Raw genomic sequence first — 51,912 nt, 5'->3', positions numbered from 1 at the left:
GGATGCCGTTTTCCTCTTGGACTACGGGGGTCTGCAATGGTTTTTAATTGATCTATGAGGGTCATGGGTTGATGGTTGAATATGGTTTATCAACCCATCCTCATTTTTCTCTGTTGACATTGAAACCACCCTGGGTTGGTGTTGGGGGTACGGGAGTTGTAATCTAGATAGATGAAGCTAAAATCTTTAGCTGTATTGGCTTTTAGCTTTATTCATGAGTAGCTGATTGTGAAGGTTAATATTGCTTTTGGCCCGGACATTGGCAAATCTGAGCTTTGAGCTGAGTGCGATCGCTCAATTTTTGCTGCTGTTATTAACTCAGAGCTGCTGAGTCAATTTGGCGTTTCTCTCATTCCCAGAAAGTTGTGTTGATAGGCTTGCGCTCCACTCAGCATCCTTGAGTGGAGTGCGTTAGTTTAAACTCCAATTACCTAGTAACTCATCAAAGTAAGGATAGCGAGTTACATCCCACAGTGATTTCCCTCTTGGAGAAGATGAAATCGGTGGAGGAACGTTTAAACACAACAAAGGCGAATGCCATCTCATATTCATGTGCGTGTAACCCAAGCCATTATTTGAGCTTCTGTTAACTATAGCTACCCGGTTATGAGGACTTGGGCTAACCTGTCTCAAACGCGCAGAATACCCAAGACCTCATCAGTCAAGCTTTCTATCTCTTCTATCGCCGCTGAAGCTTTGCTGCCAAAGTTGTGTACTGTCTGCCCAAAGACAGCCGACTGCCGATAGACTTGCCGATGTCCCAGATAAGATTTGGCCAATTCAATCCCAAACTCCGGCAGAACTTCTAAACTTTCCTGAGCTAGAGTCGTATTGGGCTGGCACTGATTCATCACTAGCCGAGCCTGTAGAGACTCATTAATGATACTCACGTTAACGATGACCTGGCGGATACCGACTGCTGCCCACATATCTAGTGGGGAGGGAATGAGTGGCACTAGCGCTAAGTCAGCAATCAATAGGGCGCTCTGGGGAACGGGAGAATCCGCCGCCGGTGGACAGTCAATGATGATGCAATCATAATCATCAATAAACTTTTTGACCTCCCGGTGAACCTTGGCATTAGCAGCACTCAAGCCGACTACAGATGCTGGGAACGGAGCTTCATCCTCGGCTGAAGCCGCCCAGCGAGTTGCTGTACCTTGGGGATCTGCATCCACCACGAGAATTTTATTTTCCCGTCGGGCTAGAGATCCGGCAAGCTGCATACTAATAGTAGTTTTGCCTGAACCACCCTTTTGATTCACTACAGCAATAATTTTCGCCGTCATGGGATTCAAGAGATAAACTGTATAAACAGTTTATAGTTTTTATATTGTTTGCCTAGTTTTCCCATTCTCGCACGAACATCCAGATACACAAACAATATAAACTGTATATAGAGTTAATAGTGTTTATATTATTTATACGGTTTTTAGTGTTTGTACTGTTTACTCAGTTTTTGAAGATTCCTGCACGCTGACGAAGAGAGGAGGGGCGATGACCAAAAAAAATATGAAATCAGCTCTTAATGCTTCTCTCAAAGCAGAGGATGAAGCAGTGAAGAGCCGATTTGAGAAAGCTGAATCTTTACTACGGGATGGGACTGAAACCAACAGGAAGTCGGAAGTGACTCCTCAAGTAGAGGCTAAGAGCCGCGAGGAACAAATCAAGAAGGAGCGAGTGATTCGGGATAGCTTTACCCTCCCTGGTGAAGACTATGAACTAATTTCAGCCATTAGACAGCGATGCCTCAATTCAGCCGTCAACGTGGCTAAAAGTGAGGTCATCCGCGCTGGTCTTCACGCTCTTAACGAACTACCTGATGAAGCTTTACTGAAGGTCATTGAGAGCCTCACGAAGATCAAAACAGGAAGACCGGCAAAGAGAGTGTAGGCTGACATCGATAGATGGCACTACACCCACTTATCCATGCTGAATTTTCTGACACCAGGGGTTAGCATGGCAGTAGGCAAGGCGTGTTAATTTCTATGACGACAACTAAGCAACTGCTAAAATTTGAGCAATTCTTTGACGACGATGGTACAGACAACATCTATGAGTAGGTTGCTGGTCACGCCGTGGTAGCTAACCTGTAGACCCAAGAAAGGGTTGAAACCGGCAAGAGCGATCGCTCTTGATAACTGAGAGAGCTTCGCCCCTACTGCGGTAAATCTCATAGGCATTAGTGGGGAGTGTGCAGTTGAAAATAGATCGTCACGGCAAAGCCAGGTGTTTAGAAGCCGCCGAGATTCAGTTACTTTTTGACGAGGGGCTGCAAACTATTGCTCATCGCTGCCTCTTCGGAATTTGCTTGTATACGGCAGCAAGAATCAATGAAGCCTGTACTTTGCGTCGGGTAGATGTCTTTGATAAATCTAGGCGAGTCAGACCGTCTCTGATTATTCGTAAAGCTAATAGTAAAGGCAAGCTGGCAACAAGATGTGTGCCTATTAGTGAAGACTTAAGGGAATTGTTAACCGAATACAACCCGCCCGCCCATCAAGGGTTTCTGTTTCCAGGTCGTCATGGGCGAGGTCATATTCGCCCCGATTCCGCTTCACGGATTTTAAGAGAAGCTATGAATCGCATCGACCTAGAAGGTGCCAGTACGCATTCATTTAGAAGAACGGCGTTGACGATGATGAGCAATAGCGGGGTGCCCCTGCGAATTATTCAAGCCGTAAGTGGGCACCGCAGTCTAGAGGTGTTAGAAGAATATTTAGCTGTAGGCGATGAGCAAGTCAAGGGCGCGATCGCGGTGCTAGCGCAGTTGTCTTACGTCAAGAAATTAGAGAATGTTGACGTAGATCCGATGTTGCCAAAAGCGTGGCAGACTGATGAAAGCACTGAGTCAAAAGATAGCAATAAATACCGTTGAGACGCTCCGTTCTGACGGCACGCCACATATCTCGGCTCAATGTCTTATTCTTCCGTGGTGATCGCTGTTTTCGTACTTCCCATTTTGACGGCTAACACAAACAGCTTTCGGTGCATCGACCGTACTGCGTCGGATGCAGAGCGCAAATTGACTTGAACAAACGGATACCAGCCCACCCGGCTTTGCTTTGGTGGTAGCCCTGGCGCTTTTCCCCTTGCGGCTTTGGCAATCAACCGCTTTCGAGACTGAGGAATTCCATAATCTGCCGCATCCAGAAGTGCGGCTGTTATCTGATATTCCAACGCCCAAAGCTCATCCTGAATAATCTGCCATGATTCGGATTGTCTGTACCCCAATACGTTCTCCAGCGTAAAACATTTGGGCTGCAATACCCGTATGGCAGTGGCTACAGCAGTCGCGGCTTCGCAGTCTAGTGATTGTTCGGTGCCGTTTCCCAGCGCCTTACTAAAGTTTGAGCAGACCGGAGAAGCGTGGAGATAATCCGGCTGGGGGAATCCAGAGAAATTAGCAAGAGCTAGTTCTTGAACCGTTTGTTGAATTACCTTGGTGCCATAGGGTTTGAAGTTCAGCGATAGAGAGGTAGCAAGTGCGGCAGAGAGTTCGGTTCGACTGGGGTCGCATTCCACGCTCAAGACAGGTCTAACGCTAACGCCAGCCATGACCATTCCAGCTTCTACACCACCGCCTCCAGCAAACAGTACAACAGCCGTTGGAGCATCATCTGGTAGGGTGGGAGCATAACCCAAATATTTGAGTACCTTTTGACGTTTTTGACCGTCAGCGGTTTTATAAGTTTCGACCAGGTAACGGTAAGGTTGTCCTTTAATTATTTTGGTTCGGATAAACATGAACGGAGTGCCTAACTACAGGGTAATGTTAGGCATTCTATAGAACCCATTTGACATCTTCACAATGATGAATTAAGGTGCTTACACTCCTCTAGTTCAGCAGCTATGCCGTATTCCAGCAGTCTTACCGATGAAGAATGGGCAATGCCTAGAACCCCTGTTGCCCCAAATATTACCTCAGAAGAAACGGACAAGACCGTCTGATTGGAGTAAAAGGGAGATTATTGATGGCATACTCTACCAACTCAAGAATGGCTGCAATTGGGAAGACTTACCCAATTGCAGCCTTACTCAACCGTCTATTGGCACTACAAGCAGTGGCGAGCAGCAGGAGTGATCGCCACTCTGATGAAGACGTTACATGCACAAGTGCGGGAACAGGTAAAAAAAAAGCCGAAATGGACTCGGCTAATCATCATTGACTCTCAGGCTGTAAAAAACACCTGTAATGCTGGGGTAAACTCAAAAGGGTTTTGTTTCTACAAAGCGACCAATGGGATTAAGCGGCATCTTGCCGTTGATACGCTAGGGTTTCCTTTCTTTACGCACTGCACGCCGGCTAATGTCTCGGATGATGCAGGACTGATTGAAATGCTCAGCTTGAACATCGACTATTTCAAGTCAAAACCCGTTAACATTCCGAAGATTACGATCTTGTTAGACCACGGCTACCATGTAGACCATTTGATTGAGGCGTTAGAGAAGGTTTATCCCCAGATCATGACGAAAATCAGGTTTGAGCTTTCGACGAAACCCTCAAAACAAGAAAAGCGGCACCAGGAAAATCCGGATTTGTTCCGGTGACGGCTCGGTGGCTGATTGAACGCTCAAATGCCTAGATGGATCGTTGTAAAAGTCTGGTGAAAAACTTTGAGCGAACCTTATCTCATGCAACGACCAAAATCAATCTCTGCTTCGTCAGGCTAATGCTCAAGAGGCTTGCAACGCCTTCTTGAGATGTCAAATGGGTTCTATACAGCAAGGTGTTGAGTACGTGGCGAAATGAAACATGTGGCATTCTCCGTGAGCGTTTTTCTGGTTCTTTGCGGAATATATCTTCAAACAGCCTCCATTCTAAGTCAGGTAATCTTTCAAATCATCTAGCCATACTGTGATACACCCTTCTGTTATGAAAAGCAAATTATCACATTTTTGATATTAGTGGGATAGATTCATTCGTCGTGGTCGCGACTCGATGGGTGGGTCGTTAAAACGTCTAGCCCAAGCCAAAGGATTGTTGTGGCAAGGAAATATAGATGAAACCCTAAAGTTATTTCAGACGATGGGCCGAAAACAAGCACAAAACTTTTGTGCCTATCTCCAGAAGCACCGCCACCGGATTGTTAATTAAGAGCAATGCAATTGTCCCAAGAAAAGGTTTGTCCAATTAGTTCTGGGGCTGTGGAGTCTACGGTTAAACAAATCGCTCGCCGGTTGAAAATTTCAGGGGCGCAGTGGTTGGCCAAAAATGTGAATTAGATACTAAAACTTTGTTGCGCCTACCTCAACGAAATCCTATCCGTTTAACATTCTTGCAAAACCGGGATACTCCCGTTTCCTCTTAGCTAGCTAGAAAAATCCTGAAAATTTAATTGATGCGTTGATTTGTTAGCGCATCGATATTATTGTGTTTAGTTTTAGCTCTGACCTGATAAAAATCACATCTTTTAACTTATCTTACTCCTTACTCAGGATGAATCAATAACTTCATTGATATTCGTTAGAAGAATCGTTCGCTAGAACTGATCTGTCCTTCAGCTTCACCAAAAGTGCGTAAGAACCCAAATAATCTGTTATTCAACACAATCCCTCAACGTCGCGAGTGTAGCTTTTCGCTCCCAGATGGGGTAATAATTAAGTGAATATTACCTTCAGAATAATATTTTCTGATGCTTGTTTTTAGGGAGGCTTATTAGTAGTATTAGAAATGATAAATTTAAAATTAAAAACCTGCCCTATGTAAAAAGTTAGAATACCTAAAATGATTCCACACATCACATCTAGTACATAGTGCTGTTTAATAAATAGCGTTGATAAAATGATTAATGCCACAAAAATACTCATAGGTATTTTAATTACAGGTGATGTTTTAATCCAGTATAAAAGACAGATCATAGACAGAGACACGTGAAGACTGGGAAAACAGTTGTAAGGCTTATCTACGGAGTAAATATAAGCAACTATCGTTGAAAATATGTCTTTAGATACTATATCAGCCCGACTAACGCTGGTTTGATAAAAAGTATAAACAAGATAAGCTATTAATTGACATGATAGGAATGAAATAAATACCGATTGATATTTTTTATAGAAAAAAGCCAAATAAATTATGGTTATTAATAAAAAAGGAATAAACGAAATATAAGGAATGCTAAAAAATGGCAAAAATGGTATTTGCTCTTCAAACTGAAGTTTAACAACGTGAACTGTTCCAGATTGCTTATTTAAAACTTCATAAATAAAAAAATTGCATAGGACAAGAGCTGTCAAAGCAATCCTGTTTAAAATGTCTTGACTCATTCTCTGTATAACCGCCTAAATTTCATAATAGAATGTCATTATTACGTTAAAAAATTAACGATTAACTTTCCAATAATTTTAAAAATATCGACGAAAGGAGGAATAGTACAAACGAGCAGTAGTGTTAAGTCAATACTAAGATAGGTGCTCAAAATCCTCTTGATTAGCTGTATAGGAGTATTTTTATTTTCAAAGTTAGTAATATCATCGTCCTGACATTTCATTTCATATAACCGCCGTATAGTTGCTTGAAGTGTATTTCCGTAAAATGAAATTCCTGTGAAAATTACAAATAGTACAAACGAAACGAGTCCATAGCCAACCCATGTCCAAAGCTTACCAAATCTTGATAAAGTAACTTGCCCAATCCAATATTCAAAGGAGACAATGGTTGTTATAAATAAAATTAAGGCAGAATATTTACCAATAATTCCTAATAAATTAAGGGAAAAGAGGTTAAAATGACGTTTTATCAAAACACAAATATTTTCTTCCTCCGTTTTATTGTCGGTATTAATTATTTGCAAGCTCAGCAAAATTTTTTGGCTCAAAGTTCTGATTTTTAACAAATTTATAGAAGTAGCATAAAAGCTTACTGAAAACGTGATAATGCCGATTATGAAAAAATTCACAAAGGAGTAAGGAATATACAATAAGTAAGGAAGCCGATACTCTTTAAAGACGTTTACTTGACTTGGAAACGCAGGGTGCTTACTAGCAAGTTCATCGGGACCAACTTGGAAATGATGCTTACAAAGCAAAAATCCTCCTGCTACTACTAAGAACAACATAATGCCACGAGACCATTTAAGGAATTTAGACTCGCTTGCCGAGTGCCCGCGAAGCTGCATAAATTTCTGAGTTTCGTCTCGGAATACAATCCCCATCAGAGAAATAGCACCTGCTGTTATAATGCCGCTGCGAATAAGCTCGATAACCCAGCCGCTAATAACCCAGCCGCCAACAGTCAAACCTGTATTAAATTCTTGCCGCCAAGCTGCACTGAAACTACTGGAAAATACACCGTATGAGAGTAGGATTGAGGCGATGCTGACGGTAAGAGATACGAGGGCTACTATTAGCAGGCGTCCGAGCAAAAGGTTTTTGGGTTGATTAGTATTTGTGCCTCTCTCAACAGTTTGAACCTGTGTAAGACGTTCCCCCTTAGTAAAGAATACGGGTTGCTGATATCCTCCAGCGCTAAGCGCCATCTCCACCCAATTTTCGTTGAAAACTGATTGGTAAATGCGGTTAAAAACAATAAGCTGGCTTAGTTGCTTCCTTACCAATCCTGACAGCCGTAATTCCAATTGTATGGGGCTGTCATCAGCCGTTACTCCCCCTCGTTGCCAAATTTGCTGATACAGTTCCAGCAGTTGACTTGTGCTATTCCCACTTCGGAGGATGTGATCGCGAATCGTCCTAAAGTGCTGTGGCTCGTCTTTGGCTTCCCAATTGTCGATAATATGCAATCGTACCAGTTCCTCCACCCACATTACTTCATTCCCAACTTGGTGAGTGCATTCAGTTGTGAGAATAAGCTTACATAGCTTTTGAGTAAGAAACGGTTGCCCACCCGTCCAAGCTAATATCTCTTTTAGGACATCTTGGGGATTGTCTACCTTCATTGCTAACCCTTCGATCAACGGTTGAGCTTCGTGCAGCGTAAAGCCGTTCAGTTGAATAGCTTTACCAATGTTGAAGAGCGTGCGGTTTTTGTCCTGGATTAAATCGTAAGGGGTTGCCACTCCCAGCAGCGCGAAGGTAAGGCGTCTGTATTCAGGCTGGTCGGCACGATTGTCATAACACCCCCGGATCAGGGAAAAAAAATCATCAACTTTGAAATTTAGTCTCAGGATACTATCAATTTCGTCTACAAAAATAACAATTTTTTCGCTTAGCAAATTTACAAATAAAACATCTTCAATAAATCGACTCAATATTTGTACCCCAGCTAGCTCTTCTTGAGAGCGTAACCAAGCTTTTAAATCGACTTTCCCTAAAAGATTAAAACTTCTGACTAGCTCAGAAATTATTCCTCCATACCATTTTTCTGGGGTAAGATGCTGGCTACCGATCTTCGTTAGGTCAATAGCAGCGCAAGTGATGTTTTCGCCTTTGAGTCGGTACATCGTACGTACCCGCAAACTTGATTTGCCCATCTGCCGACAGTTGAGAACATAGCAAAACTCATCAGCTTTCAGCGCATTATACAGTTCATCGTCTGCTTGCCGTACTACATAACTGGGAGCATCAATTTTAAGGCTCCCGCCGACTTGATATTCGTAGCTTGAGTTGGAGGCTGTAGACATCCTAGTTTTTAGTTTCTCAAGAGTTCACGGAAATACCGACGATACAACTCACAACTGATGTTTGCCTCATTACCATTAACCTTTACTAGCCCCATGCTTTCTAACTTGTAAGCTAGAGTTGGTTCTAATTGCAACCTTTTGTCTGTGTCAACTAGCCTTTTAAGGGCATCCACCAATTCTGGATGTATGCGGAGTTTCTCCCAATAACTACGCAAGTATTCACCATAAATTCCGGCTTGAGTAGCAGCTGTATTTAACAAATTTTCCAGGGTAATTTCTTGACGCCCTAGATAATAGAGAGCGAGTTGCAATAAATAAGGATGCCCCCCCACCAGTGCAATTAGGGGAGTAAAGCCTTGTGAGCTTACCATATCATCAGCCCTATCTAGTCCATGACATGCTGCTAACTCTTGTACCTGAGAGCCTGTAAACTCCGGCAAATGAATTGGCAACCCCACATTAAACGGCGATTGATTAATATTTAACGGGATATAAACTTCTGTAGAATGAACCACTACCATCCGCAGACGTTGCCAGATATCTAGATTATTGGCTTCCTCATGCCAGCCACGCAGCAAGGCAAAAAAGTCTCGGGCGATTTCCGGATACTCAAAAAGTCGATCCACTTCATCTAAACCTAAAACCAGAGGAGCATCTATTTCGGTTAACAGATAGGCTTGGAAGTAAGTTGTGCAGCTAGCCATACTGCCAAAAAGCTCTTCGTCCCAGTATTCATCTAGCATTGATGGCATTTGTAGCCGCTGAGAGATATTGACACAGAACCACCGTAGAAATTTATCTAGGTGGGAAAGTACCGCACTCTCGACTTGCCGAAAATTTAAACGTACTGTTCGGCAACTAAAATTTGCTGCACGAGCCAGAACCCGATTCAACAGAGAGGTTTTTCCCATATTTTTGGGTGCTTTGATCCGGATTAGAGAACCGGGCTTCAAAATCTCGCGATCGCAGTCCAATTCAATGGGAGGACGTTCTATATATAAGGAAGAATTAGGAGCGAGCGGACGTTCTGGATAGTCTGCTTGCCTAGATGCTTTAAAAGCATAGCGATACCGACTAACGGATTCTTGGCTAAAAATAATCCTCGTTGCCAGTCGATCTTCCAAGCCTGTTTTAACAACTGTGGGCAAAGGGCTTGGTAGTAATTCTAAATTTTGTAGCAGATTTTGCCCCGATAGTAGCGGATGTGTAAGTCCTCCAACACCGTCTTTCGCCTCCGCGTTAGCCTCTCCCCAATCTTGATACCTATTTGCAGCCGATTCTTCAGCAGCTACCCAGCCTGGAGTGTCGATTTGATAAATTTGAGTATTTCTACTTATATTAACAGACGTACTGTTTGATGGTTCTACGACTACTGGCACCTGTTGTGCCTTTCGCCGCAGGACTGAGTGAACGTTACTCTTTGTTACCTTTTCCCCAAATAGCCGACTCAGTAGTTGCCACAACTGGAAGCCAACAAACTTGATGTATTCGGCATCATAACCAGTGTTTCTAGCAATCTCTGGATAAGAGCGCCCTTCCCAAGCCTGCCGAAATACTAGCTCTTGAACATCGTTAAGATGCTCTGGTTGGAGAATGGAGTCTAAAAAAAGGAGGGCTTCGTCAACTGTCATCTATCCAAAAAAAATTAACGACTTTGATCCATCGAGTAAATCGGAGCTTTTGGTCTATGCTCTGAAGTGGGCTTTAAAATCGTCAAAACAGCGGGATTAATGGGTTATTACCCTAATTTGTAGTATAACGGTGCAGCAAAAATACTAACTATTTATAACTTTTCCTCACAGACGCAATAATAATGTCCGAGTTATTACTGAATCAGGGTTGATTGAACCAGTTCATCAGAATCTTGAGACAGATGGCGACATTGCTATGAATATTAAACTTTACAATTCTTTATTTACAGCAGCAATCTTAACCAGCACTTTAGGTGCAATAGCTAGTTATCAAGAAACAGCCCACGCAGATACTTGGTGTGGCTTTTGGGAATCTAATTGCAAAGTGGATGGTATAGCTGGAACCAGTAGTTCCAATCCTTTCACTATCAAAGTTAGAAATTCTTGCAATAGGGATGTCTTAGCAAATGTTGAATACATTCCTTACGACAAGAGAGATTGGCGTACTAGCGAGGTTACAATTCGCTCTGGTACTGCTCGTCCTGTTGCGTTGACATCAAACGCTATTTTTTACGTATCAAGTGAATCAACAGATGGCAGCCTTAGTTGGGGCAGAAAAGAAGTTCGGATGAGGGGTACAGATTACACCTATAACTTAACCTGTCGCAACAAGTAGCCTTAAATCCAGGGGGTGGGGCATTACTGAATAAAGGTATGATTTCGGCCCATAGCCCCCTAATTTGCAGGAAGCGAACTCCCTAAATCCCCCAATTTTAGAAGATTTAGGGAGTTCGGAAAGTACTCCTGAAAGCAGCAATTCATACTTTAATTCAGCAACGCCAGCCCAATGTCACTGGTGTTGCATATTTACACAATCAGAAGAGGTCTTATGCTACGTCGTCTGTCTAATAATCTTGGTCTAATCAGTGCTGCTTCTCTAAATGCGTCTGCTCAATTTATTTTGGATGAAGCAACTTTAACTGCACGACGCTACCTGAGTGCGTAGGAACCGAAGGTGAAAGTTGGCTTGCCTGAAGATGACTAGCAACCTTCAGCGAATTGAGCATGTACTGAACGCTCTCAACAAAAAGGAATGGAAATCAAGATGAATCGATTGCTCTCTCGCTTACCAAAGAAGGGTTTTCTTTCAGGAACTATTAGTAAAGTGCTAACGATAGGCATCCTCAGCGCCAGTCTGCCTTTATTTGTGCAAATAGAGCATTCAGTAGCGCAAACGTGCAACGCTTTTGGCTGTTCACAACCGGGGGCAGGTGCCTGTAATCCGTTTGGTTGCCCAAATCCGGGTGCGAGTCCGTGTACCCCTTTTGGATGTCCGGCTTCACCAACTCCATCTTCCGCTCCACCCGCACAGCCTCCGGTAATTTATCAACCACAACAGCCTCCAGTAATTTACCAGCCACAGCCGCAACCTCAGATAGGAGGTTCACCGCAGGCGATCGCAAGCTGCATGAAAAACCTCATGTATGAACAACGGTTGGTTTGCACTCGCAGCTATTGCAGCCAACGCAATCCTGAAGCTGGCTACGGCGGTTGGCAACTCCAAACCGTGAGAACTGGAATCAGCGAACCTGCGGCAGTTCAAGCTTGCCAAAACGCTCGATAGAAAAGGTTGGGAATTGTGCTTAAACAGCTCAAATAGAAGCTGCATCCGGCATTGAGGAAGCAATCGTTTCTTTCTCAAAATTGCAAGTGTATGTTTTGCTTTGTCGATTTTTCAAATTTTAAGGAGAAAGTCATGGCTTTAGCTGCCGATAAAATTGCGAAGAGTTTGGAAGATGCCAATCAAGCATTATCAGTTTTAAAGATGCCTCTCGGAGATAAGTTTGATGATCTAACAAATAAAATTCAGGAAGTAGCTAATTCAGTTAGCGCTGCTAAGAGCGATGATGAAATAAAAAAAATAGTAGAGGAGTTAGACATAGGCTTAGATAGTGTATTCGGCGTTGACCTTGATTATGTTGACGACAAATTAAACTTCAAATTTGAGCAAGTCCTAACTACTAACTTAAGTGACGATTTGCCTTCAGTATCAGCAAAATTAGGTGTTGCTTGGTCTTTAACAGATTCTACTAACCAAAGTGCAACTATCAGCGAACTGAAGCTGACCTCCTTTTTGGGGCAAAATAGTTTTCTAGGCGAACTTTTAGAAGATGTAGAAGATGTCCTAAAGCCTGTAAGCCAGGTTATTAAAGGTCTGAAAAAAGATATCCCTTTTCTTACCGACGGCATTCCTAAAGGGTTGGGATTCGACAAATCATCAATTGATTTCGATGGAGATGAAAATATTTCAGTATTAGACTTGGTTCAGAAGGCAAATAATTTTGGATCAAAAATATCAACTAAGTACACGATCGAGGGATTGAATGAATTTATTGATTTTATCAACGATGCTGGCTCTCTATTAGATTTAGCTAGTGCTGCCAAAAATAGTTCTGACAATATGGCTCTTCCTGGCAGTTTCACCTACGATATAAATCAGAAAACTTTTCTCTCTACTGGTAATAACATAGGAGAATTGCCCAGTATCCTAACTGAGATTACCAAAAATCTGAATGGTTTTGAGCTACCGATTCTTAACGCTACAACCGCATACAAACTATTCTCAGGTGAAACAAATGTCGAGCTGTTTGAATATACAATGCCGACATTTAATCTGGTAACTCCGTCTGCTTGGAAGACAGGAGTCCAGGTTCCCATTATTGTTCCTGTCATCAATTTAACCTTTGGACCGACTGTAGGTGGCTCTGCAAGCTTAGGATTTGGGTTTGATACGACAGGATTCTATATTAAGGATATCAATGGAAAAGATAATCCTGAACTAAAGTTTTTCGGAGAATTTAGGGTTGGTATTAAACTCGGCAATGATAACATTGCTTCTCTAGATGGTGGTGCAAATATTGGTTTAGAGGCTAATTTCTTCCTTGATGCTAATGAGGAAGGAAAAGTTAGAAACTTCTCAATAGATAAACCATTCGATAAAATTAGTGGTTCAGCTTATGGCTATCTAGATGCTTCTGCAAATGTTTCTGTTGCTGGAGCGTTTAAGGAATTGCTAACTACCCAGTTAAAAGTGACAGGAGCAGCAACTGAATATCTAAAGAAGATTACCAAGGATGCAGGATTACTTGGTGAAGGTGCTGCGTTGCTAGACAAAGGGGTTGATGCTGTTAGCGATGGGGTTAAAAAACTTTTTGGAAAGGCAGAGAAAAATGCTCCTACCCCTTCTACTCTACTTTTCAAAGTGGAAAGCGATAGAGTAACTTTGTGGAGCTTTGATACTGGTTCTGGCGGTAATGGTGGTAACGGTAAGCCTCCTGTTCCAATTCTTGCCACGCCATCTGGAGAGCTTTTGTTCCTGAATGTTGGTGTTCGGGCAAATGAGCGCAAGCATGGCAACATTGCTGATGCTGCTGAAGTATTGACTGTTAAGCAGGTTAACAACCAACTTTTAGTTTCGGCATTTGGCTTGGAGCAGCCCTACGCTATCACTACCAAAAAGGATGATCAAGGGAAAGAAATTATCATTCCTCAGAAAATTGTCGGAGATGCGGGTGAGGGCAATGACATCATAACCATTAATGCATCAATATCTGCTGACATTCGAGGAGGAAACGGGGACGATAAACTATATGGCGGTTCTGCCACTGATGTCCTCATTGGGGGCAATGACAAAGATACCCTCGAAGGTAATGCTGGTTCTGATTTCCTTTATGGAGATGCAGGGGAAGATATTTTACGAGGCGGTGATGGTAATGACTACCTCTACGGTGGTGACGGTGATGATAGTCTCGAAGGGCAAGATCAGAATGATGAATTGTTTGGTAATGCTGGTCAAGATACTCTTCGTGGCGGTAACGGTAATGATTTGTTAGATGGCGGTGCTGATAAAGATTTCTTGTATGGCGATGACGGAGAGGATACCCTTTGGGGCGATGATGGCGATGATGAACTGTATGGTGGATTGAAAGATGATTTGCTCTTTGGAGAAGCGGGAATTGACACCCTCAGAGGAGGCGAGGGTGCAGACATACTAGACGGTGGAGCAGATGGCGATTACCTGTACGGTGATTCTGGAGACGACTTTCTCTTCGGAGAACAAGGCGATGACATTCTCAAAGGTGATGCTGGTAATGACGAGTTAGCAGGTGGTATAGGCAACGACCAACTCTACGGAGGTGTAGGCAACGACTCCCTCAATGGCGATGAGGGAAATGACAAACTCTTCGGTGAGGAAGGCGATGACCTCCTCTATGGTGATGCTGGCAATGACGAACTAGCAGGTGGTGTAGGCAACGACCAACTCTACGGAGGTGTAGGCAACGACTCCCTCAATGGCGGTGAGGGAAATGACAAACTCTTCGGTGAGGAAGGTGATGACCTCCTCTATGGTGATGCTGGCAATGACGAACTAGCAGGTGGTGCAGGCAACGACCAACTTTACGGAGGTGTAAGCAACGACTCCCTCAATGGCGGCGAGGGAAATGACAAGCTCTTCGGTGAAGAGGGTGATGACATTCTTAAAGGTGATGCTGGCAATGAGGAACTAGCAGGTGGTGCTGGTGCTGATAACCTAAATGGCAATGCTGGCAACGACACCTTATACGGGGAAGCTGGCAATGACTTCCTGATGGGAGAAGCAGGCGACGACCTGATTGATGGTGGTACTGAAGTTGATACCGTCAGCTACGAAAACTCACCCAATGGTGTAATCGTCAACATTGACGAGCAACAGGGCTACCAAAATCCTGGCGGATCTTTCCACACAACGATAGTTTCTACCAATCTCATACCTACCGATACAGAACCAGACTTCATCATCAATGAAGGCACGGCAAAAGATGGGTTTGGCACCACAGATACGCTGCGAAATCTGGAGAATATCAAAGGCTCTGAGTATGATGACGTTCTGATTGGCAACAGCCTCGATAACCGTATTGAAGCCTTGGCAGGAGATGACCTGCTCGTTGGCAATGCCGGAAATGACTACCTTGATGGCGGCGATGATAATGATACCGTTAGCTACCGTCGCGATCGCAGTGCAGTCAAAGTCAATTTAGAGCAAAACAAAGCCACAGATGGCTTTGGCGGGAATGACGAACTTTATAACATTGAAAACGTCATCGGCTCTGCCTTCAATGATGAAATCATTGGCGATGCCAAGGCGAATATCATCCATGCTGGAGATGGTAGCGATCGCGTCGAAGGCAGGGATGGCAACGATACCATCTTTGGGGAACAGGGAGAGGACGCTCTCTACGGCGAGAACGGTGACGATTTCCTCGTTGGGGGTACGCAAGCCGATGTTCTCAATGGCGGTGCTGGTAACGATACCGCTTCCTATTTCACCTCAGCAACTCGCGTATCCGTCAGCTTGACAACGGGTACGGGTTGGGCTGGAGATGCCGAAGGCGATCGCCTAGAAGCCATTGAAAACCTCGAGGGTTCCGAATTCGAGGATTTGCTCATCGGCGACCAGTTGAACAATATCATCAGCGGCTTAGGCGGCAATGACCTAATCTACGGGGAAGCAGGCGACGACACCCTTGATGGCGGAACCGGAAGCGATCGCCTTTACGGTGGAGATGGCAGCGACCAACTCTACGGTCAAGCTGGTGAAGACCTCCTCAAAGGAGAAGCTGGTAATGACCAACTCTTTGGTGGCGACGGCAACGACCAACTCTACGGTCAAGACGGTAGCGACTCTCTAGACGGCGGCGCTGGTAATGACTACCTAGAAGGTGGAGAAGGCAATGACCAGTTGCTGGGTATCGATGGCAACGACCAACTTTACGGACAGGAAGGCAACGATAACCTAAGTGGGGGGACTGGTGATGACCTCCTCGATGGCGGGATTGGCGAGGATCGGCTGACTGGTGGCGACGGCGATGACCAACTTTACGGCCAAGCTGGTCAAGACATCCTAGATGGTGACGCTGGCAATGACCTACTCCAAGGCGGTGATGGTAATGACTTGCTCAATGGCGGTGACGATAACGATCGCCTCTACGGTCAAGTTGGTGAAGATACGCTCAATGGCGACGCTGGTGATGACCTCTTGGATGGTGGCGATGATAACGACTTACTCTTAGGTGGTGATGGCAGCGACCAGCTTTACGGTCAAGCTGGTATGGACACCCTCGAAGGTGGAACTGGGAATGATTCGCTTTGGGGTGGTGCTGACGCCGATATCCTTTTAGGCCAAACAGGTGATGACTATCTCGATGGCGGTGCTGGTAACGACCAACTCAATGGCGGCGACGGCAGCGATCGCCTCTACGGCCAAGTTGGTGAAGACACGCTAGATGGTGCTGCTGGTAATGACTACCTAGATGGCGGCTTGGACAATGACAAGCTTTTTGGCAGCGATGGCAGCGATCGCCTCTACGGTCAAGCTGGGTATGACACCCTGGATGGTGGCACTGGCGATGACTTCCTAGATGGAGGGTTAGACGATGACTACCTGTATGGCAGAGATGGTAGCGATCGCCTCTACGGTCAAGCTGGTAATGACTACCTTGATGGCGGTACTGGCGACGATCGCCTAGAAGGTGGCACCAACGACGACCAACTTTTGGGTCAAACTGGTCGCGACTTGCTCGATGGCGGTACTGGCGATGATTTCCTCTGGGGTGGCGATGATGGCGATCGACTTTTAGGGCAAGTTGGTAATGACTACCTGGATGGTGGGTTGGGCGATGACCAGCTCTTTGGTGGCGACGGCAACGACCAACTTTACGGACTGGATGGCAGCGACGCCCTCGATGGTGGTGTGGGCAACGATTACTTTGAAGGTGGGTTGGGTAATGACCAGCTAACCGGAGGTGATGGTAACGATTACCTTTACGGTCAGCAAGGTGTAGACACCCTTGATGGCGGTGCTGGCAACGACAACCTGTATGGCGGCGATGACAACGACCAGCTCAACGGAGGCGATGGTAGCGATTTACTCTCTGGCCAAGATGGCGATGACATCCTCGATAGTGGCGCTGGCGATGATTATCTAGAAGGCGGGTTGGGTGATGACCAGCTCATAGCCCGGCTGGGTAACGACCAGCTTTACGGTCAAGACGGCAACGACATCCTCGATGGTGGTGCTGGCAACAATACCCTCGATGGCGGTGTGGGCAACGACCAGCTTGCAAGCGGTGACGGCGATGACTTCCTCTACGGTCAAGACGGCAATGACATCCTTGATGGTGGTGCTGGCAATAATACCCTGTGGGGCGGCGATGGGGTCGATACCCTACTGGGGCAAGCCGGAGATGATTATCTAGTTGGTGGTAGCGGTGACGACCTACTTTACGGAGGTGCTGGTAACAATTCGCTTGATGGTGGTGCGGGCAATGACAAGCTCTACGGTGGTGAGGGTGACAGCATTCTCAACGGTGGAACTGGTGAGGATATGCTATACGGCGGCAGTGGACGTGATACGTTTGCGATCGCGGCTGGTGCTGGAAGCGACACCATTTTTGACTTTGTTGCAGGTATCGATTATCTGGGATTAACGAACGGTCTAACCTTCGAGCAACTTACGACTACTCAAGGCACCAATACAAATGCCAACAATACTCTGATTCTTAACCAGGAAACTGGTGAACTGTTAGCCACGCTCATTGGAGTGGAAGCCAACAGCCTTAATATGTGGGATTTCGCTGTTCTCTAAGTCTCGCTAATATCTTTTATCCCACGCCGCACTGCTATGACCAGTAGCTAAACTTGAATCGTCAGTGGATTGACTACGCTCAAAACTAGAGTTTAAACTACCCGCCCCTAAAACGTGGGTAGTTTAAACTCTAGTTTTTTCAAAAAACGCCCAAAAGTATTGCAGCCACAATAAAAACTGCTAATTGGCCTTGTGGAGTTGCTAGGTACATTATTCTTCTCTTACAAAGCTGCTTTAGGCTTTATTTGGGCTTGATATCTGTTTAACCCACATTCCGCACCCCCTACTGTCACAATCGGTTTTTACGTAATTTACTGATCCAATGGGGTTATTTTTGATACGAAGAACTGGAAAACCCGTTTTGCGATCGCAAAACCAAAATACCCAAAAAGCCAAAATTCGTAGTGTGACACTTCAGGGTGCGGAAAGTGGGGTTTAAGTCCCGTTAATCTCGTGGAATAAGACTTCCAAAACACCCGAAGATTTGGCTGGTTAAGTGTTGTGCAATCGCCAGTCTTGTGGAGTTCGAGATTGGATCAATAAGGAAGTAAGGCAGGCTATCACCAGCTAACTCAAGTATCAGTCTATTGCTATTGCTGGAAACATAACTTTTTGTAGTCATTCGAGGGGTAAAACTTCAGAAGTGGAGCAACATCTATCCAATGGCGATATTGGGTGAGACTGACTGTGACAGTTAGAAAAGCAGAATGTGAGGTTGCATAACTGCCACACCTCCACGCTTAGGCTGGAGGGGCAGAAATTCAATGCTCCCTATCCCTGTAAGGCTTAAGCGCCGCTGTTAAAAAATGAAACCCTCTTTCAAACCGCTAAGATTTTTCTTTCTAATCTGTATGCTTTTGGGTGGGTGTGGCGTGTCAATACTTGCTCCTGTCAAGAGCATTACCGGCTTACCAAGCGATCGCGACGTCATCCTCAACCTCACCGAGATTAACAAGCAACAGGGTTGGTATGTAGTAAACCCAACAGATTGGAAGATGTCTCAGTGGGAGTTTCCCAACAGTCTCCCAAGTGCTCTCAATGAGGAAACGAGGAGATCGTATGTGTCATGGTCTCCTGAGACTCAACGACTTCTATACGCGAAAAAATCCATTAGTCCTAACGGTTCTATAGAAGTCTTAAAAATCAAGGACAAAAGTCTTGGCAGCAGTAATCAGTACACCTTGTCCCCAGATGGGAAAACTGTCGCTTATACAGACGGTTTTACTGACAAAACCTTTGGCATTGTCGAAGATGTTTACCTGTTCGATATTGCCAGTCAGCGTTCGCGGCGTATTACTAAACTCGCTCCTGGTAGTGTTTACCAACTAGTTTGGTCACCAGACAGTAAAACTCTTGTCTTCTGGCACAGGGATACGAAGAAAACCTTGAAGACGCTCTACCAAATCAACTCTGACGGAAGTAAACTGCAAGTACTCCTTGATGCCAAAGATGATTTACCAATTCGGATATTCCCATCTCTATCTTCTAATGATGAAGCCATGAAGTGGTCGCCGGATGGTCGTTATCTCGCTTTGCTCATTAGGGCCAAAACCAATAACAACTTCAACTTCAACAGTGAAACAATCTGGGTATTGGATCTAAAGACTAAAAAGTTGCGAGAACTGTTTCCTACACCTCCTAAAAGTCCAGCTGGCGGTATTCAAGACTTCGCTTGGTCACCTGACGGGCAAAAGATTGTATTTGCATCTGGGTACGACGGTAAATGTTATCGCCCTTTGTTACTAATAGGTTATCCTGAGTGTACTAATTTTCTTTACCTGGTTGATGTTAATGGGAGTAAGCCAACCAAAGTAACGAAGATTCCACAAGGCACAGCCACAAGGCTGCTTTGGCTGAAACAGAAGCGTCAATAAATATTACTATCCGTCCCAACAGAGTGCTAAGCTCGTGCTGGCTCGTTAACTGTAACGTGTAACTAGACGTTACGCTCAACGGCGGCATCGCTATCTACGAACAATCCAGATTTTCTGCCTAACTGCACGGTTGATTTTTCATAGTAAGAGTGCGATCGCAACGAGTGGGGAAAATTAGCGATCATCGAACGAGGCATAAACCCCGGTCGTGGCTCCCAGGTTACTTTGGACTTTGTGGTGAGCTTGCCATCTACCGCCACTGACTCAACTTTGATTCGACGCTGCTTCACAGGTCGGGCAATCAGACTGGTTTCGATGCCCATTAAGGGGATGAGGCGATTAATCTCATCGCACCAAGCCTCGCAGTTGTGGGATTGGGGGCAGACTTTTTCTTGTTGAAGAAGAGCTTGGTGGATCATCTCGTGGAGCAACACGTCCGCCGCGAATTTTTTACCCAGTAATTTACCTCGCCTCCAAGCGTTAGAAGCTGGTTCAACAAGAGCTTTGTGCAAGGTAATGGCATTGCGCCAGGATTCATAAGAGCCAAGTGATTGTCCGTGGGCTGTAAGTCCCCAAAAAATACCACCGGGTTCTAAACTTCCATCCCAATACTGTTCGTTGAAGATTTCCCACTGTTCATAAGCCCAGCGACCGTATCCCCAATCTGAGATGTCTGCCGCTGTCTTAAGAATTTCTAATTTTCCCTTTGATTCTGAAGTCAAAGTGTAACTCCTAACTAGAGATTACAGGCGGCGCGAGACTATTCGGCGTAACGTCTAACGGGACTTAAACAAAAAATGAAGCAAAAATAGCTTCAAATACAAATCTGGAAAGACTTTCAGCTCAAATAGGAATAATCTAGTATTGGCAAAGGTTTCAGGTGTTTTTAAGCCATCAACCCTTTCCTTGTTCAAAGGGCTTTTCAACCCCTTTAAGGGCTATAAAATGGCTAAGCTCCTATTACAGTTGTTACTCCCACCAATCGTCTACAATGTCTTCTGTCAACTCATACTCTGATGTGATTTGAGCAGCATACTGATCACCCATTTCCTTTGAGTGTCCAAGCAAAGTTCCAAATTGATTGGCAATATTTGATTTCCCTATTTGCCGGATATGTTTCTCTGCAATATGCCGCAAAGCGTGAGGGTTAGTCCATCGGGCTTCTCCGAATAAAGCAAGTGTTGCCGTAGCGATCGCTCGGCTGACCATTTGCCAGATGCTGGCAACATAATGAGGTTTGCCGAAACTATTCGGATCTCCCTTACCAATAATGAAAAACAAGTAATTATGGCTCTCGAAGTTTGTCTTGGCTACTTTCCAGGCAGCAACACGATTTTCCGCTCCTTGTAGCCTTGCTTCTTGCTGCTCGATATATTTATCAATCGGAGCTTCTACCTTTTCAGCTACAATTCCTTGTCGAGCAGCTTCCACTGTGGCCCGAATTCGTTCTATTTTGCCAGAACCATAACCCCAAAACTCTGTCCATCCTTCCAAAGTTTTTACCGACTCTGCAATCAGAGGTCGCCACTTGTGCACCCACAAATCGATGTCTTCGGTCAAAATTGCCGGTAGCTTATATTCACGAGGTTTGTGTGTTATCGAAGAGAGTTTATGCTCTTGGAGCTTAACCACATAATAGGGAATCCCCTGGTCATCTTCTTTGCGAAACAAAGTTTCTCCAAGTTTTAAATTTCTCACCTCCTCTTGACGAACGGGGCAGTAAACCAAAAACTTAACAATTAAGTAAGCCTGCCAAGCTCTAGCAACTGCGGATTTTCGTCGAGTCTGGTGGCTGACAACCTCTCCGGTTTTTTTATTATGTCTTACACAATTTTTTGGAGCACACAGGCTTTGAATGTATTGAACAACCTGTCGAGCTTCTTCATGAGTTAGCTTCTTATGCTTCCATTTCTCTTGCGTAAGGATCTGCTTTTCCTGCTGATAAATCTCTGAATATTGGCTTTGTAAATCCTGTAGTTGGAGAACAATCGGGATATCTGACCAATCACGCCGCTGTGAATTGTCGTAATTGAGCCACTTAGCGATCGCGATTCCTGTGCCAACCATTTGTTCACCTGTTGAATGGCTCACTTTCCGAGTTTTTGTAGCCCAGTAAGTGTAGTCATTAAGCAGATTTACATCAGTTAACAGCTCCAAGTTAAGTTCACAATCAGGGTACTTTTGGGCATACCAGCCTAGAAACCGGAGTACCGCTTGCTCATCATATTGGAACGTAGATGGTTTAACAGGAACTACTCTGGGCTTGCGGACTCTTTCGAGTTCCCGACGTTCCCGGAGAGAACGAGCAGCTTGGCGTAAGTTCTGACCTCCCGTTAACCGAAACTCCTTAAGTGCCTGCATCTGCCCAACTACATGCTCCGGCAATTGACTCCACGTCAATCCATAGGATGCCAGCTTTCCCCGCGTCGGTTTTGGCTCTAGCGAGACTCGAAAAGGAGCAACATCCTCTTGGGTAACTGGAACTGGAAATAACTCGCGCCACCAAACTTGTCTCTCCATCCACTCCAAAAATCGCTTGAGAGTAGAACGATAATTATCTCTGGTACCTTCAGAAATTTGGCCTTTTTCTATCGCGATGGACGTCTGCTGATTGAAGATTTCTAAAGCATCTTTAAGTCTGGCAGCTGGGAATTCATCGCAGTACGCAGCAAACTGCCTAGTTTTCAAATTTTGAGAAAGAGTATCTAGTTCAGGAATGACATAAAACCTCAAAGCGATGCTGAGGTATTTCTCAAAATCATTGGCAACAAGTTTTGCTTCCTTGGACTTGCGCCATAAATTTAGCACATGACCCAGTGAGTAACTTTTCATACATACTCCCACTTAAATATAGTACATATATACCATAAAAATACCATAGAAATTGTAGTTTTCAACTACAATCCCGTATCAAAGATAGGCGAAGCAGACTTTAAAAATACTGCTAAAATTCCTTATATGTAAGGGCTTGAGCAACTTTTTTTAGAGTACGCATTCATACAAAAAACGTATGAGTGCATACTTATAGTACTATTCTTCTAATTACTGAGTAGTTCACGCCGTTTGGCAGGCTCTTCACCTCAAGACTTTTTTCGAGAATTCAAGTCCGTTGGATTATTTATTACTGTTGCGGTCACATGGAACAATACACTCTCGGTCGTGCCCTAAAACTCTGGGAAACCTCTATAGATGCCCAGAACGTTGGCATTAACTTTGATAAATACCTAAGCATTGGCCTAAGGCAATACGTCTTTCCGGAATTAGACCCCGCTGCACAAAGTTTGAAGAGGGAGGAATTTGCTTCCTTTTGCGATCAACTACCCGTTGCCCAACTCAAGGGAGCTTTAGATATTTTCGACCAGCAATTTGCTTTAGCTGTTGAGAAAGAAAGAACATCTCGAAGTACTGGAAGAAACTATCGTTCCACCCTTAAGCAATTCACACATTGGCTAGAGAAGCAGGCTTGGTGGCCTTGTCTATTTCCTGATCCAGTTGCAACAGTTTCTCCGTTTCGGGAAAAGAGTCCTGCATTACCAAAAACTAGAGAACGACTTTCACGCTACGGCTTATCTAAAGAGAATCTGCCCAGTCATGTTCTTAAGGAACTTGAAGAGTTCAAGGAGTTTCGCCTAACTGGAGGAAGAAATATACGCCGAACTGTATCCGAGCCAAAACAGTATAGAGAGAGCGGAGAAGCCCGTAGACCAAAAATAGACACTATTAAGCCTTCAACATTTAAGAATAATGAGGACAAGATACTAGCATTCTTAGGGTGGTACGCCCAAAAGTATCCTAACTCCGAACTCAAATTGGAGCTACTGACTGATCTAGACCTGCTTGACAAGTATACATATTGGGCAATTGATACACGAGGAGTTTGTCATTGCACGGGTGTACATACGGCTAAAACAGCGATTGCGATCGCAAAGTGGTTGAACTATGACAAATCTACTCGCCGCAATTGGTCGGATATTGGGCTGATTTTAGATTTAAAAGACTTGCGAAATGAGTACGCCCAAGAGTATGCCAAGGAGAGAAAACAGCTTGATGCAGAAAAATGGTCGAGGAAAAAGTTAACCCATCCAGAAGCCCAACAAGTAGTTCAATACCTAAGAAATTTATGCGCTCCTTACACTACTCGTCGTGACAAAAAGACAGGAGAACCAAGTAAATATCGTACAAAACGCCAAACTTCAGCAGTTGCTCGTTCCTGGCAGACTTATTTAATTGTCAAAATTCTGGTTTACTGCCCGGTTCGGCAGGAGGAAATTAGAAACTTTGCTCTTGAGGAAACCTTGTTCCGTCGGAAAGATGATCAGGGGACTCCCTATTATGAAGCCTACTTTGAAGAACACAAACGCGCTACCCAACACTCCTCTCAAAGCAAGCCTCGGCGTTATCGATTGCCTGCTATCTTGACCCAAGATTTAGATATGTGGGTGTGCAAGTGGCGACCCCTGATTGAGGAATTGGTTAGTACGCCAGAGGGATGGATGGAACTTTGGAAGTACAAGCTTGATAAGGTAGAAGGCATTCACCAAAGGATAGAAGCTGCCCAACAAGGAATTCTTCCAAAAACCGTGAAAAGTTCGCCAGAAGAATATATGCAGTACCTTGAGTGGCAGTTGAAGGGAGTTGAGCGACGGATTAATGCTTGGGAAATTGCCAGGAGTAATCTTGAAGCCAATAACCGTTTGTTCTTGGTTTTCGGAAAGCACGAAACTGAAGCTTTTGGTAAGCCTGTTGATAAAGACACCCTCTGGATAACAGTTAGTCGGGCTTTTGCAATTGCAACACAAGCCTTATTCGGAGAAGCTCGCTGGATTAATCCTCATGCTCTGAGGCATATTGCAGAAAAACATATTCGCCAACCTGGTCGAGAAGATATTACTGAGGCATTTGGAACACTTATTGGACATTCAAAGAAGATGGGTGATGAATATGCTGAGCAAATCACTTCCGAATATGAATTGACCGAAGAAATTACAGATGACTGGTGGATAGAGGATATCTAAATATTCAACTCTCCCAATTTTGGCTTCACTGTTACCTGAAAAGAAAATATCCTGCACTTTGGATTTTGATTTTAGTATCGGGAGCTGCGGGAGCTGGGTCACTCGTTTTCTAACCTGAACAGCTCCCGCAGTTCCTCCTCGGATACAATTTCATTGCAATAGCTAAATCTGTACAAGGAGAATACTTAGTTAGTGAAACTTAAACATTTTTTATGCCCTAGAGGAGCTTAAAAGCTCTCTTAACAAGGAACAAATGTTGATGATTTAAAAACACCTGAAACCTTTGTCAATACTGAATTATTCCTATTTAAGCTGAAAGTCTTTCTAAAGTTGAATTTGAAGCCATTTCTGCTTCAGTTTTTGTCTAAGTCCACGTTATTAGGTTTCTCTTCCCAAGCGTTGCAAAGTTTGCAACGCTTGGGAAGAACGTGTTTGAGTCCCGTAGACCGGGATTTCAGTTTCCCGGACTCCTCCACTAATTGAGCCAAAGATCCCACCACCTCCTTTGAGTCCCGGATACCGAAATTCAGTTTTCCAACCTTCAAATACCATCGAAGAGCTGAAACCATGTTTCAGTTAGATCAGCCTCTCTCCTATAGAATGCCTAACATTACCCTGTAGTTAGGCACTCCGTTCATGTTTATCCGAACCAAAATAATTAAAGGACAACCTTATCGTTACCTGGTCGAAACTTATAAAACCGCTGACGGTCAAAAACGCCAAAAGGTACTTAAATATTTGGGTCATGCTCCTACCCTACCTGATGATGCTCCAGCGGCTGTTGTACTGTTTGCTGGAGGCGGTGGTGTAGAAGCTGGCATGGTCATGGCTGGTATTAGGCCCGTCTTGAGCGTGGAATGCGACCCTAGGCGAACAGAACTCTCTGCTGCACTTGCTGCCTCTCTCTCGCTGAACTTCAAACCTTATGGCACCAAGGTAATTCAACAAACAGTTCAAGAACTGGCTGAAGCTAGGTTCCCTGGATTCCCCCAGCCGGATTATCTCCACGCTTCTCCGGTCTGCTCAAACTTTAGTAAGGCGCTGGGAAACGGCACCGAACAATCACTAGACTGCGAAGCCGCGACTGCTGTAGCCACTGCCATACGGGTATTGCAGCCCAAATGTTTTACGCTGGAGAACGTATTGGGGTACAGACAATCCGAATCATGGCAGATTATTCAGGATGAGCTGATGGGGTTGGGATATCAGATAACGGCAGGGGTGCTAGATACGGCAGATTATGGGATTCCTCAGTCTCGAAAGCGGTTGATTGTCAAAGCTGCAAGGGAAAAAGCGCCAGGGTTACCACCAAAGCAAAGCCGGGTAGGATGGTATCAGTTTGTTGAAGATTTAATCCCGGCGCTACCTGAGTCTCAACTTCTACCTGCTCAACAGAAGGCACTTGAGGAGAAGCTGGCTATTTGTCCGGAGATTCCAGCTCTCCTGATTGAGCGCACTGGGTTTAGGGACTCTTTGCCGAAACTGAGGGAACCCACGGAGCCAATCTGGACGATTAAGAGAGCCATCTTTACAGACCAGAGGCAAGGTGTTCGCAGCCGGTTTATTGATTTGTGGAAGTCAGATGGCACGGTTAAGAGCTTGACGGTGGAAGCGGCAAGGCGGCTTCAGGGTTTTCCTAGCTGGTATTATTTACCCGAACCAATCAATGTGGCGGGTTCGCTTCTTGGTTATAGCGTGCCGCCGCATTTTGCACAACAACTTTACTCACTTTGAGCGATCCCACAAGGTGAATAGGGGCCATTATTGGACTGTCTAAAATAGACGTAGAGCGGTTTGAGCGATCGCACAAGGTAAATCGGGGTCATTATTGGACTGTCTAAAATAGACGCAGTGCCCTGGCTCCAAGCCCAAAGGCAGCTAAGTCTAGCTTTGGTGCTTTAACGACACTAATATGTCTCCACAACAATTAAAAAGGCACTGTACATAACTTTTGAGGAGTTCCCGACTGGCGATCGCATCCTTACCAACCAATCATCGATACCGCCTTACGCTTCTGCTCTGGCGACACTTCCAAGTAGCGCTGCAAAGTACCCAGGTCATTGTGTCCGGATATCTCCTGAATGTGTCGTAGCGGTATCCCAGCATTGTGCATTTGAGTCAGAGCAGTGCGCCTAAAGCTGTGGGTACTGACTCCCTCTACTCCCATCCGGCGACAAGCATCCTTCAAAATCTTATCAGCCATAAACCGAGTCAAGTGTTCCTTTCCCCTGACTCCAGATGGAAACAACGCCCCTGGCTTGAGAAGCTGGTACTCTGCCAGTATTGCCGCTAATGCAGGTTGAATGTCCACAACGCGGGTTTTTAGTTTTCCCTTCGTGGTAGACTTCCTGAAAGTCAACGTTCCACTTTTAATGTCCGTAGTTTGGAGCGCCAGTGCCTCCGATACACGACATCCAGTAAAAAGACAGATGGCAAATAGAGCGCGATCGCGTGGCGAATTTAACCCATCGGTGAACAACCGCCTCAATTCATCTGCGGTGAGAACTTTCCCTTGCCCGTTGCCCCTAACCTTCATGCTGCTATAAGCTAGTTCTTAGCTAGATTACACGAAATAGGAGTTTCGTGGAATAGATGCCGAAAAGTATAGCTATAGCGTTGTTTTAAAGATTTCAGATTGCCGGATTCAACCGGGCTTATCAATCCCGCTCCATCCGCCTCACGAGAGAATCAGGGTTTCGGGGGCAATCGATGATTTTTGCTTATGCCTGTGCTGCTATCACCGTCATCAAGTAAAATCGGCTACCTTTGATTGGTAACTGATAGCAGAGTCGGCATAGATGCCAGAATCACTCATGCTGGGGACACGATGCCCGATGGAGTGGCAAGAGAAAATCTGTTGGATTGCAGAGGTATCTGAACCAAAGGAAGTGGAAGTTGTGCGCGAGTGCGATCGCGACTTATCTGTTCAAGACTAACCGCCGCCGCGGTCAAGGGTGCGATCTCTTCGCTTCAAGAGCAATGCGGCAAGGTAGAAGCGAAGCTTGCAGGGTGCGATCTGCGCGATCTGCGGGGTGACTTATGTCTTTGAAACAATAGACCTCATGGAAAAGTCGCAGGTGGGATGGCAAAAGTAGGTTAGAGTCGGGGAAACCATGTATTCTGACTTGAAGGAAAATCCTCTCTTTACTCCAATCGAGGGTTCTGGTTTTATGGGTAAGAATTCCTGAACCGCGGCCAAAAATGCGATCGCCAGTCGGGAAAGTTAAGTATTCCGGAATGGAAGAAAATACTCTATCAACTCCAATCGAAAGCTCTGGTTTGATTGAGCAGGACTCCTGAACCGCGGCGAAGAATGCGATCGTCATTCAGAAATACAGGAATTTTTTCTCTATAGACCCAAATATAGAGAAGCAGCAACGAGGGGCAATATATAAATATACTCTCTCCAAAAGCCCCGACTCCTCTAGCCTCGGTACTTTACAAGCTGATTACACTAGATCTGAGTCTTAGAAGCACTCCGGAAGCTAGTGTTGAGCGGGATACGCGGATTGACTTGGGGATAGAACTAACGGGTCAATAGGTAATTTTAGTCGTCGCGCTGACTCCAGAAAATGATAAAGAAATGAACATATTGGTGCAGGTGCGTCCCACAAGCGGTCAAATCTATTTACCGCCAAATTTCCAACTGATGGCACTGGATGAGGAGGGTGCCGTGCTTATGGAAGCCCAAACGAGAAGCAGCAATAATTTCATTCAATTACAGTTTAGTGGTTTTCTGGGAGAATGTTTTACCGTCAAGGTAGCTTTGGGGAATGTTAGCGTGAGCGAAAATTTTGTCATCTGAAGGTAAGAACACTCGTACAGGGTGCTGGTCATGAGAAAGTTAGTTGTCCTAAAGCTAGATGGTGATTTGGAACAAGGAGTTCAGGTCACGCTGGAGATTGGGGCAGAGGGAGAACGCCCCAATACAGAAACTATCGGTCAACTACCACCAGCAATCGATTTGGTTAAAGCAATTGACCAGTGGCAGTCAGCCTATCGCAGTATTGGGAAGTCGTCCCGAATCAAAGCCAAAAAAATTGTTTACGGTGGTTCCCTCACCGAGTGGCGCTCCGATTGCGAAAACTGTGCCATTGAGCTGCGAAAGCACCTGAATAACTGGCTTGTTTCAGAGTCTTTCCGTCCGATTCGGGAGAAATGCCTCCAACAATTATCACCCTCTGAGGAAGTGCGAGTGCTGATTCGCTCATCTAGTGTGCAACTGCGGAAACTTCCCTGGCATCTGTGGGATTTGGTCGAGGAAAACCTGCTAGCAGAAATTGCCTATAGTGCACCCGAATCAAAACAATTGGCACAATCGGCTTCATCGAAGACGCCCACTTACCGAGATAAAGTTAGAATCTTGGCGATTCTGGGCAATAGTGCGGGAATAAATGTCCAGAAAGACCGGCAGTTACTTGAAAGTTTACCCGATGCAGTAACGACCTTTCTGGTAGAGCCTCAACGCCAGGACATCAACGACCATCTGTGGAACCAACCCTGGGATATCCTATTTTTTGCAGGTCATAGCAATAGTGAAGGTGACACGGGTCGCATTTATATTAATCAGACGGATAGCTTAACGATTACGGAACTCAGTTATGCTCTGAGAAATGCCGTTGCGAATGGGTTGCAGTTGGCGATTTTCAACTCTTGTGATGGGTTGGGATTAGCGTTTGAGCTAGAACAGTTGCATATTGGGCAAATGATTGTCATGCGCGAGCCGGTGCCGGATGAAGTGGCACAGGCATTTTTAACTGATTTTCTCGCCGCTTTTGCTACGGATAAGTCTTTCTATCTGGCACAACGAGAAGCCCGATTAAAGTTGCAGGGTTTAGAGAATAACTTTCCCTGTGCCAGTTGGTTGCCAGCGATTTTCCAGAATCCCGCTGTCGTGCCGCCAATGTGGCAAGACTTAGGTCGTCGCCCCACGAAAGTTTGCCCGTATCGGGGTTTGTTTGCTTTCCGGGAGGAGGATGCACCGTTTTTTTATGGGCGGGACGCTTTTACCAAAATGCTGGTTGAGGCGGTGCAACAACAGTCGTTGGTTGCAGTAATCGGGCCTTCTGGGAGTGGCAAGTCCTCAGTGGTCTTTGCTGGTCTCATTCCTCAGTTACGTTCCGAACAAAGTTGGCTCATTGAGGCTTTCCGTCCAGGTGATCGCCCATTCCGCAACCTGGCAACTAAGCTAGTGCCCTTGCTGGAAACCCAGATGAGCGAGACTGACAAGCTGCTTGAAATTAACAAGCAAACCATAGCGCTGCAACAGGGAGACTTAGCGTTGCGGGATGTGATCGCACGCATTTTGGAGAAGAATTTAGGCGATCGCTTGTTGCTGGTAGTCGATCAGTTTGAGGAACTCTATACCCTGTGTCGGGATGCACGAGAGCGGCTGCTATTTCTGGATAGCTTGCTGGAAGCGGTCGAGCGCACGCCGAATTTCACTCTCGTCCTCACGTTGCGCGCTGATTTTTTAGGACAGGCACTTTCCTACCGCCCTTTTGGAGATGCGTTGCAGTACGCTGACCTGAAGCTTAGCTCCATGAACCGCGAAGAACTGCTTGCGGCGGTGGAACAGCCAGCAGCGATGCTGGGGGTAACGATTGAGTCGGGGCTGACCCAACGCATTTTGGATGCGGTGAGTACACAACCGGGGGATTTGCCGTTATTGGAGTTTGCCCTGAATCAGTTGTGGGCAAAACAGCGAGATGCTCAGCTAACTCATGCGGCTTACGAGGAAATTGGCGGTGTTGAAGCCGCCCTGAGTCGCTATGCGGAGGAGGCGTATGGCAGGCTCAATGAGGAAGAAAAGGAACGGGCGCGGCGGATATTCATTCAATTGGTGCGTCCTGGGGAAGGAACGGAGGATACTCGCCGTCTGGCTACTCGCACTGAGGTGGGAGAAGAAAACTGGGATTTAGTGACGCGCTTGGCTGACGCTCGTTTAGTGGTCAGCAGCAGGGATGAGGCATTGGGTGAAGAGACAGTTGAGATTGTGCATGAAGCGTTGATTAGGGGATGGAAGCACCTAAGCCAGTGGATTGAACTTGACCGTGCTTTCCGGACTTGGCAGGAGAGGTTGCGGGCATCTTTGCGTCAGTGGGAGGCTAGTGGTAAAGATGAAGGAGCGTTGTTGCGTGGTGTGCCTTTGGCAGAAGCAGAGGGTTGGCTTGTGTCACGAGCCGTGGAACTAAGCCCTACTGAGCGTGTGTTCATTCAGATAAGTTTGGAACTGCGGGATAGAGAGCGTAAGGAGCAGGAGCGCCGACGGCAACGTACTATCATGGGGCTTGTCGGTGGTTTGGGGGTAGTCTCGATTTTGGCTGTAGGAGCTTTTTGGCAATGGCAGCAAGCCAACACAGAACGGATGCGAGCTGAAATAGGTCGAACTAATGCCGAACTCAATAGCCTTAGTGAACGTTCACAAGCCCTTTTCAATGCGGGTAATCGGTCGGAGGCACTGATAGAAAGTTTAAGAGCAGGGTTGCTACTGAAATGGTCAACCTGGGAGACACAAGCCGATACCCGGACACAGGTTGTAGCTACATTGCAGCAGGTAGTTTATGGGTTGAGAGAACTGCGAATCCTCAAAGGGTATAGCGGGGGGAATACTAGCTTCAGCCCCGACGGCAAGACCATTGCTTCTGCCAGCGAGGATAAAACCGTCAAACTCTGGAGTATTGATGGCACAGAATTGCACACCTTCAAAGGGCATAGCAGTAAGGTTACTAGTGTCAGCTTCAGCCCCGACGGCAAGACTATTGCTTCTGCAAGTGAGGATAAGACCGTCAAACTCTGGAGTACTGATAGCACAGAATTGCACACCTTCAAAGGGCATAGTGGGGGGGTTACTAGCGTCAGCTTCAGCCCCGATGGCAAGACGATTGCTTCTGCAAGTAGTGATGGCAGCGTCAAACTCTGGAGTATTGATGGCACAGAATTGCACAGCCTCAAAGGGCAAAGTGGGGGGGTTACTAGCGTTTGCTTCAGTCCTGACGGCAAGACTATTACTTTTGTAAGTGGTGGTAAAACTGTCAAACGCTGGAGTATTGAGAGCAGAGAATTTGTGCTCATCCCCGACGGGGAAGGAGTTATCCCCGAAGCGAAAGAAGGAGTTATCCCCGGAGGGAAAGAAGGGGAAGCCTATTTGTTGATTAGCGTCAGCTTCAGCCCCGACGGCGAGACGATTGCTTTTGCAAGTGAGGATAAAACTGTCAAAGTCTGGAGCAAGGATGACAGTCTCTTTAGTACGAGTACGAGGGATATAACTATCCCAATCTGGAGGGCGGATAACAATGTTGTGAAATATACATATACAACTTACGAGCGTAGAGAAGCACCGAGCGATGATATACCAAGCATAGGTGATATATCGAGCATGGGTGATAGCGGAATAGACACGAAAATAGAATGGTACTCCACTAAATTAGATATCAAAGGGCATAGCGGTGCAGTTACCAGTGTCAGCTTCAGCCCTGATGGCAAGACGATTGTTTCTGCAAGTGAGGATAAAACTGTCAAACTCTGGAGTATGAGTATTGTCGGCGAACAATTGCACACCCTTAAAGGGCATAGTGGTTCAGTTACTAGCGTCAGCTTCAGCCCTGATGGCAAGACGATTGCTTCTGCAAGTAGTGATGGCACAATAATTCTATGGAATTTCGATTTAGAAGATTTACTGGTGCACGGTTGCGATTGGCTGCGCGCTCAAAAGACCAACCCTAATATCACGGAGAGCGATAAGTGGCTCTGTGAGCACATTGGAACTCAGAAGTAGGAACATCTTAGCAAGTAAAGAGTGGCAAAGCTGTTTCTAATTAAAAGGATTGAAGACATCGAGTCAGGAGGCGAGATGGCAATGCGTGACTAAATTGAGGAGCGATCGCATCTCCAGATGCATCCTTCCAGCTGGCTCAGTAATGACACTGGCGTTGCTCTGAGGTGCAATGTTGGAATTGACGGATGAGTAGCATTCGCCTAATTCATCAACAGCTTGACTAATTCCTGAGTGATGGGGAAACCAGTTTGATGCTCAAAGTGCAGAAACATAGGACTGGTATTGGCATTTAGGAACACGTATTCACCTGTTGGTTTTAAACGCCAGTCAATGGCTATCCACTCTAGCATCAATGCGTTAGCGATCGCTATACACGGCTGTTGTACTGATTCTGGCAACTCTACCAAAATTAACTCAGAAATCCTCCTAAATCTACAATCAGCTATTTTATTGAAACCGTTAAATATGAGGGGCAGAATTGACTGGCTCCCGTAACCAAACCTGAAAAAGGGATTCTAAAATTTCCTCTCTGACTGATTCACTGAGTTCAGTTGGAAACCATTTTTCAATTTTAATGATGTGATAACCAAGTCTTGTTTGGACAGGTTCAATTACTTCGCCTTCTTTCGCTTCGGAAATCGCCTGTGCAATTTCCGGCAAGAGAGCTGAAAGAAAGCGAATACCAACAAAGCCGCCATTTTCTTGAGACTGCTTACCCTTTGAATGTTCCAAGGCTAAAGCACAAAAAGAAGCGTTTTCCTCCCGGATTGCATAGGTTACTTTCCGAGCTTCTATCAGGTCGCCAACTAAAATCTGAGACAAGGCAACACGTTTATAATCATTACGGTTGCTCAGATAATGAGCATCCACAGTGTCTCCAAACAGATGTTCTTTTAACTTCTTTGTGAGTAGGGCTACTCTGATACCTTGAGACCAATCTTCTACGGTAATACGCTGCTTTTGAAGCCACGTTGAGGTTTCTGAAGCCCCCAGCAATTTGTGTTCTAGACGAAATGCATCTCCTGCTGCTTGCAATTCTTCATCAGAAACAGTAATGCCGAGCTGTTCGCAGATGTTCAAAACTAATGCATCACATTCAGCAAAAGCTGCTATTTCAGCAATTTTGTGAGAACGGCGCAGGTAAGCAATAATATCTTCATTGGTTGCAGGGGCAATTTCTGGTAGTACAAATTTCTGTGGGGACTCCAATTCCGTTTTTTCTATAGTTTGTGTCATTTCTTTGTTCTCCCTTGAGAGTAAATTTTGGTGCAAGAATTGCCGCTTAGCTGCGGTAAAGCAATTTTTCAGGGGGAATTTCTGGGATTGTCAGCTTATTGCGATGTAAATCGCCGTAAAGGTTGAGGTATTCAAGTTCAGCAGTCGTGAGTTTGCCCTGCTGGACTCCAGATATCGCCGCATCAACTTCTTCGCGCCGAGTCAAACCGGTTAAGCAAACATCGACACAGTTCTGACTTAAGGAGTAGCGGTATAGGTCGGGAACAGTAGGTCGCCAGCACGCTTTTGGTAGACCAAGAGGGGCATCCCAGAGGACACCTGTGTGAGAACCTGTTGACTTGAACGTGACGATACCCGGTCGAGAAGGGTCTTGGGCATCTAGCTGATTGAACACTTGGCTCTGGGCAGAGCGATGAGCAACATTGTGTCTGACCATGACGACATCTAACAGGGGGCTATGCGACCACTGTTGAGCTAGATTGACATCGTGGAACGATGCACCGATATAGCGAACGGCTCCCATTTTCTTGAGGCGTTCAGAGGTGCCAAACATTCTTTCGATGGTGCGCTGATAAACGCTATTAGCGCCTCTCAAATCGGGGGCAAGCTGCAAGCAATCCTCTAAAGCTTGCCCATCATTGGAACCAATCCAGCCCCAGAACAACACATCAATGTAGTCAATCCCCAGTTCCACGAACTGATCTAATAGAGCGGCTAGTGCCATCTCCGGACTTTTGATGTAAGTCACGGTTGCCAGCACCACTTTTTCTCGTACCGAGGAGCCACGCCCACACAGTTGGCGCAGTGCCCCAGCCATCGGACTGTAGATATAGTGGTGCAGGTCACTAGAGTAGAAAAAGTAGTTAATCCCCCTGTCGAAGGCATAGAGGGTATCTTCACTGGAGATGCTGCCGCCGCCGCCCAAGCCGAGACAGCTGACTGTTAAATCAGTCCGCCCCAGTTTGCGGTAAAAGGGCAAATCCGACTCTGGGAATTTATCCGCTGCATGGCTGACTTCGCTGGCTGAGACTACTTTAGGCGGCGCGAGATCAGTTAATTTCATAGGTCTAATGGGGTGTAGATGTCTTCAGAGTTGGCATTGAGGTAGGAGCGCTGCCAGTCAATCCCTAGGAGGGAGAAGTGTTGATGGATAGATGCCATCCGACTGTCTGGAGATTCATCACCGTTTTGCCGAGCTTCCAGCAAGCCATTGGCGACAATTTGGCAGCGGTTCATTCCAAAACTCTCTACAGCAGCAAATTTGCAATCTGGTTCTTCTGCTAGAGCAAGCCCAGGCGCAAGTAACTTTGTGAACAGGGGTACTTCCGTCCGAAAATGCAATTGGTTTTCTGCATAAACACTTCTTAGCACTTGCCGGACTGTTTGATAGTTACTTTTTTCAAAGTAGACAACCCCTGAGTCATAGCGCCCGTAGTCCGAAGGGTTGTATAGCACCTTAAAGGTAAAGGGAATTCTGATTTCATTCAGTTGCCGCGTTAGACTTTCCATAACGGCAACTGCACCTTCAGGGCTTAAATTAAAGTAGACTCTCACTGTCTGAGGATGAGTGTCTGGACCCGCATTGCTTACCGCCATGTAGAACCCGTTTTGAACTAGATTACGGGGCATCCGAATGGCGACCGAGTCGCCTACAGCGGCGGATTGTTCAGCTGGTTGTAGATGTTGTTCGCGCTCAATGTGCAAAGTCAAACCGCCCTTTGTCACAGCGAGACTACCATCAGGTTCCTGCCGTAACACCTGCCAACCTGGGTCAAAGTAGCCGTCTCCGGTATTGCTTTTATGCAGGCGATCGTAAAACTCCAGGTCTACCCCCAGAAAAGTATTGTTCTCTAGATTCTGATGAAGTGCTGGGTCAGCTGAACTTGCATCCGGTGCAAGGGCAGCTTGCATGGAGCCGTTGTAATAGATGCCGTAGAGAAAACTTTGTAGTTGTAGACTCAGATACTTATTTTGAAGCTCCAAAGGTATTCGCTGAAAACGAGCTACCACCTCAGCAGGAAGCTCCAAGGGTTTGTAAGCTGAATGGCTAATATAGAAGTTGGGCTGGATCTGAACGTTGTTGACGATATCTTGCAGAGAATCCAGCACTTGATTTGGCGCAGAAGCTGGCAGTTGACTTGGGAGCGTATCTAGTAATTGCATAATGGTTTGGGTGCAACTAAAACTACTTAAGCAAGAGAACGGCTGAGGCTAGTGAGTTCAGCTTCTGCCACTCCAAAAACAGTCGGGATTGATTGTTCCGGGCGGCACAGTAAACTCTTGGCAACCTGAAGCATACAGATACCCGTATTACCAAAGGATTTTTGGTACTGAAGCATTGCCTGAATTTGTTGAATTAAGGCAAGACCAGAAAACTGCACAACTCGTCTCAAAAAGTCAGGACGGCGCTCCACAATTTCTGGAAAGTTGCCGAGATAAGCCCTAGTAAGGGCAGCAATGGAAGGTTGAAGCTGTTCGAGCGGAGTCATCGCAAGGCGCAGAGATTCCTCGACATCGATAGATTTACTAACAACCAAGCTACCCAGCCAAATTTGTAAATAGCTGGCGATGAGCATTCCTAAATCGAATGCAGGGTCTCCCCAATTGCCGCGTTCCCAATCAATTAGTCGAATGACACTGTTACTTGATGGCTCAGCTTTTGAGAGAGCTTGCTCCCAATCGTTGTGCAAAAGGATGTTGTTCAGCTTGAGGTCATTGTGCGTCAGACAACAAGGCTCGAAGGCAGTGGCGAGTTCTGCGATCGCTTTTCCCAAGCTGTCATAGCGCTGATAGAGTGCAAAGAATTTGAGACCGTCAGCAGGAAATTGACCGAAAACTTCAGGATTAATCCGTTCTAGCCCACGAACAAATTTAGAGGTTTGGTCAATGGGTACATCTCCGGAATTTTGAAAGAAGAAATCCTGGTACTCCTGATGGTTGAATGTAACACGATGGATTGTGGCTAGAGTAGTGCCAATTGAAGTTGCGATCGCAGTTGGGAAAACATTCTCTTTTGTGTAGAATTCCGCTATATCGCAACAGTCGTTGAGATAGTTGAAAACAATAATTGAATGCTCCGCATCAAAATGGAGTGCCTCCGAAAGCATTGAACGAGTGTATCTAAGCTCTGGGAAACGTTGTAAAAACTCTTGAATTCGCCACTCGTTCCAAAACTCGCCAGCCGTTTTTCCTTCTCGATCGTAACGCTCTTGCTTAACGAGAAGTTGGCGACCGTCTTGTAAGCTCATTAATAAGTTAAAGTTTTTGGCAACTTTTGGCTCAATCTGGCTCAAGTTAGGGGCTTGCTGAGTACAGATGCCTTGCCTAACTAAATACTTTAAGACATTATTAGTGCTTAACAAAAATGCCATTATTAGAACCTCCTAAAACCTGATTTAGTAAAATTTATTATTGTATCTGACGACTTACGATAGAATAAAAAGTTTCATTTTAATATCTACTATTAGCCTCGAAAAAGTTGTCTTGATTAAAACTACTTAGACCGTTATCTAAGTATTTCTTACTCAGTTATTTTTTTTTACTAAACTGCTCTTAAACTTTTTGAGAGATTCTGCTATATCTCTTAGCACAATAAGTAAAGTTTATTGGTTTATAGAAGCAGTGCTAAACTAGTTTGGCACTGCTTCACATCTTGAGACAGTTTTTGTAACAGAGCCAGTCCTCTTGTAAACTAAATGCCCATAGGCTTATCTGAAGGACAAATTGTTCTGGTTTATAGTGTTTGACCGCAATAAGCTGAATATTGCTTTAAACAACTTTTTGACTAGCTGGACTGCCTCAATATTCCTATCGATCAGTCCAAACGCTTAGTGACATACTTAATGCCTGCTTTGGTAACAGCAGCACTCACTTTAACGCAACGAATTGAAGAACGTGCACACAACGGGAAAGCAGGTGTATAGCACCCACCATTGACAATGTCAACTTCGCTGTCATCTAGATTATTCATGTAACCTTCAGAATCAAAAAACAACTCAGAACCAGCAGGGCGCAGATCAGAAATTGCAATATTAGCCATTGAATTTTTCCTCTTAGATGAAGTTATTTGGAATGGATTAGCGGGATGTTGACTAATCCCATTTCAATCTTGTGAAATTAAATCTATTATTTCAAGTGTTTAAGTCTTCTTTTCCAGGCATAACTCCTTGAATTATGTTTCCATTATTCAAATTTTTAGTTTCCCAAAAGTAGATGTATTTTAATCTTTCCAATAAAGGCGTAACGATGCGCTGAGCTATTCCAATTTATGCACTTTGATACTGAATATATATCTCTAACCTCATGGTCATAAGCGATCGCTACTTCTGCCCTGTCACAGCACCAACCCCTGAAAAGCCAGACTTCTAAGCGCTCACCAACTTAATGTGAAGCTTTGTAACGAATTGTAGAATTCCTAGTCTTTTGACTCCGAGAAGTAGACAGAGGGAAAGCAAGGAGCATCCGGATCAACTTCTAGCCCCGCATTGCAAGTTCTACCACGAGGAATTGCTGTGGAAAAGCAAGGTCTATACTTAACACCTTTTCAGCGCAAGCTTTTGCTAAAGAGCCTACAAGCCGATTTACGCCCAGAGTACCGTCGTCGCATTGAAATCATGCTGCTGGCAGATAAGGGTCAATCTCAAGCCCAAATCTGCAAAGCCTTGGGCTGTTCTCCGGAGATGGCACGGTACTGGATAGTCATGGCACAGACAGGTCAGGCTCACCACTGGAACGACCACCCGATGGGACGCCCCAAGACAGTTAACGAGCAATATCTCGATCGCTTAAAAGAACTGGCAAGCCATAGCCCTCGCGAGTATGGCTATCCATTTCAACGGTGGACAGCGCAATGGTTAGGAAAGCATCTGGCAAAAGAACTGGGTATTAAGGTTAGCGATTGCCACATCAACCGCCTGCTTAAGGAGATGGGGCTTTCCACTCGACAAAGAAGCGAGAGCACACAGTTAGGTACTGATGGCACAAAGGACTCCAACATTACCATTCGCGACCTACACTCTTCCCCCGATCCTAATTTCCTGTGGTCGCTCAATCTCATCAAGACGAGTAACTAATTCTGCCGTTAACCTTCTGTGCAAGTCATGGTTCAGAAATCATCAGAATTTTCAACCCAACAGCTAGGTCAACACCTCGCAAAAAGCTTGGGTCAACCTCTTTCAGAGCAGGAACTCTCAAACTGCTGCAAGCAAATTGAAATTCTACAGCCAAGTGCAGGCAAACCGTTCTGGCAGACAGCAGACGCGACTGTTGGCATCTATATAATCCTGGCAGGTAAAGTCAGACTACTTGACCGCACCGATAACTTAATTGCTTCCGTAGGCGTAGGTGCATCATTCGGTGAGCTAACCCTGTTTCCAGAAGAACACTTTCAGCCTTACGCCGCTAGAGCTTCCATAAATCTCAAACTCGGCTACATTCCGGGAGATTGTTTGCGATCGCTCATTCGCCAGTATCCCTCTATTGGACAGCATCTTCACTCCTGTGCAGTCCTTTGGGATTTGCTGCTGTTATGTCGCAAAACTCCTCCCCTTAACAACGCTCCTTACGAAGGGGTGATGCAAACACTACCACTCCTAGAGCAGCACAATCTGCAAATCGGTAAACTGCCAACTTCGCTCTTAAAAGAACAGCAGCTAATGCTACTGCGTCGAGGGGAACTGCTGCACCCATCAGGACTGAGGCTAACTGCTGGAAATATTTACGTTTGCTCCCAATTACCCAAGGAACGTGGTTGGCAGGTGACTCAACCAACCCAACTCTACAGTCTGGGATGTTCTCATTGGGAAACAGCACTCGCTAACTTGCCACAACTGGCTGAACTCACTAACTCTGACACCCCGCCAGTGGGAGAGGGGGAGATGGGGAAAGGGGGAGATGGAGAGATAGAGAAATTTCCCAATCAAAAATCTAACCCCCCCTTACTCCCCCGGAGTTCGGGGAGGAGCCAAAATCTCAAATCCCCAGAGTCCAAGAAAAAAATCAATAAGGCTTATTTCCCAAACCCAACTGTAAAAATCGGTCAGTTATGGCAGCGCTTCACTCAACGTTATCCGTACTTTGAACAGCAAAGCGCCTCTGACTGCGGTGCAGCTTGCCTGGTGATGGTGAGTCGCTACTGGGGTAAGCGCTTCAGCGTCAACCGACTGCGAGATATTGCCAACGTTGACCGCAATGGGGCATCGCTGCGAGGTTTAGCAGCAGCCGCAGAAAGTATTGGATTTTCGACTCGACCTGTAAAAGCCAGCCTCGACAAACTTGGACAACAAAGCCTACCTGCGATTGTCCATTGGGAAGGCAAGCATTACATCGTCGTCTACAAAGTCACACGCGATCGCGTTATCCTTGCAGACCCTGCAATCGGCCAGCGTACCCTCACTCATGCACAATTTAAAGCGGGTTGGACTGGCTATGCATTGTTATTACAACCCACTGCCCTACTCAAAGAAACTAAAGAGACGACTACTCCTTTCTGGCAGTTCTTTGAATTAGCAAAACCTCACGGGTTAGTATTGCTGGAGGTGTTCATCGCTTCAGTCCTGCTTCAGATTTTCGGACTGATTACGCCGCTGTTTACTCAGTTGTTGTTAGACCGAGTGGTGGTGCAGCGCAGTAACCTCACCTTAACGGCTATAGGTTTGGGCTTGCTCATCTTTAGCCTATTCCGAGTTGCCATGACTGGACTGCGGCAATACCTTCTAGACCATACAGCTAACCGAGTCGATTTAGCCCTAATTGTCGGGTTTATTAGCCATACCTTCCGCTTACCCCTGAATTATTTTGAGTCTCGTTACGTCGGAGACATCATTTCCCGCGTTCAAGAAAATCGTAAGATTCAACGCTTTCTAACAGGTGAAGCACTGTCCATCGTTCTCGATTTACTAACAGTGTTCATCTATGTAGGCTTGATGTTCTGGTATAGCTGGAAGATGGCACTGCTCGTGTTGGTGATTGTGCCACCGTTTGCATTGCTGGCGCTAATTGCTACACCATTCTTGCAGCGTGTCTCCCGCGAGATTTTTGGTGCCCATAACGAAGAGACTGGGTATCTGATCCAATCCCTAACTGGCATCCGCACAATCAAATCTATGGCGGTTGAAATGAGCGTGCGCTGGCATTGGGAGGAACTGTTTGGCAGGTCGATTAAAAAGACTTTTTCCGGGCAGGTCATTGGCAACACGCTTGCCATTTTTAGCTCAACTATCGAAGCGATAGTAAGCACAGGTTTACTGTGGTTTGGAGCGTGGCTAGTGATTCAGAACGAGCTGACTATTGGGCAATTAGTCGCTTTCAATATGTTGCTGGGCAATGTGATTAATCCCTTCCAGCGACTAATTGTACTGTGGAATGAGTTACAGGAAGTGCTGATTGCGGTTGAGCGCATCAACGATGTGATTGACGCTGAACCAGAGGAGGATTTGCACTCGTCAACTCGTCAATCTTTACCACCAATTCACGGCTACATTCACTTTGATAAAGTTACTTTCCGCTACCACCCTGAAAGCGATGTCAACACGCTGGAAAATGTTAGTTTTCAAGTGCAGCCAGGGCAAATGATAGCGCTGGTGGGGCGCAGTGGTTCTGGTAAGACGACGATTTCCAAGCTGATTTTGGGACTGTATCCGCCCACAGAAGGGAAGATTTTGATTGATGGCTATGATGTTACGAGTTTGTCATTGCGATCGCTACGACAGCAGATTGGTGTGGTTGACCAGGATACCTTTCTATTTGGCGGTACGATTCGCGAAAACATTAGCGTAGGTCACCCAGAATCCACCCTGGAAGAAATTATAGAAGCAGCCCAACAAGCAGGAGCGCATCAGTTTATTAAAGAACTGCCAATGGGCTACGAAACGCAAATTGGTGAGGGGGGAGGAATGCTGTCTGGTGGACAACGACAGCGGCTTGCGATCGCCCGCGCCCTTCTAGGGAATCCGCGATTACTGATTCTAGATGAAGCCACCAGCAGCCTTGACGCTGAATCTGAACGGATCATTCAGACTAACCTCAGCACAATTCTCCAAGACAGGACAACACTGGTGATTGCTCATCGCCTCTCCACAGTACGTAACGCTGACTTGATTCTGGTACTAGATAGAGGCATCTTAGTTGAAAGTGGTACCCACGATGAATTAATGGCTAGACGCGGTCACTACTTCTACCTTAATCAGCAGCAACTTGCTGTTGCATGTTGAATAAAATCGCTGGCTTCAAGTTTTTCACATGTTTTGCTTTAGCCCACTTCTGGATGAGAGAGCTAGTGCTGTCATTAATTGAGAGCAATTGTAAGCAACTATGCCAAATACATTTAGCACACAAGACCAGTTCAGTCAGAACGGTCATTATCGCAGCGACCAAGATTTATCTGAGGAGCTTCTAGACCTCACCACTCCTAAGAGGACACCGCCTGAGACTCCATCAAAATCATCTGAATCTCTTGGCAATGATTGGTCTTCCTTGACCCAGGAACTCATTGATAGCTTGCCAAGAGTTTGGACGCGAGGACTGCTGTATCTGTTGGTTGTATTTGCTGGTATCGTCTTACCTTGGGCAATGCTGTCCAAAGTCGATGAGACGGGTAGCGCCAGAGGGCGACTGGAACCAAAAGGCGCAACGCAAAGATTAGATGCCCCGGCTGCTGGAACTGTCACTGAAGTGAGAGTCAAGGAAGGTCAAAGCGTAAAAGCAGGGCAGGTTCTGATGGAACTGGAGTCTAATGTACTCCGCACCGATCTTGAGCAAGCTCAGACGAAACTGGAAGGCCAACTAAATCGGCTGGCGCAGTTGGAGGTGATGAAAAACCAATTAGCGATCGCCATTAGCGCTCAGCAACAACAGAATGGGGCTCAAGAATTAGAAAAACAGGCTCAAGTCGAGCAGGCACGGCAGAACCTCAGCGCTAGCAAGACTGCTTATAACTTACAAGAGGAAAAACAGGCTCAAGTCGAGCAGGCAAGGGCGAATCTCAGTGCGACGCAAACTGCCCATATCCTAGCAGACAGCCGTTTTGCCAAGGACATGGTAGAAGTCCAACGCTACCGCAAACTCTGGCAGGAAGGTGTCGTTCCACAAGTCAAGGTTGTTGAAATGGAACGGTCGGCAGAGGAGAGCCGACGGTTGCGCTCCGCCGCCTTAGCCGAGATACGTCAAGCCGAGTCCCGCCTGAAAGAGCAGCAAGGCAGCTATCAGAGAACTATTCATCAAGCCTTAGCCGAGATACGCCAAGCCTCATCTCGCTTGAAAGAGCAACAGAGTGGCTATCAGAGCCTTATTCAGATAGGTAAATTGGCTGTACTTAAAAGTGAACAACAGCTTAAAGACTTGCAAACACAAATCACTTCCCTCCAAACCGAAATTCAAGAGAGCAAAAGCCAAATTCAGTCCTTGAAATTTCAATTAGAGCAACGAGCGTTCCGAGCACCGACTGAGGGCACAATTTTTCAGTTGCCTATCCAACGTGCTGGGACTGTGGTACAACCCGGTCAGATGATTGCTCAGATTGCACCAAAGGGAGCAGTCCTCGTATTTAAGGCACAGATGCCCATCCCAGAGAGTGGATTCCTGCGTCAGGGAATGCCTGTCAAGCTGAAGTTTGATGCTTATCCGTTCCAAGACTATGGAGTGGTGCAAGGGCACCTGCGCTGGATTTCCCCAGACTCCAAACCGATGCAAACAGCGCAAGGACAGCTAGAAACTTTTGAACTGGAAATCGCCCTCGAAAAGACTTATATCCAAACCCAAAACAAACGTGTAGTTCTGAACCCAGGTCAAACAGCGACAGCCGAGGTAATTGTCCGGCAGCGTCGCCTCATTGATTTCATCCTAGATCCATTTAAGAAGCTGCAAAAAGGCGGACTGGAACTGTAGAGCCGCCGTTTACTTTCACATTTGTACATCTTGACTGTTTGTTTTAACCTCTCGTACTAGGAGTACTATCATGTCAAAAGTTCTTACCATTTCCCGTGAAGAGATTATTCACCAAATTAAGCTCTCCTGCCAAATTCCTTCTGTTATTGAAGGCATCGCTACTCGTAAGATTCTTGCCAATACAGCCCAAGAGCTAGGTATTAAAGTAGAGCCTGAAGAACTTCAGATTGCAGCAGACAACATCCGATTAATAAACAATCTTCGGCGTACTGACGATACCTGGCTGTGGCTGCAAAAACATAGTTTGTCCCTAGATGAGTTTGAAGAATCGGTCTATGCCACTGTCGTCTCCTCGAAATTGGCTCAACATCTCTTTGCCGATCAAGTCGAACCCTTTTTTGTTGAACATCAGCTTGATTACGCTGAGGTTGTCATGTATGAAGTAGTCCTGGACGATCAAGACCTGGCTATGGAACTCTTTTATGCGATCGCAGAAGGCGAGACCAGTTTTCCCTCTGTGGCTCACCAATACATCCAGGATACGGAGCTACGCCGCACTGGGGGATATCGGGGAACGCTGAGCCGGAAAGTTCTGAAGCCAGAAATTTCTGCTGCCGTCTTTGCCGCCACTGGGCCTCAGATTCTTAGACCAATAGTGACATCTTCAGGAACACACTTAATTTGGGTTGAGGAACTCATTCAGCCACGATTAGATGAGCTGCTTCGCTACAGAATTCTCTCCGACTTGTTTTCTGAATGGTTAAAGCGACAAATTGAGCAATTTGAAATTGAAATTGAGCTTAACTCAAATGACAATGGTTCTAATCAAGATGTTCAACTTTTGGTTAAAGCTGGTCTGTGACTAATAATGTACTACAAACGACGGGTAAACGGAGTGACCCGAACTGGATTGGTCGAACGTACTAGATCCGCAAAGAAACTGACTTAGATTTTGAGGATGAACTGCTACAGCTAAAGCGGCAAAGCCTTGAGCTCAGACAAGTCTGAGCTAGTTCAGGAGTTACTCAATGCCTGGGTGAAATATCGGCAAGGTGAAGATTCAGCAATTCTGCTATCCGAAATTTCGCCTGAGCAAAAAAATAATAAAGAAGAGAAGTTTTAGTTTCGTTAAGTGCATCTTCCGCGGTTAACAGCTATTGTACCAAAAAGATAGACGACAGGGGTTTTAGGGACATTAGATGGAGTTTTGTGTAAAGTTTTGTTACTTAATGAAGAAAAGTTTCTGAACAGAGGCTGAGAAGTTCATAGAGGCTTGCAAGTTTTATTTTGGCAATAGAACCCGAACTTTCAATCCTCGCTGAACGGCACTCTAGATAAGTGCAATTTGAGGCGAGTTCAACCAAGCGTAAATTGGTAGCGAAAAGTAGCCTAATTTTCCCTTAACAGAGTGCCATTCACTAGCGAGACCATATGCTGAGAGAAGCGAGGCCGAACAGAACTGCTTAAATTGCTTTGAGTTCTTGGGGAACCGGAGATGGATAAGGTGCAAAACAATGAATTAGATGAGCAACTTAAACAACTAGCTATCTGGGCCCAGCAGCACCTACCACTGACTCAGGGGCGGCAGGTAGCTTTGAAAAAGCTGGTTAATGGAATTGTTCAATCCGGCAGGCTTGGTCGTCCGCAGGGAGGCCAATTTTCCGGGAGTTATGAAGATATTTATGATGAGGCAGTTCAGGAACTATTGCTTTACATTTGCCAAAATGTTGAAAAGTACAACCCGGAACGCGGCAGCGTGATGGCATGGGCCAATGTTCTGCTAGAGCGGCGATTTTTTAAAGAAGCGATTCCGAAAATTCTAGGCAAGCCGAACCTGCAAAAAATGACCCTATCTGACCTGGATAATCTTGCCCCACCTGAAGAGACTAAGTCGCTCACAGAAATTCTTAAGGAATGTATAGAATCAGACTCAGACAACCTCTTTAAAAAAGAACACTTACCCAATTGTCCAGCCGCTAATTTTCAAGCTTTACTTCAGCGACGAATTCTGGGGAAATCCTGGAAAGAGATTTCAGCAGAATATGACATTAACGCGAAAACAATTAGTAGCTTTTATTATCGATGTGTAAATAAATTCTCCTCAAAGTTAAGAGAATATTGTATAACCTATTGAATCAAGCTAGAGGCTAATAAATGATGAGAAACCTATCACAATCTTTAATCTTCACTGTTCCTCTAAGCTCGTCAGCTCATCACTTAGCCGAACAGTTTCGCAGACAGCAAAGCAATCAAAAGAAAGCTAAGCAGGTTTATCTTAATACTTTAGCCGTGTCTGCCGTGAATTTTTATCTGCATTGCATGGGTATTGAGACTAATTGGGAAGGCAGTCAGAGTCGTGACCCAGTGATGCTATCTATTCTGGATGTAGCCGATGTGGAAATCCCAAATCTGGGCAAGTTAGAGTGTCGTCCCGTATTACCCCAAGACAAAGTTCTCTACATTCCGCTAGAAGTTTGGTCAGACCGGATTGGCTATGTGGCTGTACAGTTTGACCAATCGTTAAAACAAGCGACGCTCCTGGGATTTAGCGAAACGGCAGGCAACGGTGAGTTACCCATCAGCGAGTTGCGATCGCTAGAAGATTTGCCAGAACACTTACGTCAGATTAGGCAAACCGAACAAGTCTTGATGCGGGTAAACCTAAGCCAATGGTTTGAGAACATTTTTGAGCCGAGTTGGCAGTCAATGGAAGCACTTTTAGGTACCCAACGGGCTAATCTAGCTCTGAGTCTTAGAAGCACTCCGGAAGCTAGTGTTGAGCGGGGTAAGCGGATCGACTTGGGGATAGAACTGACTGATCAGTCAGTAATTTTAGTCGTCGCGCTTACTCCAGAAAATGATAAAGAAATGAACATATTGGTGGAGGTGCGTCCCACAAGCGGTCAAATCTATTTACCGCCAAATCTCCAACTGATGGCACTGGATGAGGAGGGTGCCGTGCTTATGGAAGCCCAAACGAGAAGCAGCAATAATTTCATTCAATTGCAATTTAGCGGTTTTCCGGGAGAATATTTCACGGTCAAGGTAGCTTTGGGGAATGTTAGCGTGAGCGAAAATTTTGTCATCTGAAGGTAAGAACACTCGTACAGGGTGCTGGTCATGAGAAAGTTAGTTGTCTTGAAGCTAGATGGTGATTTGGAACAAGGAGTTCGGGTCACGCTGGAGATTGGGGCAGAGGGGGAGCGGCCTTCAATAGAAGTTACTGGGCAATTGCCAAGAGCAACGGATTTGGTTAAAGCAATTGACCAGTGGCAGTCAGCCTATCGCAGTATTGGGAAGTCGTCCCGAATCAAAGCCAAAAAAATTGTTTACGGTGGTTCCCTCACCGAGTGGCGCTCCGATTGCGAAAACTGTGCCATTGAGCTGCGAAAGCACCTGAATAACTGGCTTGTTTCAGAGTCTTTCCGTCCGATTCGGGAGAAATGGCTCCAACAATTATCGCCCTCTGACCAAGTACGAGTGCTGATTCGCACCTCTAGTGTGCAACTGCGGAAACTTCCCTGGCATCTGTGGGATTTGGTCGAGGAAAACCTGCTAGCAGAAATTGCCTATAGTGCACCCGAATCAAAACAATTGGCACAATCGGCTTCATTGAAAACGCCCACTTACCGAGATAAAGTTAGAATCTTGGCGATTCTGGGCAATAGTGCGGGAATAAATGTCCAGAAAGACCGGCAGTTACTTGAAAGTTTACCCGATGCAGTAACGACCTTTCTGGTAGAGCCTCAACGCCAGGACATCAACGACCATCTGTGGAACCAACCCTGGGATATCCTATTTTTTGCAGGTCATAGCAATAGTGAAGGTGACACGGGTCGCATTTATATTAATCAGACGGATAGCTTAACGATTACGGAACTCAGTTATGCTCTGAGAAATGCCGTTGCGAATGGGTTGCAGTTGGCGATTTTCAACTCTTGTGATGGGTTGGGATTAGCGTTTGAGCTAGAACAGTTGCATATTGGGCAAATGATTGTCATGCGCGAGCCGGTGCCGGATGAAGTGGCACAGGCATTTTTAACTGATTTTCTCGCCGCTTTTGCTACGGATAAGTCTTTCTATCTGGCACAACGAGAAGCCCGATTAAAGTTGCAGGGTTTAGAGAATAACTTTCCCTGTGCCAGTTGGTTGCCAGCGATTTTCCAGAATCCCGCTGTCGTGCCGCCAATGTGGCAAGACTTAGGTCGTCGCCCCACGAAAGTTTGCCCGTATCGGGGTTTGTTTGCTTTCCGGGAGGAGGATGCACCGTTTTTTTATGGGCGGGACGCTTTTACCAAAATGCTGGTTGAGGCGGTGCAACAACAGTCGTTGGTTGCAGTAATCGGGCCTTCTGGGAGTGGCAAGTCCTCAGTGGTCTTTGCTGGTCTCATTCCTCAGTTACGTTCCGAACAAAGTTGGCTCATTGAGGCTTTCCGTCCAGGTGATCGCCCATTCCGCAACCTGGCAACTAAGCTAGTGCCCTTGCTGGAAACCCAGATGAGCGAGACTGACAAGCTGCTTGAAATTAACAAGCAAACCATAGCGCTGCAACAGGGAGACTTAGCGTTGCGGGATGTGATCGCACGCATTTTGGAGAAGAATTTAGGCGATCGCTTGTTGCTGGTAGTCGATCAGTTTGAGGAACTCTATACCCTGTGTCGGGATGCACGAGAGCGGCTGCTATTTCTGGATAGCTTGCTGGAAGCGGTCGAGCGCACGCCGAATTTCACTCTCGTCCTCACGTTGCGCGCTGATTTTTTAGGACAGGCACTTTCCTACCGCCCTTTTGGAGATGCGTTGCAGTACGCTGACCTGAAGCTTAGCTCCATGAACCGCGAAGAACTGCTTGCGGCGGTGGAACAGCCAGCAGCGATGCTGGGGGTAACGATTGAGTCGGGGCTGACCCAACGCATTTTGGATGCGGTGAGTACACAACCGGGGGATTTGCCGTTATTGGAGTTTGCCCTGAATCAGTTGTGGGCAAAACAGCGAGATGCTCAGCTAACTCATGCGGCTTACGAGGAAATTGGCGGTGTTGAAGCCGCCCTGAGTCGCTATGCGGAGGAGGCGTATGGCAGGCTCAATGAGGAAGAAAAGGAACGGGCGCGGCGGATATTCATTCAATTGGTGCGTCCTGGGGAAGGAACGGAGGATACTCGCCGTCTGGCTACTCGCACTGAGGTGGGAGAAGAAAACTGGGATTTAGTGACGCGCTTGGCTGACGCTCGTTTAGTGGTCAGCAGCAGGGATGAGGCATTGGGTGAAGAGACAGTTGAGATTGTGCATGAAGCGTTGATTAGGGGATGGAAGCACCTAAGCCAGTGGATTGAACTTGACCGTGCTTTCCGGACTTGGCAGGAGAGGTTGCGGGCATCTTTGCGTCAGTGGGAGGCTAGTGGTAAAGATGAAGGAGCGTTGTTGCGTGGTGTGCCTTTGGCAGAAGCAGAGGGTTGGCTTGTGTCACGAGCCGTGGAACTAAGCCCTGCTGAGCGTGTGTTCATTCAGATAAGTTTAAAACTTCGGGATAGAGACCGCAAGGAGCAGTTGCGTCTACGGCAGCGTATTATCTTTGGGCTTACTGGTGGCTTGGCGGTAGTCTCGATTCTAGCTGGAGGAACTTTTTGGCAATGGCAGCAAGCTGAAAGAGGACAGAACCAGGCTGAACAGAGTGCCAAGATTGCTTTCTCGAGCCAATTAGTTGCACAAGCTCAAACTCAGTTAAATCAACAGCCCGACTTAGCTTTGTTATTAAGTGTGGAAGCGAACCGAATTGCCAAGACAATCGATGCACAAAGCTTCCTGCTCACCGCATTGCAATACAGACGCCTCACTAGTTTTCTGCACGGTCACACCAGTGATGTGAACAGCGTAGCCTTCAGCCCAAATGGCAAAATATTAGCTTCAGCTAGTGGCACCCAAACTAGAGACGATAACACAGTGCGACTATGGAATATTTCTACTAGACAATCTCTGGGCAAGCCCCTTAAAGGCCACACTGCTCCTGTGAAGAGTGTTGCATTCAGCCCAGATGGTCAAATCCTGGCTTCGGGGAGCATTGACAGTACCATCATCCTCTGGAATGTTGCTACTGGACTACCTGTTGGTTCTCCCCTTAAAGGTCATGATGATCCAGTTAATGAATTAACTTTCAGCCCAGATGGTCAAACCTTGGCTTCTGGCAGTTGCGGTGGGAGCGACGTAGAAGGAACTTGCAATCAGGGTAAAATCCGGTTGTGGAATGTAGCTACCCGCAAGCCACTTGGGCAGCCTCTTATGGAGCACACTAGCGCAGTGTATGGTTTGGCATTCAGCCCAGATGGTAAAATCTTGGCTTCTGGCAGTGCTGGAGCTATCTATTGGAGCAGTGGTCCTAATTACACAATCAGACTATGGGATGTAGCTACCCGCAAACCGCTCCGTCAATTGCTCAAAGGTCACAAGGCTGGTGTGAACACCTTGGCTTTTAGTCCAGACGGTAAAACTTTGGCTTCAGGAAGTGCAGACACCACTGTCATCCTATGGGACATAACCACCGGTAAGCCTCGTCAGAAACCTCTCGAAGGCGACAAAAGTACAGTGATTAAGGTAGCCTTCAGCCGAGATGGAAAAGAGTTAATTATGGGGACTTCTGACAACACTGTCCTCATAGGAAGTGCAGTTAATCGTGAATTTTTCTATCCTACCGTCATCAAAGGTGACAACTCTAAGCTTAAAAGCCTTACCTTTAACCCCGATACCTCCTTGTGGGCTGGGGCCGGTTGTGGCAAGAAGGCTTCAAATGGACTTTGCACTCAAGGCTCAATCAGCCTTTGGGGTATTTCCACTCCTTCTCCTATAAGTCAGCCTATTACTGGTAATTCCAACCGTGTGAACGGTGTCTCCTTTAGTCCGAATGGCAAAATACTGGCTTCTGGAGGTTGTGCTGAATTTAGATTTGACTGCAAAGGTGGCGAAGTCCATTTGTGGGATAGGGCAACTCGCCAGCTTATAGGTCAGCCTTTGAAAGGTCCACACAATGAAGTAGAAAGTTTAACCTTCAGCCCGGACGGTAAAACATTGGCAGCAGGTAGTTGCAGAAAATTTACTGTCCAAGGGTGTCAGCAGGGTGGAATCTATTTGTGGGATGCCTCTACTCATAAGGCACTTGGCTCACCACTTGCTGGTCACACTAACACTATCAGTCTTTTGGTTTTCAGCTCGGACAGTAAAACTCTGATATCGAGTGATAAGGACACTATCATCCTGTGGGATGTGACTTCTCGACAACCCTTAGTTAAACCGATCAAGTTTTACAGTGATGTAGTAGCAAGCATAGCCTTGAGTCCAGATGGCAAAATGTTAGCAATAGGCAGATGTGGCAAGAAAGGTGAGCGGAGTGGAGCTTCTGAATGGAGTGAAAACGGCTGCCTACAGGGTGAGATTCTTCTGTGGGATGTGACTACTCGGCAGTTGCTTGGTCAACCTCTTAAAGCTCACACTGATCAGGTGACAAGCATTGCTTTCAGCCCAGATGGCAAAATCTTAACTTCAGCTTCAGGCAATTTCGACGGAACCATTTCCCTTTGGGATGTAGGCACTCGCAAGGCTATTGGACGCCCTCTTCAGGGTCATACTACTGGCGTGAAGCAGGTGACCTTCAGTCCAGATGGCAAAATCTTAGCTTCCGTGTCAGACGATTCGGACGGAAAAAGTCATACCATTTTCCTGTGGGATGTTGTAACCCGCCAGAAGATTGGTGTACCTCTCGCTGGTCACACTAGCTACGTTAAGAATGTGGCATTTAGTCCGGATGGCAAGACGTTGGCTTCGGGTAGTTGGGATAACAAGATCATTTTGTGGGATATCTATCCTGCGTCATGGATAAACAAAGCCTGTAGCATTGCCAATCGCAATTTGACTCGTGAGGAGTGGGAACAATTTATGAGAGATAGTCCAGGAGATAGATCCTATCGTGCTACTTGCCCTAGCTTTCCTATGGATATTAACTTGTCATCGAATACTTCAGCAACCCCCTAATTTTGCTTGTGTTGCAAAATTGACCGTTTATAAGACAGATTTTTTGAGTTAGTACAACGCACCTTAAAGCCAGTCCTAACATGTCTCATAACCCATTTTTTAATCGGCGTTGCTGAAAAAGTAATGATTTAACCAGGCAGAGGAACTGTTCGATACTTCAAATAGTGCAGCAGCAAGCGAAGCGAACACTTCAACATCTCAACAGACTTGGAGTAGCA

At 45.9% G+C, this 51,912-nt stretch carries 37 protein-coding genes and 3 pseudogenes; 22 read left to right on the top strand and 18 right to left on the bottom strand.

Annotation, left to right across the window (positions count from 1 at the left end; all coding sequences use genetic code 11):
- Positions 1–629: 629 nt before the first annotated feature.
- Positions 630–1,289 (bottom strand): ParA family partition ATPase, encoded by a 660-nt coding sequence (gene parA / locus H6F74_RS27485; RefSeq protein ID WP_190445283.1) that lies wholly within the window; start codon positions 1,287–1,289, stop codon positions 630–632.
- A 208-nt stretch (positions 1,290–1,497) separates the two neighbouring features.
- On the opposite strand from parA, the gene H6F74_RS27480 reads away from it, so the two are divergent.
- The gene (locus tag H6F74_RS27480; protein ID WP_190445282.1) at positions 1,498–1,893 is read left to right on the top strand and encodes a hypothetical protein; all 396 of its coding nucleotides are present in this window, start codon (positions 1,498–1,500) and stop codon (positions 1,891–1,893) included.
- A 116-nt stretch (positions 1,894–2,009) separates the two neighbouring features.
- Here the strand turns inward: H6F74_RS27480 and H6F74_RS27475 are convergent, their stop codons facing one another.
- Positions 2,010–2,183, bottom strand: coding sequence for a hypothetical protein (locus H6F74_RS27475; protein ID WP_206756363.1), 174 nt, complete (start codon positions 2,181–2,183; stop codon positions 2,010–2,012).
- Positions 2,184–2,194: 11 nt separating this feature from the next.
- Between H6F74_RS27475 and H6F74_RS27470 the strand changes: the two genes are divergently transcribed.
- Positions 2,195–2,878 carry a site-specific integrase gene (locus H6F74_RS27470; protein ID WP_347269562.1) on the top strand — a complete coding sequence of 228 codons (684 nt, stop codon included), beginning with the start codon at positions 2,195–2,197 and terminating at the stop codon, positions 2,876–2,878.
- 44 nt (positions 2,879–2,922) lie between these two features.
- Here the strand turns inward: H6F74_RS27470 and H6F74_RS27465 are convergent, their stop codons facing one another.
- Positions 2,923–3,747, bottom strand: coding sequence for a DNA cytosine methyltransferase (locus tag H6F74_RS27465; protein ID WP_190445280.1), 825 nt, complete (start codon positions 3,745–3,747; stop codon positions 2,923–2,925).
- Between the two features lie 130 nt (positions 3,748–3,877).
- On the opposite strand from H6F74_RS27465, the gene H6F74_RS27460 reads away from it, so the two are divergent.
- The 3 genes and pseudogenes from H6F74_RS27460 to H6F74_RS27445 all read left to right on the top strand — a co-directional run bounded on the left by H6F74_RS27460 (position 3,878) and on the right by H6F74_RS27445 (position 5,098).
- A complete protein-coding gene (locus H6F74_RS27460) occupies positions 3,878–4,084 on the top strand; it encodes a transposase (protein ID WP_199301678.1) in 207 nt (68 codons plus the stop codon).
- Between the two features lie 11 nt (positions 4,085–4,095).
- Positions 4,096–4,703 (top strand): annotated as a pseudogene (locus H6F74_RS27455) (transposase).
- Between the two features lie 239 nt (positions 4,704–4,942).
- Positions 4,943–5,098 (top strand): hypothetical protein, encoded by a 156-nt coding sequence (locus tag H6F74_RS27445; RefSeq protein WP_190445278.1) that lies wholly within the window; start codon positions 4,943–4,945, stop codon positions 5,096–5,098.
- Positions 5,099–5,646: 548 nt separating this feature from the next.
- Here the strand turns inward: H6F74_RS27445 and H6F74_RS27440 are convergent.
- From H6F74_RS27440 to H6F74_RS27430, 3 genes are read right to left on the bottom strand one after another with little or no spacing between them, the layout of a single operon-like run.
- Entirely contained in the window at positions 5,647–6,267 is a 621-nt protein-coding gene (locus tag H6F74_RS27440) for a phosphatase PAP2 family protein (RefSeq protein ID WP_190445277.1), read from the bottom strand.
- A 41-nt stretch (positions 6,268–6,308) separates the two neighbouring features.
- Positions 6,309–8,579 carry an AAA-like domain-containing protein gene (locus H6F74_RS27435; protein ID WP_190445276.1) on the bottom strand — a complete coding sequence of 757 codons (2,271 nt, stop codon included), beginning with the start codon at positions 8,577–8,579 and terminating at the stop codon, positions 6,309–6,311.
- A gap of 8 nt (positions 8,580–8,587) precedes the next feature.
- Positions 8,588–10,210 (bottom strand): AAA-like domain-containing protein, encoded by a 1,623-nt coding sequence (locus H6F74_RS27430; RefSeq protein WP_199301677.1) that lies wholly within the window; start codon positions 10,208–10,210, stop codon positions 8,588–8,590.
- Positions 10,211–10,466: 256 nt separating this feature from the next.
- Between H6F74_RS27430 and H6F74_RS27425 the strand changes: the two genes are divergently transcribed.
- The 4 genes from H6F74_RS27425 to H6F74_RS27410 all read left to right on the top strand — a co-directional run bounded on the left by H6F74_RS27425 (position 10,467) and on the right by H6F74_RS27410 (position 19,768).
- Entirely contained in the window at positions 10,467–10,886 is a 420-nt protein-coding gene (locus H6F74_RS27425) for a hypothetical protein (RefSeq protein WP_206756362.1), read from the top strand.
- Between the two features lie 429 nt (positions 10,887–11,315).
- Positions 11,316–11,834, top strand: a complete 519-nt coding sequence (locus H6F74_RS27420) for a hypothetical protein (protein ID WP_190445274.1) — start codon at positions 11,316–11,318, stop codon at positions 11,832–11,834.
- Positions 11,835–11,966: 132 nt separating this feature from the next.
- Positions 11,967–17,894 carry a calcium-binding protein gene (locus H6F74_RS27415; protein ID WP_242022562.1) on the top strand — a complete coding sequence of 1,976 codons (5,928 nt, stop codon included), beginning with the start codon at positions 11,967–11,969 and terminating at the stop codon, positions 17,892–17,894.
- An 872-nt stretch (positions 17,895–18,766) separates the two neighbouring features.
- A complete protein-coding gene (locus tag H6F74_RS27410; protein WP_190445272.1) occupies positions 18,767–19,768 on the top strand; it encodes a PD40 domain-containing protein in 1,002 nt (333 codons plus the stop codon).
- 62 nt (positions 19,769–19,830) lie between these two features.
- Here H6F74_RS27410 and H6F74_RS27405 read toward each other — a convergent pair whose 3' ends face one another.
- Positions 19,831–20,490: a hypothetical protein gene (locus tag H6F74_RS27405; protein ID WP_190445271.1), complete on the bottom strand. Its 660-nt coding sequence runs from the start codon at positions 20,488–20,490 to the stop codon at positions 19,831–19,833.
- A 247-nt stretch (positions 20,491–20,737) separates the two neighbouring features.
- Positions 20,738–22,600 (bottom strand): hypothetical protein, encoded by a 1,863-nt coding sequence (locus tag H6F74_RS27400; RefSeq protein WP_190445270.1) that lies wholly within the window; start codon positions 22,598–22,600, stop codon positions 20,738–20,740.
- Between the two features lie 305 nt (positions 22,601–22,905).
- Here H6F74_RS27400 and H6F74_RS27395 point away from each other — a divergent pair, with 305 nt between their 5' ends.
- Positions 22,906–24,783, top strand: coding sequence for a hypothetical protein (locus H6F74_RS27395; protein ID WP_190445269.1), 1,878 nt, complete (start codon positions 22,906–22,908; stop codon positions 24,781–24,783).
- A gap of 378 nt (positions 24,784–25,161) precedes the next feature.
- Here H6F74_RS27395 and H6F74_RS27390 read toward each other — a convergent pair whose 3' ends face one another.
- On the bottom strand, positions 25,162–25,335 hold the full coding sequence (locus H6F74_RS27390) for a hypothetical protein (protein ID WP_190445268.1): 174 nt from the start codon (positions 25,333–25,335) through the stop codon (positions 25,162–25,164).
- 84 nt (positions 25,336–25,419) lie between these two features.
- On the opposite strand from H6F74_RS27390, the gene H6F74_RS27385 reads away from it, so the two are divergent.
- The gene (locus tag H6F74_RS27385; RefSeq protein ID WP_190445267.1) at positions 25,420–26,517 is read left to right on the top strand and encodes a DNA cytosine methyltransferase; all 1,098 of its coding nucleotides are present in this window, start codon (positions 25,420–25,422) and stop codon (positions 26,515–26,517) included.
- A gap of 247 nt (positions 26,518–26,764) precedes the next feature.
- Here the strand turns inward: H6F74_RS27385 and H6F74_RS27380 are convergent, their stop codons facing one another.
- On the bottom strand, positions 26,765–27,319 hold the full coding sequence (locus H6F74_RS27380; RefSeq protein WP_190445266.1) for a site-specific integrase: 555 nt from the start codon (positions 27,317–27,319) through the stop codon (positions 26,765–26,767).
- A 262-nt stretch (positions 27,320–27,581) separates the two neighbouring features.
- On the opposite strand from H6F74_RS27380, the gene H6F74_RS27375 reads away from it, so the two are divergent.
- Positions 27,582–27,719 (top strand): hypothetical protein, encoded by a 138-nt coding sequence (locus H6F74_RS27375; RefSeq protein WP_190445265.1) that lies wholly within the window; start codon positions 27,582–27,584, stop codon positions 27,717–27,719.
- A gap of 12 nt (positions 27,720–27,731) precedes the next feature.
- Here the strand turns inward: H6F74_RS27375 and H6F74_RS27370 are convergent, their stop codons facing one another.
- The gene (locus H6F74_RS27370; protein ID WP_190445264.1) at positions 27,732–28,109 is read right to left on the bottom strand and encodes a hypothetical protein; all 378 of its coding nucleotides are present in this window, start codon (positions 28,107–28,109) and stop codon (positions 27,732–27,734) included.
- Positions 28,110–28,327: 218 nt separating this feature from the next.
- Between H6F74_RS27370 and H6F74_RS27365 the strand changes: the two genes are divergently transcribed.
- Complete coding sequence (locus H6F74_RS27365) at positions 28,328–28,588, top strand: DUF1822 family protein (protein WP_347269563.1); 261 nt, start codon at positions 28,328–28,330, stop codon at positions 28,586–28,588.
- Between the two features lie 30 nt (positions 28,589–28,618).
- A complete protein-coding gene (locus H6F74_RS27360; RefSeq protein ID WP_190445262.1) occupies positions 28,619–32,560 on the top strand; it encodes a CHAT domain-containing protein in 3,942 nt (1,313 codons plus the stop codon).
- A 200-nt stretch (positions 32,561–32,760) separates the two neighbouring features.
- Here the strand turns inward: H6F74_RS27360 and H6F74_RS27355 are convergent.
- The 6 genes and pseudogenes from H6F74_RS27355 to H6F74_RS27330 all read right to left on the bottom strand — a co-directional run.
- A pseudogene (locus H6F74_RS27355) lies at positions 32,761–32,979 on the bottom strand (hypothetical protein); the annotation flags it as partial.
- Positions 32,980–33,019: 40 nt separating this feature from the next.
- A complete protein-coding gene (locus H6F74_RS27350; RefSeq protein WP_190445261.1) occupies positions 33,020–33,796 on the bottom strand; it encodes a peptidylprolyl isomerase in 777 nt (258 codons plus the stop codon).
- 46 nt (positions 33,797–33,842) lie between these two features.
- Positions 33,843–34,859, bottom strand: a complete 1,017-nt coding sequence (locus tag H6F74_RS27345; protein WP_190445260.1) for an aldo/keto reductase — start codon at positions 34,857–34,859, stop codon at positions 33,843–33,845.
- A complete protein-coding gene (locus H6F74_RS27340) occupies positions 34,856–35,959 on the bottom strand; it encodes a T3SS effector HopA1 family protein (RefSeq protein WP_190445259.1) in 1,104 nt (367 codons plus the stop codon). The genes H6F74_RS27345 and H6F74_RS27340 overlap by 4 nt, the downstream gene beginning before the upstream one ends.
- Before the next feature lie 26 nt (positions 35,960–35,985).
- Complete coding sequence (locus H6F74_RS27335) at positions 35,986–37,167, bottom strand: aminoglycoside phosphotransferase family protein (protein WP_190445258.1); 1,182 nt, start codon at positions 37,165–37,167, stop codon at positions 35,986–35,988.
- A 443-nt stretch (positions 37,168–37,610) separates the two neighbouring features.
- Positions 37,611–37,835 carry a hypothetical protein gene (locus H6F74_RS27330; protein ID WP_190445257.1) on the bottom strand — a complete coding sequence of 75 codons (225 nt, stop codon included), beginning with the start codon at positions 37,833–37,835 and terminating at the stop codon, positions 37,611–37,613.
- A 472-nt stretch (positions 37,836–38,307) separates the two neighbouring features.
- On the opposite strand from H6F74_RS27330, the gene H6F74_RS27325 reads away from it, so the two are divergent.
- The 8 genes from H6F74_RS27325 to H6F74_RS27295 all read left to right on the top strand — a co-directional run bounded on the left by H6F74_RS27325 (position 38,308) and on the right by H6F74_RS27295 (position 51,694).
- Positions 38,308–38,868 carry a helix-turn-helix domain-containing protein gene (locus H6F74_RS27325; protein ID WP_347269561.1) on the top strand — a complete coding sequence of 187 codons (561 nt, stop codon included), beginning with the start codon at positions 38,308–38,310 and terminating at the stop codon, positions 38,866–38,868.
- A 27-nt stretch (positions 38,869–38,895) separates the two neighbouring features.
- Positions 38,896–42,006 (top strand): peptidase domain-containing ABC transporter, encoded by a 3,111-nt coding sequence (locus H6F74_RS27320; RefSeq protein WP_190445255.1) that lies wholly within the window; start codon positions 38,896–38,898, stop codon positions 42,004–42,006.
- A gap of 100 nt (positions 42,007–42,106) precedes the next feature.
- The gene (locus H6F74_RS27315; RefSeq protein WP_190445254.1) at positions 42,107–43,678 is read left to right on the top strand and encodes an HlyD family efflux transporter periplasmic adaptor subunit; all 1,572 of its coding nucleotides are present in this window, start codon (positions 42,107–42,109) and stop codon (positions 43,676–43,678) included.
- Between the two features lie 70 nt (positions 43,679–43,748).
- Complete coding sequence (locus H6F74_RS27310) at positions 43,749–44,540, top strand: peptidylprolyl isomerase (protein WP_190445253.1); 792 nt, start codon at positions 43,749–43,751, stop codon at positions 44,538–44,540.
- 126 nt (positions 44,541–44,666) lie between these two features.
- Positions 44,667–44,801: a hypothetical protein gene (locus H6F74_RS30770; RefSeq protein ID WP_277875878.1), complete on the top strand. Its 135-nt coding sequence runs from the start codon at positions 44,667–44,669 to the stop codon at positions 44,799–44,801.
- A 372-nt stretch (positions 44,802–45,173) separates the two neighbouring features.
- The gene (locus H6F74_RS27305; RefSeq protein ID WP_199301675.1) at positions 45,174–45,812 is read left to right on the top strand and encodes a sigma-70 family RNA polymerase sigma factor; all 639 of its coding nucleotides are present in this window, start codon (positions 45,174–45,176) and stop codon (positions 45,810–45,812) included.
- A gap of 20 nt (positions 45,813–45,832) precedes the next feature.
- The gene (locus H6F74_RS27300) at positions 45,833–46,768 is read left to right on the top strand and encodes a DUF1822 family protein (RefSeq protein WP_190445252.1); all 936 of its coding nucleotides are present in this window, start codon (positions 45,833–45,835) and stop codon (positions 46,766–46,768) included.
- A 30-nt stretch (positions 46,769–46,798) separates the two neighbouring features.
- A complete protein-coding gene (locus H6F74_RS27295; RefSeq protein WP_190445251.1) occupies positions 46,799–51,694 on the top strand; it encodes a CHAT domain-containing protein in 4,896 nt (1,631 codons plus the stop codon).
- Positions 51,695–51,822: 128 nt separating this feature from the next.
- Here the strand turns inward: H6F74_RS27295 and H6F74_RS27290 are convergent.
- Positions 51,823–51,912: pseudogene (locus tag H6F74_RS27290) on the bottom strand (IS1 family transposase); the annotation flags it as partial.

Origin of the sequence: Trichocoleus sp. FACHB-90 (assembly GCF_014695505.1) — a bacterium.
Lineage (GTDB): Bacteria > Cyanobacteriota > Cyanobacteriia > Cyanobacteriales > FACHB-T130 > Funiculus > Funiculus sociatus.
The sequence above is the reverse complement of the archived record's forward strand: the minus strand, read 5'-3'. Positions and strand labels throughout refer to the sequence as shown.

Coding starts and splice junctions, on each gene's coding strand:
- H6F74_RS27385 (WP_190445267.1), top strand. CDS start 25,420: ATGTTTATCCGAACCAAAATAATTAAAGGACAACCTTATCGTTACCTG.
- H6F74_RS27370 (WP_190445264.1), bottom strand. CDS start 28,109: ATGACGATCGCATTCTTCGCCGCGGTTCAGGAGTCCTGCTCAATCAAA.
- H6F74_RS27415 (WP_242022562.1), top strand. CDS start 11,967: ATGGCTTTAGCTGCCGATAAAATTGCGAAGAGTTTGGAAGATGCCAAT.
- H6F74_RS27300 (WP_190445252.1), top strand. CDS start 45,833: ATGATGAGAAACCTATCACAATCTTTAATCTTCACTGTTCCTCTAAGC.
- H6F74_RS27445 (WP_190445278.1), top strand. CDS start 4,943: ATGGGTGGGTCGTTAAAACGTCTAGCCCAAGCCAAAGGATTGTTGTGG.
- H6F74_RS27295 (WP_190445251.1), top strand. CDS start 46,799: ATGAGAAAGTTAGTTGTCTTGAAGCTAGATGGTGATTTGGAACAAGGA.
- H6F74_RS27420 (WP_190445274.1), top strand. CDS start 11,316: ATGAATCGATTGCTCTCTCGCTTACCAAAGAAGGGTTTTCTTTCAGGA.
- H6F74_RS27475 (WP_206756363.1), bottom strand. CDS start 2,183: ATGCCTATGAGATTTACCGCAGTAGGGGCGAAGCTCTCTCAGTTATCA.
- H6F74_RS27315 (WP_190445254.1), top strand. CDS start 42,107: ATGCCAAATACATTTAGCACACAAGACCAGTTCAGTCAGAACGGTCAT.
- parA (WP_190445283.1), bottom strand. CDS start 1,289: ATGACGGCGAAAATTATTGCTGTAGTGAATCAAAAGGGTGGTTCAGGC.
- H6F74_RS27345 (WP_190445260.1), bottom strand. CDS start 34,859: ATGAAATTAACTGATCTCGCGCCGCCTAAAGTAGTCTCAGCCAGCGAA.
- H6F74_RS27375 (WP_190445265.1), top strand. CDS start 27,582: ATGCCAGAATCACTCATGCTGGGGACACGATGCCCGATGGAGTGGCAA.
- H6F74_RS27380 (WP_190445266.1), bottom strand. CDS start 27,319: ATGAAGGTTAGGGGCAACGGGCAAGGGAAAGTTCTCACCGCAGATGAA.
- H6F74_RS27440 (WP_190445277.1), bottom strand. CDS start 6,267: ATGAGTCAAGACATTTTAAACAGGATTGCTTTGACAGCTCTTGTCCTA.
- H6F74_RS27395 (WP_190445269.1), top strand. CDS start 22,906: ATGGAACAATACACTCTCGGTCGTGCCCTAAAACTCTGGGAAACCTCT.
- H6F74_RS27465 (WP_190445280.1), bottom strand. CDS start 3,747: ATGTTTATCCGAACCAAAATAATTAAAGGACAACCTTACCGTTACCTG.
- H6F74_RS27400 (WP_190445270.1), bottom strand. CDS start 22,600: ATGAAAAGTTACTCACTGGGTCATGTGCTAAATTTATGGCGCAAGTCC.
- H6F74_RS27480 (WP_190445282.1), top strand. CDS start 1,498: ATGACCAAAAAAAATATGAAATCAGCTCTTAATGCTTCTCTCAAAGCA.
- H6F74_RS27350 (WP_190445261.1), bottom strand. CDS start 33,796: ATGACACAAACTATAGAAAAAACGGAATTGGAGTCCCCACAGAAATTT.
- H6F74_RS27390 (WP_190445268.1), bottom strand. CDS start 25,335: ATGGTATTTGAAGGTTGGAAAACTGAATTTCGGTATCCGGGACTCAAA.
- H6F74_RS27360 (WP_190445262.1), top strand. CDS start 28,619: ATGAGAAAGTTAGTTGTCCTAAAGCTAGATGGTGATTTGGAACAAGGA.
- H6F74_RS27340 (WP_190445259.1), bottom strand. CDS start 35,959: ATGCAATTACTAGATACGCTCCCAAGTCAACTGCCAGCTTCTGCGCCA.
- H6F74_RS27460 (WP_199301678.1), top strand. CDS start 3,878: ATGAAGAATGGGCAATGCCTAGAACCCCTGTTGCCCCAAATATTACCT.
- H6F74_RS27320 (WP_190445255.1), top strand. CDS start 38,896: ATGGTTCAGAAATCATCAGAATTTTCAACCCAACAGCTAGGTCAACAC.
- H6F74_RS27335 (WP_190445258.1), bottom strand. CDS start 37,167: ATGGCATTTTTGTTAAGCACTAATAATGTCTTAAAGTATTTAGTTAGG.
- H6F74_RS27305 (WP_199301675.1), top strand. CDS start 45,174: ATGGATAAGGTGCAAAACAATGAATTAGATGAGCAACTTAAACAACTA.
- H6F74_RS27430 (WP_199301677.1), bottom strand. CDS start 10,210: ATGACAGTTGACGAAGCCCTCCTTTTTTTAGACTCCATTCTCCAACCA.
- H6F74_RS27330 (WP_190445257.1), bottom strand. CDS start 37,835: ATGGCTAATATTGCAATTTCTGATCTGCGCCCTGCTGGTTCTGAGTTG.
- H6F74_RS27435 (WP_190445276.1), bottom strand. CDS start 8,579: ATGTCTACAGCCTCCAACTCAAGCTACGAATATCAAGTCGGCGGGAGC.
- H6F74_RS27425 (WP_206756362.1), top strand. CDS start 10,467: ATGAATATTAAACTTTACAATTCTTTATTTACAGCAGCAATCTTAACC.
- H6F74_RS27310 (WP_190445253.1), top strand. CDS start 43,749: ATGTCAAAAGTTCTTACCATTTCCCGTGAAGAGATTATTCACCAAATT.